At 67.2% G+C, this 45,870-nt stretch carries 34 protein-coding genes and 3 tRNA genes; 17 read left to right on the plus strand and 20 right to left on the minus strand.

The window, feature by feature from the left end:
• On the minus strand, positions 1-1,182 hold a 1,182-nt coding region (gene argE / locus ACYP33_RS14060; RefSeq protein ID WP_459622405.1), incomplete at its 3' end, for an acetylornithine deacetylase.
• A gap of 177 nt (positions 1,183-1,359) precedes the next feature.
• Positions 1,360-4,830 carry a transcription-repair coupling factor gene (gene mfd, locus ACYP33_RS14065; RefSeq protein ID WP_459622407.1) on the minus strand — a complete coding sequence of 1,157 codons (3,471 nt, stop codon included), beginning with the start codon at positions 4,828-4,830 and terminating at the stop codon, positions 1,360-1,362.
• 112 nt (positions 4,831-4,942) lie between these two features.
• Here mfd and ispD point away from each other — a divergent pair, with 112 nt between their 5' ends.
• Both ispD and ispF read left to right on the plus strand, forming a co-directional pair.
• Entirely contained in the window at positions 4,943-5,656 is a 714-nt protein-coding gene (ispD, locus tag ACYP33_RS14070; protein WP_459622409.1) for a 2-C-methyl-D-erythritol 4-phosphate cytidylyltransferase, read from the plus strand.
• Between the two features lie 26 nt (positions 5,657-5,682).
• Positions 5,683-6,168 carry a 2-C-methyl-D-erythritol 2,4-cyclodiphosphate synthase gene (gene ispF / locus ACYP33_RS14075; protein WP_414442069.1) on the plus strand — a complete coding sequence of 162 codons (486 nt, stop codon included), beginning with the start codon at positions 5,683-5,685 and terminating at the stop codon, positions 6,166-6,168.
• A gap of 81 nt (positions 6,169-6,249) precedes the next feature.
• On the opposite strand, the gene ACYP33_RS14080 is transcribed toward ispF, so the two are convergent.
• The 3 genes from ACYP33_RS14080 to ompR all read right to left on the minus strand — a co-directional run bounded on the left by ACYP33_RS14080 (position 6,250) and on the right by ompR (position 9,105).
• Complete coding sequence (locus tag ACYP33_RS14080; RefSeq protein WP_459622411.1) at positions 6,250-6,771, minus strand: redoxin domain-containing protein; 522 nt, start codon at positions 6,769-6,771, stop codon at positions 6,250-6,252.
• Between the two features lie 162 nt (positions 6,772-6,933).
• Positions 6,934-8,298 (minus strand): ATP-binding protein, encoded by a 1,365-nt coding sequence (locus tag ACYP33_RS14085; RefSeq protein ID WP_414442067.1) that lies wholly within the window; start codon positions 8,296-8,298, stop codon positions 6,934-6,936.
• A 72-nt stretch (positions 8,299-8,370) separates the two neighbouring features.
• Positions 8,371-9,105, minus strand: a complete 735-nt coding sequence (gene ompR / locus ACYP33_RS14090) for an osmolarity response regulator transcription factor OmpR (protein WP_015875381.1) — start codon at positions 9,103-9,105, stop codon at positions 8,371-8,373.
• 260 nt (positions 9,106-9,365) lie between these two features.
• Here ompR and ACYP33_RS14095 point away from each other — a divergent pair, with 260 nt between their 5' ends.
• The 3 genes from ACYP33_RS14095 (at position 9,366) to ACYP33_RS14105 (ending at position 12,645) form a co-directional block, all read left to right on the plus strand.
• Complete coding sequence (locus ACYP33_RS14095) at positions 9,366-9,662, plus strand: hypothetical protein (protein ID WP_459622441.1); 297 nt, start codon at positions 9,366-9,368, stop codon at positions 9,660-9,662.
• A gap of 282 nt (positions 9,663-9,944) precedes the next feature.
• Positions 9,945-11,366 (plus strand): DUF1800 domain-containing protein, encoded by a 1,422-nt coding sequence (locus ACYP33_RS14100; protein ID WP_459622443.1) that lies wholly within the window; start codon positions 9,945-9,947, stop codon positions 11,364-11,366.
• 28 nt (positions 11,367-11,394) lie between these two features.
• A complete protein-coding gene (locus ACYP33_RS14105) occupies positions 11,395-12,645 on the plus strand; it encodes a DUF1501 domain-containing protein (RefSeq protein ID WP_459622414.1) in 1,251 nt (416 codons plus the stop codon).
• Positions 12,646-12,947: 302 nt separating this feature from the next.
• Here ACYP33_RS14105 and ACYP33_RS14110 read toward each other — a convergent pair whose 3' ends face one another.
• The 7 genes from ACYP33_RS14110 to ACYP33_RS14140 form a co-directional block, all read right to left on the minus strand.
• Entirely contained in the window at positions 12,948-13,832 is an 885-nt protein-coding gene (locus tag ACYP33_RS14110; RefSeq protein ID WP_459622415.1) for a squalene/phytoene synthase family protein, read from the minus strand.
• Positions 13,833-14,016: 184 nt separating this feature from the next.
• Positions 14,017-14,103 (minus strand) — tRNA-Leu (locus ACYP33_RS14115).
• A 171-nt stretch (positions 14,104-14,274) separates the two neighbouring features.
• Positions 14,275-15,318, minus strand: coding sequence for an ABC transporter permease (locus ACYP33_RS14120; RefSeq protein WP_414451726.1), 1,044 nt, complete (start codon positions 15,316-15,318; stop codon positions 14,275-14,277).
• 1 nt (position 15,319) lies between these two features.
• Entirely contained in the window at positions 15,320-16,294 is a 975-nt protein-coding gene (locus ACYP33_RS14125; RefSeq protein ID WP_414442063.1) for an ABC transporter permease, read from the minus strand.
• A gap of 74 nt (positions 16,295-16,368) precedes the next feature.
• A complete protein-coding gene (locus ACYP33_RS14130; protein ID WP_459622418.1) occupies positions 16,369-17,973 on the minus strand; it encodes a sugar ABC transporter ATP-binding protein in 1,605 nt (534 codons plus the stop codon).
• Between the two features lie 35 nt (positions 17,974-18,008).
• Positions 18,009-19,040, minus strand: a complete 1,032-nt coding sequence (locus tag ACYP33_RS14135; RefSeq protein WP_414451727.1) for an ABC transporter substrate-binding protein — start codon at positions 19,038-19,040, stop codon at positions 18,009-18,011.
• Between the two features lie 120 nt (positions 19,041-19,160).
• A complete protein-coding gene (locus ACYP33_RS14140) occupies positions 19,161-20,306 on the minus strand; it encodes a LacI family DNA-binding transcriptional regulator (RefSeq protein ID WP_459622419.1) in 1,146 nt (381 codons plus the stop codon).
• A 151-nt stretch (positions 20,307-20,457) separates the two neighbouring features.
• Here ACYP33_RS14140 and ACYP33_RS14145 point away from each other — a divergent pair, with 151 nt between their 5' ends.
• The gene (locus tag ACYP33_RS14145; protein WP_459622421.1) at positions 20,458-21,492 is read left to right on the plus strand and encodes an aldose 1-epimerase; all 1,035 of its coding nucleotides are present in this window, start codon (positions 20,458-20,460) and stop codon (positions 21,490-21,492) included.
• A 240-nt stretch (positions 21,493-21,732) separates the two neighbouring features.
• Here the strand turns inward: ACYP33_RS14145 and ACYP33_RS14150 are convergent, their stop codons facing one another.
• Positions 21,733-21,930 carry a CsbD family protein gene (locus ACYP33_RS14150; RefSeq protein WP_414442058.1) on the minus strand — a complete coding sequence of 66 codons (198 nt, stop codon included), beginning with the start codon at positions 21,928-21,930 and terminating at the stop codon, positions 21,733-21,735.
• A gap of 69 nt (positions 21,931-21,999) precedes the next feature.
• Positions 22,000-22,344, minus strand: a complete 345-nt coding sequence (locus ACYP33_RS14155; RefSeq protein ID WP_414451931.1) for a BON domain-containing protein — start codon at positions 22,342-22,344, stop codon at positions 22,000-22,002.
• 568 nt (positions 22,345-22,912) lie between these two features.
• Between ACYP33_RS14155 and ACYP33_RS14160 the strand changes: the two genes are divergently transcribed.
• The gene (locus ACYP33_RS14160; RefSeq protein ID WP_459622423.1) at positions 22,913-23,902 is read left to right on the plus strand and encodes a 2-dehydropantoate 2-reductase; all 990 of its coding nucleotides are present in this window, start codon (positions 22,913-22,915) and stop codon (positions 23,900-23,902) included.
• A 71-nt stretch (positions 23,903-23,973) separates the two neighbouring features.
• Here the strand turns inward: ACYP33_RS14160 and ACYP33_RS14165 are convergent, their stop codons facing one another.
• Positions 23,974-24,423, minus strand: coding sequence for a MarR family winged helix-turn-helix transcriptional regulator (locus tag ACYP33_RS14165; RefSeq protein ID WP_414442056.1), 450 nt, complete (start codon positions 24,421-24,423; stop codon positions 23,974-23,976).
• 55 nt (positions 24,424-24,478) lie between these two features.
• Complete coding sequence (locus ACYP33_RS14170; protein ID WP_459622425.1) at positions 24,479-25,645, minus strand: glycerate kinase; 1,167 nt, start codon at positions 25,643-25,645, stop codon at positions 24,479-24,481.
• 433 nt (positions 25,646-26,078) lie between these two features.
• Here ACYP33_RS14170 and tig point away from each other — a divergent pair, with 433 nt between their 5' ends.
• From tig to ACYP33_RS14210, 8 genes are all read left to right on the plus strand, one after another.
• Positions 26,079-27,425, plus strand: a complete 1,347-nt coding sequence (gene tig / locus ACYP33_RS14175) for a trigger factor (protein ID WP_459622427.1) — start codon at positions 26,079-26,081, stop codon at positions 27,423-27,425.
• 141 nt (positions 27,426-27,566) lie between these two features.
• Complete coding sequence (gene clpP, locus ACYP33_RS14180; RefSeq protein ID WP_414442054.1) at positions 27,567-28,220, plus strand: ATP-dependent Clp endopeptidase proteolytic subunit ClpP; 654 nt, start codon at positions 27,567-27,569, stop codon at positions 28,218-28,220.
• Between the two features lie 155 nt (positions 28,221-28,375).
• On the plus strand, positions 28,376-29,647 hold the full coding sequence (gene clpX / locus ACYP33_RS14185) for an ATP-dependent Clp protease ATP-binding subunit ClpX (protein ID WP_414445522.1): 1,272 nt from the start codon (positions 28,376-28,378) through the stop codon (positions 29,645-29,647).
• A gap of 199 nt (positions 29,648-29,846) precedes the next feature.
• Positions 29,847-32,264, plus strand: coding sequence for an endopeptidase La (lon, locus tag ACYP33_RS14190; protein ID WP_414445521.1), 2,418 nt, complete (start codon positions 29,847-29,849; stop codon positions 32,262-32,264).
• A 250-nt stretch (positions 32,265-32,514) separates the two neighbouring features.
• Positions 32,515-32,787 carry an HU family DNA-binding protein gene (locus ACYP33_RS14195; RefSeq protein WP_015875397.1) on the plus strand — a complete coding sequence of 91 codons (273 nt, stop codon included), beginning with the start codon at positions 32,515-32,517 and terminating at the stop codon, positions 32,785-32,787.
• A gap of 69 nt (positions 32,788-32,856) precedes the next feature.
• Positions 32,857-32,932 (plus strand) — tRNA-Val (locus ACYP33_RS14200).
• Positions 32,933-32,964: 32 nt separating this feature from the next.
• A tRNA-Asp gene (locus ACYP33_RS14205) sits at positions 32,965-33,041 on the plus strand.
• A gap of 182 nt (positions 33,042-33,223) precedes the next feature.
• Positions 33,224-35,170 carry a SurA N-terminal domain-containing protein gene (locus ACYP33_RS14210; RefSeq protein ID WP_459622430.1) on the plus strand — a complete coding sequence of 649 codons (1,947 nt, stop codon included), beginning with the start codon at positions 33,224-33,226 and terminating at the stop codon, positions 35,168-35,170.
• A 97-nt stretch (positions 35,171-35,267) separates the two neighbouring features.
• Here the strand turns inward: ACYP33_RS14210 and ACYP33_RS14215 are convergent, their stop codons facing one another.
• Positions 35,268-35,957, minus strand: coding sequence for an arylesterase (locus ACYP33_RS14215; protein ID WP_459622432.1), 690 nt, complete (start codon positions 35,955-35,957; stop codon positions 35,268-35,270).
• Positions 35,958-35,966: 9 nt separating this feature from the next.
• On the opposite strand from ACYP33_RS14215, the gene ACYP33_RS14220 reads away from it, so the two are divergent.
• A complete protein-coding gene (locus tag ACYP33_RS14220) occupies positions 35,967-36,674 on the plus strand; it encodes an ABC transporter ATP-binding protein (RefSeq protein ID WP_414445514.1) in 708 nt (235 codons plus the stop codon).
• Positions 36,675-36,765: 91 nt separating this feature from the next.
• Here ACYP33_RS14220 and pgi read toward each other — a convergent pair whose 3' ends face one another.
• The 3 genes from pgi to ACYP33_RS14235 all read right to left on the minus strand — a co-directional run bounded on the left by pgi (position 36,766) and on the right by ACYP33_RS14235 (position 41,465).
• Positions 36,766-38,391 (minus strand): glucose-6-phosphate isomerase, encoded by a 1,626-nt coding sequence (gene pgi, locus ACYP33_RS14225; RefSeq protein WP_414451737.1) that lies wholly within the window; start codon positions 38,389-38,391, stop codon positions 36,766-36,768.
• Between the two features lie 124 nt (positions 38,392-38,515).
• Positions 38,516-40,111: an NAD(P)H-hydrate dehydratase gene (locus tag ACYP33_RS14230; RefSeq protein ID WP_459622434.1), complete on the minus strand. Its 1,596-nt coding sequence runs from the start codon at positions 40,109-40,111 to the stop codon at positions 38,516-38,518.
• 49 nt (positions 40,112-40,160) lie between these two features.
• A complete protein-coding gene (locus tag ACYP33_RS14235; protein WP_459622435.1) occupies positions 40,161-41,465 on the minus strand; it encodes an FAD-dependent oxidoreductase in 1,305 nt (434 codons plus the stop codon).
• A gap of 288 nt (positions 41,466-41,753) precedes the next feature.
• Between ACYP33_RS14235 and purL the strand changes: the two genes are divergently transcribed.
• Entirely contained in the window at positions 41,754-45,824 is a 4,071-nt protein-coding gene (gene purL / locus ACYP33_RS14240) for a phosphoribosylformylglycinamidine synthase (RefSeq protein ID WP_459622445.1), read from the plus strand.
• Positions 45,825-45,870: the final 46 nt, after the last annotated feature.

Below are 45,870 nucleotides of genomic sequence, written 5' to 3' on the forward strand. Positions count from 1 at the left end.
GTCGCAGGCATCGAGCTGGGCCAGCTCGACGTATTCGTTCGGCTTGTGTGCCTGTTCGATGTTGCCGGGGCCGCACACGATGCTCGGGATGCCTGCATTGGCGAACAGCCCGGCCTCGGTGCCGTAGGCGACCTTGCGTTGCGAGCGGTCGGCCGTCAGCGCGCGCACCAGTTGCGTGATGGCGGCCTGCTCGTCGGCGTCGAGGCCCGGCGCGGCGGCAATCTGCGAGATCTCGATGGCCGCGTCGGGATGCTCGCGTCGCATCTTCGGCAGCAGCGTGTCGCGCGCGTAGGTGTCGATCTTCGCGAAGATCGCGTCGGGGTCGAGCGTCGGCAGGTTGCGGAATTCGAACGAGAAGCGGCACTCGGCCGGCACCGTGTTGATCGCGTTGCCGCCTTCGATCAGGCTGGTTTGCGCGGTGGTGAACGGCACGTCGTAAAGCTCGTCGAACGGGCCGTTGGCGCGGAATTCGTCGGCGATGTCGCGGATATGGCAGATCAGGCGCGCCGCGTATTCGATCGCGTTGAGCCCCTTCGGCGTCAGCGAGGAATGCGCCGCGTGGCCGCGCACGCAGCAGCGATAGGTGTTGATGCCCTTGTGGGCGATGATCGGGCGCATGCTGGTCGGCTCGCCGACGATGCAGCCGCTCGGATGCAGCCCGCGCTCCTTCAGGTCGGCGAGCAGCAGCGGCGCGCCGGCGCAGCCGATTTCCTCGTCGTAGGACAGCGCGAAATGGATCGGCTTGACGAGGCGCGCCGATTGCATCTCGGGCACCAGCGCGAGCGCCGCGCCGATGAAGCCCTTCATGTCGCAGGTGCCGCGCCCGTACAGGCGGCCGTCGCGGATCTGCGGCGCGAACGGATCGCTGTCCCAATTCTGACCGTCGACCGGCACCACATCGGTGTGGCCCGACAGCACCACGCCGCCGTCGGTCGCGCCGTCGTGCGCGGGGATCGTCGCGAACAAATTGGCCCAGCCTTCGCGTTTGTCGTACGTCAGCTCGGAGCGGATGCCGCGTTCGGCCAGCGCGTCGCGCACGGTTTCGATCAGGCCGAGGTTCGGCACGCGGCTGGTGGTGTCCATCGCCACCAGGCGGTTGATCCAATCGAGGCTGGCGGGGGAGGTGGCGGAAGCAGGGGCGGAGGAAGCGGGCGGGGTAGTGGCGTCGACGGCGGAACGCATGGTGAAACTCCGGATGGCAATACGAAAATCATACTCAAAAACAAGGCGGCCCGCGCTCGCGGGCCGCCTTGCAATGCAGCATGAAGAACAGGGGGCTGCCGCCAGGCCGGGGCAGATCCGGCCCGGGCAGCGCAATCCGCAGCGGTGGCGGCGATGCCCGCGCTGCGGCAGCCGCGCTCAGCGCGCCGCCGCCTTCTTGCCGCCGCTGGGCTGGCCGAGCGCGCGCAGCGTTTCCTTGACGGTCGACACGCGGATCGCCGGGTCGGGCGTGCGCGTTTCGATGCGCAGCTTGTCCTGGCCGGCGAGCTTCACGTGACGATGCTTCTGTACCATCTCGATGATGCGCATCGGATCGATGGGCGGATCGGGCACGAACTGCAGGCCGATCGCCACCTCGCTCGCATCGATCTTGCTGATGCCGAGCGGCCGGGCCAGCAGCCGCAGCCGGTGCGTCTCGACCAGCGCGGTGGCCTGCGGCGGCAGCTTGCCGAAGCGATCGACCAGTTCCTCGTGGATCGCATCGATCGATTCGCCTTCCTCGCAGTTGGCGAGGCGCTTGTACAACGACAGCCGCTCCTGCACGTCGGCGCAGTAATCGGCCGGCAGGATCGCCGGCGTGTGCAGGTTGATCTCGGTGGTGGCGGCCAGCGGTGCGAGCAAGTCCGGCTCGCGGCCGTTCTTGAGTGCCTTCACGGCATCGTTGAGCATGTCCGTGTAGAGCTGGAAGCCGATCTCGTGGATCTCGCCCGATTGCTTGTCGCCGAGCACTTCGCCGGTGCCGCGGATCTCCAGGTCGTGCATCGCCAGATAGAAGCCCGAGCCGAGCTCCTCCATCTGCTGGATCGCTTCGAGCCGCCGTTGCGCCTGCTTGGTCAGCGACTGCGGATCGTGCACCAGCAGGTACGCATAGGCCTGGTGGTGCGAACGGCCCACGCGGCCGCGCAACTGGTGCAACTGCGCCAGCCCGAACTTGTCGGCGCGATGCATGATGATCGTGTTCGCGCTCGGCACGTCGATGCCGGTTTCGATGATGGTCGTGCAGAGCAGCACGTTGCTGCGCAGGCCCACGAAATCGCGCATCACGCGTTCCAGCTCACGCTCGTGCATCTGGCCGTGCGCGATCGCGATGCGCGCTTCCGGCACCAGCGCTTCCAGCATCGCCCGGCGGTTCTCGATGGTTTCGACCTCGTTGTGCAGGAAGTACACCTGCCCGCCGCGCTTCAGTTCGCGCAGCATCGCCTCGCGGATCACGCTGTCGTCCTCGCGCCGCACGAAGGTCTTGATCGCGAGCCGCTTCTGCGGCGCGGTGGCGATCACCGAGAAATCGCGCAGGCCTTCGAGCGCCATGCCGAGCGTGCGCGGAATGGGCGTGGCGGTCAGCGTCAGCACGTCGACCTCGGCGCGCAGCGCCTTCAGCGCTTCCTTCTGGCGCACGCCGAAGCGGTGTTCCTCGTCGATGATGACCAGCCCGAGACGCTTGAACTGCACGTCCGAGGACAGCAGCTTGTGCGTGCCGATCACGATATCGACGCTGCCTTCGTTGATCTGCTGGATCGCCGCCGAGATCTCCTTGGTCGACTTGAAACGCGACAGTTCGGCCACGCGCACGGGCCAGTCGGCGAAACGGTCGATGAAGGTTTGCGTATGCTGTTCGGCCAGCAGGGTGGTGGGCGACAGCAGCGCGACCTGCTTGCCGCCGAGCACGGCGATGAACGCCGCGCGCAGCGCCACCTCGGTCTTGCCGAAGCCCACATCGCCGCACACCAGGCGATCCATCGGCTTGCCGCTCGTCATGTCGCCGATCACGGCGGCGATCGCGGCGGCCTGGTCGGGCGTTTCCTCGAAGCCGAAGCTCTCGGCGAACTTCACGTAGTCGCGCGGATCGAGCGCGAACGCATGGCCCTCGCGCGCGGCGCGGCGTGCGTACAGGTTCAGCAGCTCGGCGGCGGTGTCGCGGATCTGTTGCGCCGCCTTGCGCTTGGCGCGCTCCCACTGGCCCGAGCCGAGCGCGTGCAGTGGTGCGCTGTCGGGGTCGGCGCCGCTGTAGCGCGAGATCACGTGCAGTTGCGACACCGGCACGTAGAGCTTGCTTTCGCCCGCGTATTCGAGATGCAGGAATTCGGTGTCGCCCTCGCCGAGATCCATCGACACCAGGCCCATGTAGCGGCCGATGCCGTGCTGCGTGTGCACCACCGGGTCGCCCACCTTCAGCTCCGACAGGTCGCGCACCATCGCGTCGACGTTGCTGGCCTGCTCCTGGCGGCGGCGCCCGGTGCGGCGGCCGGTGACGCCGTACAGCTCGGTTTCGGTGACGATCGCGTAGCCTTCGCCGGGCACCGCGAAGCCGCTCGAGAGCGGCGCGACGCCGAGCGCGAAACGCTCGTCGCTTTCGAGCCAGGCGGCGAAGCTGTCGTTGCCGGCCGGGCGCAGGCCGTTCTCGGCCAGCAGTTGCGCGATGGTTTCGCGGCGGCCGGCCGAATCGACCGTGAACAGCACGCGGTTCGGCGTGGTATCGAGGTAGTGGCGCAGCGTGGCGACCGGATCGTCGGCCTGCCGTTCGAGCGCGAGCGGCGGCAGCGCCGTGGCCCAGCCGCCGGCCGGCTGCGCGGGCAGCACGAGGCGCGCGAACGGCTTGGCGAGCGTGTAGAAATCCTCGTCGCTGAGGAACAGGCGCAGCGGTTCGAGAATCGGCCGCTCGCGATCGTGCGACAGGAACGTGTAGCGCTGCCGGGTGTCGGCCGTGAAGCGGCGGATCGCGTTGTCGAGATCGCCGGTGAACACCAGATGCGCGTTGTGCGGCAGATAGTGGAACAGCGTGGCCGTTTCGTCGAAGAACAGCGGCAGGTAATACTCGATGCCGGCCGACGGCACGCCGTTGCCGATGTCGCGGTAGATCGTGGCGCGGCTCGGATCGCCCTCGAAGGTTTCGCGCCAGCGGCTGCGGAACGTGGTGCGCGCGGCGTCGTCGAACGGGAATTCGCGGCCCGGCAGCATGCGCACGTCGCGCACCGGGTACAGGCTGCGCTGCGTGTCCGGATCGAACGCGCGGATCGAATCGACCTGATCGTCGAACAGGTCGAGCCGGTAGGGTAGCGGCGAGCCCATCGGGAACAGGTCGATCAGCGAGCCGCGCACGCAGTATTCGCCCGGGCGCACCACCTGGCTCACGTGCTCGTAGCCGGCCAGCGTCAGCTGCGCCTTGAGCCTGGCCTCGTCGAGCCGCTCGCCCTGCTTGAACGCGAACGTGTAGGCGGCTAGGAACGAGGCCGGCGGCATGCGATAGAGCGCCGTGGTGGCCGGCACCAGCAGGATGTCGCAACGCCCCTCGCCGAGATCGTGCAGCGTGGCGAGCCGTTCCGAGACCAGATCCTGGTGCGGCGAAAACGTATCGTAAGGCAGGGTTTCCCAGTCGGGCAGCAGCCGCACGCGTGCGTCGGGCGCGAAGTACGCCAGCTCCAGCGAGAGCCGCTGCGCGTCCGTCGCGTTCGCGCAGACCACCGCGAGCAACGGCACCTGCGCCTTGTGGGCGGCGAGATAGCGGGCGATGACGAGGCCATCGGCGGAGCCGAGCGCGCCGTCGAAGGCGAAGCGCTGGCCCGGTTTCACGAGTGCGACGGGGGACGACGGAGTGCTGGCGTTTTCTGGCATGGACGAGGCTGGAATGGCGAGCGCCGGGGCGCCGCGAGCGGCACGACGGTCGAGTCGAAAGACCTATTATAAAATCCTGCCTTCGATTTCCCTATTACCGGCGTTCGCTCACGTGACTCCCCGACTTTTTGCCCTGATTCCCTGTGCCGGCACCGGCAGCCGTTCCGGCTCGGCGCTGCCCAAGCAGTACCGCACGCTGGCCGGTCGGGCGCTGCTGCACTACACGCTGGCCGCGTTCGACGCGCTCAGCGAATTCTCGCAAACGCTGGTGGTGATCTCGCCGGACGACACGCATTTCGACGCGCGCCGCTTCGCCGGCCTGCGCTTCGCGGTCAGCCGTTGCGGCGGCGCATCGCGCCAGGCGTCGGTGCTGAACGGCCTGCTGCAGCTCTGCGCGGAATTCGGCGCGACCGATGCCGACTGGGTGCTGGTGCACGACGCCGCGCGCCCCGGCATCACGCCCGCGCTGATCCGCACGCTGATCACCACGCTGAAGGACGACCCGGTGGGCGGCATCGTCGCGCTGCCGGTGGCCGATACGCTCAAGCGCGTGCCGGCCGGCGGCGACGAGATCGCCCGCACCGAATCGCGCGACGGGCTCTGGCAGGCGCAAACGCCGCAGATGTTCCGCATCGGCATGCTGCGCGACGCGATCCTCGCCGCGCAACACGATGGCCACGACCTGACCGACGAGGCCAGCGCGATCGAATGGGCCGGCCATGCGCCGCGCGTCGTGCAGGGCAATCTGCGCAACTTCAAGGTCACGTACCCCGAGGATTTCGATCTGGCCGAGGCATTCCTGTCCCGGCCGGCGAACGCCTCCTGATCCACTCAACCAGGAACCGACCCAGCATGGATTTCAGAATCGGACAAGGCTACGACGTACACCAACTGGTTCCCGGCCGGCCGCTCATCATCGGCGGCGTGACGATCCCCTACGAGCGCGGCCTGCTCGGCCACTCGGACGCCGACGTGCTGCTGCACGCGCTGACCGACGCGCTGTTCGGCGCGGCCGCGCTCGGCGATATCGGCCGTCATTTCTCGGACACCGATGCGCAGTTCAAGGGCGCCGACAGCCGCGTGCTGCTGCGCGAATGCGTGAAGCGCGTGACGGCCGCGGGCTTCACGATCCGCAACGTCGATACCACCGTGATCGCGCAGGCGCCGAAGCTCGCGCCGCACATCGACGCGATGCGCGCGAACATCGCCGACGATCTCGGCCTGCCGCTCGACCGCGTCAACGTCAAGGCGAAGACCAACGAGAAGCTCGGCTATCTGGGCCGCGGCGAAGGGATCGAGGCACAGGCGGCCGCGCTGCTGGTGCGCGAAGGCGCCTGAGTTTAGGCATCCGGCGTCAGCCGGTCGATGTCGACAACGCCCCGCCTCGTGCGGGGCGTTGTCGTTTTCGCGCGCCGGCCGCTATCGTGCCGCCTGCGCCGCGTCCTGCAACGCAGTGAGCACGCGCAGGATCTCCTGCGGCCGGCAGCCGGCTTCGAGCCGGTCGACCGAGACGTGCTGAATGGTGTTGTCGGCGTCGACGATGAACGTGGCGAGCAGGGCGGTGCCGGTGTCGCGGTCGCGCACGCCGAGCTGGTCGATCAGCTCGCCCTTCACGTCGCCGAACGCATGATGGTTGAGCCGCTCGAGTGCCGCATTCTCGCGCCGCCAGGCGAGCTTGACGCATTCGTTGTCGGCGCTGCCGCCAAGCAGCACCGCGCCGCGTTCCGCGAACGCCGGCTGCAGCCGGGCGAAGCCGGCGATCTGGTCGGCGCAGGCGGCGTCGAAATCGCGTGGATAGAAATAGATCACCTTCCAGTGATCGGGGAACGAGGCCTGCGTGATGGTTTCGTACGCCGAATGGCCGTTTTCCTCGGGCAACAGGAAGCCGGGGCGGGCGGCCATCACGGTGAATGCTTCGAGCGTGTCGCCGACGGTTTTCATGCACGGGCTCCTTGCGGTGCGTGAGTGTCACGCATCGACTATAGGTCTATCGCGAGTGCGTTCCAGTAGAAATTGGCTATTGATGTGCGTGCGATGCGAGCAGCGGGCCAATCATGGCCGCTGCCTGCGAAATGACGGAAAACGGAGGAAATGGAGCGGGGTTCAGGCTGCCGTGCGGGCGGCCTTGCCGGTCGGGAAGTCGAGCGACACCTCGAGGCCCGGCTCGGGCGCGCGGTTGCGCAGCTTCAGCGTGCCGCGATAGCGGCCGACGATGCGCAGCACGATCGCCATGCCGAGGCCGGTGCCGTCCGCCTTGCTGCGCGCCGCGTCGACGCGATAGAACGGGCGCATCACGAGCGGCAGTTGATCGTCGGGGATGCCGGGGCCTTCGTCGCGCACGATCAGCTCGACGCGAGTGGGCGAGCTGCGCGTTTCGACGACGATCCGCGCGATGCCGTCGTTGGCGCTCAGGCCGTACTTGCGCGCGTTCTCGACCAGGTTGCCGACCACGCGCCGCATGTCGGTTTCGTCGGCCTCGACCACGGCGGCCGGCGCCAGCTTCATGGTGATCTGCACGCCGTCCTCGTTGGCGAGGCGCGCGGCCACGTCGTGCGCGATCATCGACAGATCCACCGGTTCGAGCGCGCGTTGCGGGGTGGGCCGCGCGTAATCGATGAAGGCGGCGATGATGCGGTCCATCTGCTCGATGTCGTCGACCATCGCATCCTTGGTGGCCTGATCCGACGGGCTCATCTCGGTTTCGAGCCGCAGCCGCGCGAGCGGCGTGCGCAGGTCGTGCGAGATGCCGGCCAGCATCAGCGCGCGATCGGCGTCGAGCTGTTCGAGGTCGCGCACCATCTGGTTGAAGCTGCGGTTGGTGTCGGCCGCCACGCCCATGCCGCGCTCGGGCAGCGGCTCGGGCATCTGCCCGGCGCCCACCTTGCGTGCCGCGAGCGCGAGCCGCGAGAACGGCTGGTTCACGAGGCTCGTGATGAACGCCGAGCCGAGCAGCGAGAGCGCCAGCGCGAACAGGCCCCACCCGGCCCATTGCAGGCCCGTGACGGTGTCGAGCTGGTCGCGGTCGAGCGCGACCCAGTAATCGTCGTCGTCGATCTTGAAGCTGATCCACACGCCGGGAATCTCGTTGACCGATTGCGCGATCACGGTGTCGTCGCCGAGCCGGCTGCGGATGTCGTGTTCGATCAGGCGATTCAGCGATTCGTCGGGCTGGAGCTTGAATTTGTCGGATGTTTCGCGCGGGTAGACGCGCACGCCCTCGTTGCTCTCGAGATCCTGCAGCAGCGCGCGGCGCAGGTCGGGATCGGAATAGAGCAGGGCGGTGCGCGTGAGCTTGACGACCGCGACGAGCTGCAAGGCCACGCGCTGCGCGCGCGGCTCGCGCTCGATCACGCGAAAGCTCTGAAACCACGCGGCGAGGCTGACCGCGATCAGCAGGGCGATCAGCAGGAAGGTGCGCCAGAACAGCCCGCCGAAAACGAGCGTCAGAAGGCGCCGGTCAATACGCATAGGGCGGACTGTCTAGGCTGGCGTGGCGTGGAAGGCCGGCGCGCGCGAACGCGCGCCGAGCAGGTCGGGCGATCAGGCCGCGCCGTCGGGGATGAACACGTAGCCGAGGCCCCAGACGGTCTGGATGAAACGCGGGCTGCCCGGATCGGGTTCGATCAGCTTGCGCAGGCGCGAGATCTGCACGTCGAGGCTGCGGTCGAATACTTCATATTCGCGGCCGCGCGCCAGTTCCATGAGTTTCTCGCGCGACAGCGGCTGGCGCGGATGACGCGCGAACACTTTCAGCACCGAGAATTCGCCGGTGGTCAGCGGAATCTCCTGGCCGGATTTGGTCAGCGTGCGCGTGGCGAGATTCAGCGAGAACTCGCCGAATTCGAATACCTCGGTGGTTTCCGACGGCGCGCCCGGCAATTCGGCCGGCGCCTGGCGACGCAATACCGCGTGAATCCGCGCCACCAGCTCGCGCGGATTGAACGGCTTCGGCAGGTAATCGTCGGCACCCATTTCGAGGCCGACGATGCGATCGACGTCCTCGCCCTTCGCCGTCAGCATGATGATCGGCGTGCGGTCGTTGCTGCCGCGCAGGCGGCGACAGATCGACAGGCCGTCTTCACCGGGCAGCATCAGGTCGAGCACGAGCAGATCGAAACGTTCGCGGACCCAAAGCTTGTTCATGGCCGTCGCATTTTCGGCGACATACACGTTGAAGCCTTGTTCGCCGAGATAACGACGCAACAAATCGCGCAAGCGGGGATCGTCGTCGACGACGAGGATTTTCGAGGGGTTTTTCGTTTCCATGGGCGGCATCTTATCGCGATTACGGAGGTGCGCACGGGCGCGGGATTTTACGAGTAACAGTCGGTTACAAAATTTACCCGTGCTGCGATGCTGAGTAAAGACAGTCGTTAGACACTCCTTTACTTGGCGCGGAAATTCAGTGGATACTCCACCCACTCGATATTTCGTAGTTCGTTTGCCCGATATTCGCCGGGTTTGTTCAAGTACCAGAGGTTAAACGGTTGCCGCGTGACGAAGGGAACAAATCGACCACAGAAGCGAGCACAGTGATGCGATCTCAGCGGATTGCATGCGCACTGACGATCGTGTTTGCCGGTCTCTTTGCATCGAACTTCGCTTGCGCGCAGCGCCAGGAGCGGGGCGGGCCGTTGCAGAAGGTGTCGCGCGGCCGTGCCGTGCCGCAACCGGCGCGTGATCAATTCGATCGTTTCGACGAGCCGTCAGGCCGTTCCGCCGTGTCCCCCGATCTCGACCAGCGCCGCCGCGACGGGCACATGACGCCCGAGGAACGCCACCTGCTGCGCCAGCATATCGAAGATGCCGTGCGCGAGCTTTACAAGCGCTAAGCACTGCGTTTCATTTTCCCCGATCTTGGTGTCACGACGTCGTGCGACGCACCGTTTGCGTGCGTGTGCATCGACATGCGCCACGTCAACGCCCTACCCGCGCCGTCCGTTTATCTGAAGTGATGCGCTTGCCGCGCCCGCTTGCCGTGGGTCGCCGGCCTGCGCGCAATCCAGGCCATCAGGGAGCGGCGTCGCATGCGTCGAATCGATACCGAAGTGTCTCGTCCGGGTACGCATGGCGCCCATGGCGTCACCCATGCTGCGGCCACCTGGCCGCCTTCGATGCAGGCGCTGCTCGACGCCGACGATGTTCGTTTCCTGCTGACGCGCACGGGTTTTGCTGCCTCGCCCGACGAGGTCGCGCGCCATGTCGGCACGACCCGCGCGGTGGCCGTCGAAGCGTTGCTCGATGGCGCGCGCCACGATACGTTCACGGCGATGCCGACATGGACCGACGAACCGCTGCCGCCGCGCGCCGTGCGCAACGCCTGGACGCCCGATCAGCGGCGCGACGATCAACGTCTGCAATCGCAACGTTACGACGCGTTGCGCGCCTGGTGGCTCGACGCGATGCTGAGCACGCCTTCGCCGCTGGCCGAACGCATGACGCTGTTCTGGCATCGGCATTTCACCTCGGGGCAGGACAAGTCGCCGTATGCGCGCACGATGGCGATGCAGCACCGCCTGCTGCGCAGCGAGGCGCTCGGCAATTTCGGCACGATGCTGCACGCCGTCGCGAAAGACCCGGCGATGCTGCAATACCTCGACGGCGCGAGCAATCGCAAGGGCCGCCCCAACGAGAATTTCGCGCGCGAGGTGATGGAGTTGTTCACGCTCGGCGAAGGGCACTACACGCAGCACGACGTGACCGAGGCGGCGCGCGCGCTGACCGGTTGGGGCCTCGATCCCGATACGCTCGAAACGGTTTGGCATCCGAACCTTCATGACGACGGCATGAAGACCGTGCTCGGGCAGAGCAGCCCGCTCGACACCGACGGCGTGCTCGACATCCTGCTCGCACAGCCCGAAACGGCGCGCTTCGTGTGCGCGAAGCTGTGGCGCGAGTTCGTTTCCGATACGCCCGATTCCGTCGAACTGGACGCGATCGCCGCGCGCTTTCGCGACAGCGGCTACGAGATCCGCGCGGCGCTCGTGGCGCTGCTGTCGAGCGACGCGTTCTGGAGCGATCGCGTGCGCGGCGTGCATGTGAAATCGCCGGTGGAGTTCGTGGTCGGCAACGTGCGGCTGTTCGCGATCGATTACGGCGATGCGGCGCAATTCGTGCCGGTCGTGCGCGGCCTCGGCGAGAACCTGTTCGCGCCGCCGAACGTCAAGGGCTGGCCGGGCGGCGCGATGTGGATCAATAGTGCGACGCTGCTCGCGCGCAAGCAGTTCGTCGAGCGCATGTTCCGGTCGACCACCGCGTCGGGCAAATCGGCGAAGGCAGTGCGGCCCGCGGCAGCCTCCGCAATGCAGACCGTCGCAATGGCGCAGCCTCCGCGTGGCGCGGCGATGCGCTTCGATCTCGACGACTGGCTCGCGCGATTCGGGGCGGCGCCGCAGGGCAAACCGTCGGTGTCGGTCGAATTGCAATTGCAGCACGCGGTGCTGCCGCTGTCGCCGGTCGCGGCGATCGATGCCGGTGCGAGCGGCGCGGCGTATTTGCGTGCGCTGCTGATGGATCCGGTCTATCAACTGTGCTGAAGCCGGCAACGGCGACGAGGACGCAAGCATGAAACGACGCGATTTCCTGAGGCTGGCCGGCATGGCGGGCGCGGCCGGCGTGACGATCTGGACGCCGGGCGCGCAGGCGGCCGAGGCGCTGGCCGGCGAGAACCTTGCGAGCCCGGCGGCCACAGCGCACGAAGCCGGGCATTACCGGCGCCTGCTGATTCTCGTCGAACTGAAGGGCGGCAACGACGGGCTGAACATGGTGGTGCCCTATGCCGATCCGCTCTATCGCACGCTGCGCCCGACGCTCGCGCTGCGCCGCGAGACGCTGCTGCCGCTCGACGAACGCGCGGCGCTGCATCCGTCGCTCGCACCGTTGTTGCCGGCCTGGCAGGCGCACGAGCTGGCGGTAGTGCAGGGCGTCGGTTATCCGCAGCCGAATCTCTCGCATTTTCGCTCGATCGAGATCTGGGATACGGCCTCGCGCTCGGATGAATATCTCGGCGATGGCTGGCTGTCTCGCGCGTTCGCGCGCGCACCGGTGCCGCCCGGTTTCGCGGCCGACGGCGTGGTGTTCGGCAGCGCCGAGATGGGGCCGCTCGCGAACGGCGCGCGCGCGATCGTGCTCGTCAATCCGGCGCAGTTCATCGGCGCGGCGAAGCTCGCGCATCCGGTGGCGCTGCGCGAGCAGAACCCGGCGCTCGCGCATCTGATCGACGTGGAGAACGACATCGTCAACGCGGCGGCGCGGCTGCGGCCGCGCGACGGCGCGTTCGCGTTCGGCACGGCGTTTCCGGCCGGGCCGTTCGGCACCTCGGTGAAGACGGCGATGCAGGTGCTGGCCGCCTCCGAATCGCCGCAGCGGCAGCCGCTGGCGGGGCAGGGCGTGGCCGTGCTGCGGCTCACGCTGAACGGCTTCGACACGCATCAGAACCAGGCCGGCCAGCAGGCGGCGCTGTTCAAGCAGTTATCGGAAGGGCTGGCGGCGATGCGCTCGGCGCTCGTCGAGCTGGGGCGCTGGGACGACACGCTCGTGATGACCTATGCCGAGTTCGGCCGGCGCGTGCGCGAGAACCAGAGCGGTGGCACCGATCACGGCACGTCGGCGCCGCACTTCGTGATGGGCGGGCGCGTGCGCGGTGGCCTGTACGGCGAGACGCCGGCGCTCGCACGACTCGACGGCAACGGCAACCTGCCGGTGGCGGTCGATTTCCGGCAACTGTATGCGACGGTGCTCGGGCCGTGGTGGGGGATCGATTCGTCTGTCGTGCTGCGCGGGCGCTTCGCGCCGCTGCCGTTGTTGCGCGTGTGAGTGGGTGCGTGGGCGGGTGGCCGGTGAGTGGCGGTGTGCCATGCCGTTCAGAGCCTGCACGCGTGAGTGCCCGTGGGCGGATGGATGACTTATCAGCGGCGGCGCGCGACGCGACGTGTCACCTAAAGCCTTGCGTCTGAGCGCGCGTGAGCGGATGACTTATCAGCGGCGGCGGGCGGCGCGACGTGTCACCTAAAGCCTTGCGCCTGAGCGCGCGTGAGCGGGATGACCTATCAGCGGGGCGCGCAGCGCGACGTGTCGCCCACCGCCTTGCGTCTGAGTGCGCGTGAGCAGATGACCAATCAGCGGCGGCGCGCGGCGCGCCACGCCACCCACAGCTTGCGGATCGGCGTCAGCGCGATGCGTTGGTGCAGCACCTGGTACTGTTCGCGATCGATTTCGTCGAGCGTCGCCAGTGCCAGCGCACCGAGCGCGCGCAGTGTGCGCTGGGCGCGCCGCTCGGCGGCGGGAATCGCGTCGAGCGCTTCGTGCAGGGCCTTGCGCGCCCGCTCGGCCTGGAAAAACATCAGCTCGCTGAACGCCTGGCTGTAGCGCCGGTGCATGAGGTCGGCTGCCGTCACCTCGTAGCGCTGCAACTCGTCGATCGGCAGATACACGCGACCGTGACGCGCGTCGTGCCCCACGTCCTCGACGATCTGCGCGAGCACCAGCGCGTTGCCGAGCGCGAATGCCCAGTCGGGCGTTGTCCCGGCACGATCATCGGCGCCATCGCCGGCACTCGAACGGGCACCTGAGCCATCACCCGCGCCCGCGCTGGCGCGCGCGACCAGCGCCGCGAACCCGCCGCCCACGCCGCCGATATAGCGGCGCAGGTTCGCAAAATCCAGATAGCGTGCCTGTTCGAGATCCATTGCGAAGCCGTCGGCGAGCGCCTGCCACGCCGCGCCGTCGGGCGCGAGCCCCGGCGCGTGATGGGCGATGGCCTGCGTGACCGGGTGCGAGGCGTGGCCTTGCGCAAGCGCGGCGAGTTCGTTGCGCCACCAGGCGAGCTTGGTATGGCCGATGGTCGGATCGCTGGTTTCGCGCGTGGTTTCGTCCAGCTCGCGGCGCAGCGCGAACAGCGCGGTCAGCGCGCCCTGTCGGGCGAACGGCGCCTGACGGAGCGCGTAATAGGCGCTGGAGCCGGCTGGTGCGGCCTTCTGCTGGCAGTATTCGTCGAAATTCACGGGCGGGGCAACGGATGGACGTAAGCGGGCGGCCGGACAGGGCGCAGGGGGATACCGCGCCGGGCCGGGCAAATGCGCGGCGATTCTAGCACCGACGCACCGGATCGCGGCATGGGCCCGCGGATCGGACAGCCGTGACACGTCGGGAACCGGAAAGGGGGCAATAGGGGGGCAATACGGGGAATGGTGCGTGAGGCCGGACTCGAACCGGCACACCCTTGCGGGCGTCAGGACCTAAACCTGGTGCGTCTACCAATTTCGCCACTCACGCACATCGATGATCGGGAACACCGCCGCGTAGCGGCTGGAGCGTCCCGCGAACACGCCGCCAATGTGGAATCGGACGGCCGCCGAAAAGCGCGAGCGCGGATTCTAACCGATCTCCCCGCGCTTGTCTCTACCCGCCATGCCGGGCCTCGCGGGGAGCGCCGCGCCTGTTTGTCTAGCTCTTGCGCGAGCTGGTCAGCACCGTCTGCACGATCACCGCGAGCAGCAGGAACACGCCGCTGGCGAGGTTCTGGTAATAGGGGCTGAGCGTGCCGACCTGATTGATGACGTTCTGGATCACACCGAGCAGCAGCACGCCGGCCAGCGGCCCGGTCATGGTGCCCACACCGCCCGTCAGCAGCACCCCGCCGATCACGGCTGCCGCGATCGATTGCAACTCGTAGCCCGAGCCCGCGCCCGACAGCCCCGAATCCAGATGCGACGCCAGCAGCGCGCCCGCCAGCCCCGCCAGCGCACCGCTCAGGCCGTAGGTCAGGATCTTGATGCGCTCGACGCGCACGCCGAGCATGCGCGCTGCTTCCTCGTTGCCGCCGATCGCGAAGATCGCCGCGCCGTACGGCGTGGCGTTCAGCACCAGCGCGCCCACCGCATAGGCGATCACGAGCAGCCAGATCAGCGTGTTGACGCCGAAGATCGAACCGTTGGCGATCTGCGTGAAGAAGCCCGGGTTCTCGATCAGCAAGTCCTGGCTGGCCAGCACCAGCGCCAGCCCCTTGAGGCCGAGCAGCGCGGCCAGCGTGACGATGAACGGCGCCATCCGCGCCCGTGCGATCAGCACGCCGTTGACGAGCCCCACCAGCAGGCCGACGGCGATCGGCGCGAGCATCGCCGCGCCCCAGCCGTAGGGTGCCGCATAGGCTGCCACCACGGTGCCGAGGCCCACCATCGAGCCGACCGACAGGTCGAAGCCGCCCATGATGATCACGAGGCTCTGGCCGATCGCGATCAGGCCGAGGAAAGAACCTGCGGAGACGATGTCCGCCAGATTGGCGGGACGCAGGAAAGCGGGAAACACCGCGCCGGCCACGGCGCACACGAGAATCAGGATGCCGATCGCGCCGCGTGACTGGATCAGCCCGACCAGGCGGGCACGGCGCGCCTTGCGGGCGAGCAGCGGGGCGGCCGAGGGCGCGGGGCGCAGGTTCGCGTCGGCGTCGAGCCGGCCCGTGCCGGATTCGAGGTTCGGACGTGCGTTCATCTCAGCCCCCTTGCCGCTGCAGATACAGCGCGACGACGATGAACACGGCCTTCAGGATCTGCGCATAGGTGAAGCTGACGTTGTTCATGATGAAGCTTGCATCGAGCACCTGCAGCAGCAGCACGCCGAACACCGTGCCGACGATCGAGATGCGCCCGCCCGACAGCGGCGTGCCGCCGATCACCGAGGCGGCGATCGCATCGAGTTCGAAATTGACGCCCACGTAGTTCGGGTCCGACGCGCCGAGCCGCGCCGATGCGAACACGCCGGCCAGGCCCGCCAGCGCACCGCTCGCCGCATACACGAGGAACAGCGTGCGGCGCACCGGAATGCCGGCCAGGAACGCCGCGCCGCGGCTCGCGCCGATCAGGATCGTGTAGCGGCCGAAGGTGGTGCGGCGCACCAGCAGCATGACCAGCAGGCCGAGCGCCAGCGCGATCAGCATCACCACCGGCAGCGGGCCGATCGCGCCGGTGCCGAGCAGGTCGAACGCGTCGGCGGGCGGCAGGCTCACGCGCGAGCCGCCGACCAGCGCTTGCGCGAGGCCGCGCGCGGCGACCAGCAGCGCGAGGCCCGAGATCAGCGGATCGATGCGCACGATCGACACCAGCGCGCCGTTGAAGATGCCGACCACCAGGCCGGCCGCGATCCCGGCCGCGATCGCGGTGCCGGTGCCGAAATCGAGGCAGACGGCCACCGTCGCGCTGGCCAGCGCCATCACCGAGCCGACCGACAGATCGATGCCGCGCGTGGCGATCGCGAGGTTTTGGCCGAGCGCGATCAGCACCACCGGCGCGGCTTCGAACAGCAGGCTGCGGGCGGCCAGCGGATTCGAGAAGCCGGGCGTGATCGCGAGATTGATCAGCACCAGGATCGCCAGCGCCACGTAGACGCTGTTCTCGCGTGCCCACACCAGCGCGGCGTGAGCGGGCAGCGCGCGGGGCGGGCGCTGCGCGGAAGGGTTGGAAAGGCTCAAGCTGTCCTCGTCGGTTCGGTGGAGCGGCCGGGCGCGGCGCGAAGCGCGCGCGGCCTGGCGGTTGTGCGGGCGATCTATCGGTCGGCCGCCGGGGTGGCGTCCGGCGCGGCATCGCCGCCGGGGTCCTGGCCGCCCTGGGCGAGGATCGCCAGCACGTCGTCGGAGCTGGCGCCCTGCGTCGCGAGCGTGCCGGTGGTCACGCCTTCGTTGAGCACCACGAGGCGGTCGGTCAGTTCCAGCAGTTCTTCCATTTCGGACGAGGTCACGACCACCGCCAGCCCGTCGTCGGCCAGGCCGCGCACCACGCGGTGCACTTCCTCTTTCGCGCCGACGTCGATGCCGCGCGTCGGATCGTCGAGCAACAGCACGGTGGGGTGGGTCGACAGGCAGCGCGCGATCAGCACCTTCTGCTGGTTGCCGCCCGACAGCGTGGAAATCGGCGCGCCGGGGCCGGCGGTCTTGATGCCGAGTTCCTCAATGTAGCGTGCCACCAGTTCGTCCTGCTTGCGCGTGGAGATGAAGCCGAAGCGCGAGATGCGCGGCAGCACCGAGGCCACCAGGTTGTCGCGCACCGACAGCCGCGGAAAGATGCCTTCCGAGCGGCGGTCTTCCGACAGGAACGCGAGGCCGCGCTCGATCGAGCGCGCCGGCGCGGTGTTGCGCAGCGCGCCGCCGTCGATCTGCACGTCGCCGCCCTCGGCCTTCTGCGCACCGAACACGGCCTTGAAGGTTTCGGTGCGGCCCGAGCCGAGCAGGCCGGCCAGCCCGACGATTTCCTTCGGCGCGATCCGCATCGACACGTCGCGCACCCGGGTGCGCCAGCGCAGCTTGTCGACCGTCAGCGCCGGTTTGGCGGAGGCGGCGGCCGACGAGGGGCGTTCGACGCGCCCGCCGTGGCCCTTGTTGTCGCGTCCGAGCATCGCGGCGATCAGCGCCGCGCGCGGCAGCTCGTCGGGCGTGCCGGTCTTCACGACCGCGCCGTCGCGCATCACCGTGAAGCGGTCGCAGAGCCGGTAGCACTCGGAGAGCCGGTGACTGACGAACAGCAGTGCAATGCCGTCGGCGCGCAGGCGATCCACCACGCGGAACAGCACCTCGACTTCCGCGCCCGACAGCGCCGAGGTCGGCTCGTCGAGAATCAGCACGCGCGCGCCGAGCGACACGCCGCGCGCGATCGACACCATCTGCTGCTCGCCGAGGCCGAGCGCACTGAGCCGCGCCGCCGGATCGACGGCGAGGCCGTAACGTCGCAGGATCTCGCCGGCCATCGCGTTCATGCGGCGCCGGTCGATCAGGAGCCCGAAGCGACGCGGCTCGTGACCGATGAAGATGTTCTCGGCCACGCTGCGCTCGGGAATCAGGTTGATCTCCTGATAGACGGCGCTCACGCCGAGACGCTGCGCGTCGCGCGGCGAGGTGAACGCAACCGGCTCGCCGTCGAGATGCACGGCGCCTTCGTCGAGCGGGTGGAAGCCGGTCAGGATCTTGATCAGCGTCGATTTGCCGGCGCCGTTCTCGCCGATCAGGCCGTGCACCTCGCCGGCGCGCAAGGTCAGCGAGACGTCGCGCAGCGCGCGCACCACGCCGAAGGTTTTCGACGCGTGACGCGTCTCGAGCACGATCCGGCCGGGCGCATCGCGCCCGTCGCGGTTCGCATCGCGTGCTGCCGAATCGTTCATCGTGCTGGCTCCGGGGCGGGGTGCGGAAGGCTGGCTCAGTACACCGAGCCGGCGTCGAGCGACTTCTTCGCGTTGCTCTTGTCGTAGAGCGCGTCCTTCATGATCTGCTTCTGCGCGACCGGCTTGCCGGCGAACCAGTCGGCGAGCGACTGCATCGCGAGCGGGCCGAAGCGCGGGTTGGTCTCGACGTCGGCGGCCACGATGCCGGCCGAGATGTCGCGCACCACGTCCTTGGTGCCGTCGATCGACACGATGGTCACGCCCTTGAGCTTGCCGGCCTGGCGCAGCGCCGTGATCGCGCCGAGCGTCATCACGTCGGCGTGGGTGTAGACGGCGTTGACGTCGGCGTGCGAGAGCAGGATCTGCTCCATGACCTTCTGCGCCTCGGTGGTCGACCAGTTGGCGGTTTGCGCTGCCGCGATCTTCATGTTCGGGTAGGCCTTGAGGCCTTCGGCGAAGCCGTCGGTGCGCTGGCTTTCGACCGTGTTGCCGTAGCCGCCCTGGATTTCGGCGATCACGGCCTTCCCGCCGGTGGCGGCGGCGAGCGCCTGCGCGGCGCGCTTGCCCTGATCGAAGAAGTCGGAGCCGAGGAACGTGATGAAGTCCTCGCAGTTGGTGCCGGCCGTCTGGCGGTCGATCGTGACCACCGGGATGCCCTTGGCCTTGGCCTGCGCGAACGCCGGCTGGAGGCCCGTGGAGTTGTTCGGCGCGACGATCAGGGCCTGCGCGCCCTGGTTGATCATGCTTTCGATGTCCGACACCTGCTTGGCCGGATTGTTGTTGGCGTTCGTGTAAAGCAGGCGCTTGACGCCGGCGGCCTTGGCGGCGGCGCGCACCGAGGCGGTTTCGGTCGCGCGGAACGGGTTCTGTTCGTTTTCCGATTGCGAGAAGCCGACCACCAGGTCGTTGAGCTTGAGGCTGCCCGGCTTCGGATTGGTACAGGTTTCGTTCGAGGCGTTGCCGACCTTTTGCGCGGCGGTGTCCTGCGCGAGCGCGACGCCCGACCAGGCACCGGCCACGCACAGGGCGATCGTGACGAGGTTGCGATGCAGCGATGCTGTTGCCATGCTTGTCTCCGTTTATTGTTGACCCTACACGTTTCACGACGAGTTGCTGCTGGCGCGCCTGATGGCCGGAACCGGTCCGGCACGAACCCCGAGCGCAGGGGATTCAATTAATATTAACAGTCATGAATTAAAAATATTACCTCGGGTATCCCCGGATACGGCGACGGTTTCATGACCGTCTGCCTCGCCGTTTTTTTCGTCCGATGCTTCAGCCGATGCGCCGGCCGGCGGGCACACCGAACCGCGCTCGATCAACGGGCCGTCGAGCTTGATCGTGCGGTGCCGGAACGGCGCGCCGGCATCGCGGTTCTCGTGTTCCTGCAGCAGCGTTTCCACGGCCCAGCGGCCCAGCTCGTAGTTCGGCAGCAACACCGTGGTGAGCGGCGGATGCGTGTGCCGGGCGATTTCCTGGTCGTCGTAACCCATCACCGAGACATCCTCCGGCACGCGCAGGCCGAGCTGCTTGAGCGCCTCGATCGCGCCGATCGCGGTCAGGTCGTTGGCGCAGAAGATCGCGGTGGGCGGGTTCGGCTCGCGCATCAGCGAGAGCGTGTGCTCGAAGCCCTTGCCCGAGCTCCAGTCGCCGTCGCGCACCAGGTTCGTGTCGAACGGCAGATCGGCGGTGGCGAGCGCCTGGCGATAACCCTTGAGCCGGTCCTTGGCCGCGTCCTGCCAGGTTTCGCCGTTGATGAAGCCGATCCGGCGATGGCCCGAGGCGGTCAGGAATTCGGTGGCGGTGTGGCCGCCCGTGACTTCCGACGGCACCACCGACGACAGCGGCCGCTCGTTGCAATAGCAGTTCAGCAGCACCGTGGGCACCTTCAGCAGCGCGGCCGGCACCGTCACCTTGCGGGTGTAGACGGTCGCGTAGATCACGCCGAGCACCGATTCGCTCGACAGCGCCTGCTGCAGCACGCGCTGCTCGATCTCGGCGTTGCCGTGCGTGGAGTACACGGCCAGCAGGCAACCGTTGTTCCAGGCGGCGTCGCGCGCGCCGTCGATGCTGACGACCGGATGCGGGCTGGTGGAGATTTCGTCGGCGATATAGACGATCTGGTTGCGTTCGCCGGGCGCGGCCGGCGCGCTGGCGCGGGTCGGCAACTGGTAGCCGAGTTCCTCGGCCGTTTTCAGCACGCGCTGGCGCGTGTCGTCGGAGAACTTCGCGCCGACCGCGCCGTTCAGCACGAGCGAGACGGTCGATTGCGAGACGCCGGTGATCTTGGCGATGTCCGTCATGGTAGGACGGCGCTGCGTGGATTTTTTCATTCGAATGCGGAAACCGGGAACGGTGCGCGATGCGGCGGTCGCATCGGCGATGAATGAATTATTAGTAATAAATTGACGAAAATGCAATGGCTATGCGACGCTGGCGGAAATTACCCGCGAACCCGCCGCCATCGTCATGGGAGCGATTGTCTTGAACTGCCGTCCCGCCACGCCCCCTTCCTCCCGCCAATCGCAGGCCCCAGGCCCCGAGCACGCCGCCGAGCCGGTGGCGTTCGACCTCGATCGCACGATCCTCGATGATCCCGCGCTGGTTGTATTGCACGATGGTGCGCGCCGCGTGGTGATCGCGCCCGAATTGGGCGGATCGCTGGCGGCGTTCTACGATGCCACGCCGCACGGGCCGGTGCATTGGCTGCGCCCGGCCGGGCGCGACGCGCTCGATGCCGCCGATCCGCTGCTGCTGGCGAGCTTTCCGTTGATGCCGTATTGCAACCGAATTCGCGACGGGCGGTTCCGCTTCGACGGCCGCGACTGGCAACTGCCGATGGGCGAGGGCGCGCTGCGCCATGCGCTGCACGGCCATGCGTGGCGCCTGCCGTGGCAGGTCGCGGCACGCGGCGAGGCGTCGGTCGAGTTGCGCCTGGATTACGAACCGGCCGCCGATGCGGGCACGGCCGCCAACCCGGGCTGGCCGTTCCGTTATGCGGCCACGCAGCGGATCGAATTGCGCGCGGATGGCGCACTGTCGCTGCAGATCGCCGCGCGCAATCTCGACAGCCGGCCGATGCCGTTCGGCTTCGGTCACCACCCGTATTACCCGCGCAGCGCACATACGCGGCTTCGCACGCGAGTGGCCGCGATGTGGCAAAGCGATGGCGACCTGCTGCCGGTGTCGCTCGACGCGCATCCGGCCGTCGAGGCGCTCGCGCAGGGCGTGGCCGTCGACGCGCTCGCGCTCGACAACAATTTCACGGGATGGGGACACGAGGCCGTGATCGACTGGCCGGACGAGCGTCGTCGCCTGACGATGCGCGCCGAGGCGCCGCTCGACTGCTTCGTGCTGTACTCGCCGCCGGGCGAGCCGGTGTTCTGTGCCGAACCGGTCAGCAACACGACCGACTGGATCAATCTCGATGTGCCGGCAGCGGCGCGCGGCGGATGCGTGCTGGCGCCGGGCGAAGCGGTGCAGGCCACCATCGTCTGGATTCCGGAAACGAATCTGTAACGAGGCGGGAGAAGGGCGGCCGGCGCGGAAAATAAAAAACGCGGTGTATCAGCGAATTGCTGATACACCGCGTCTTGCGCAATCCAGCCTTCGATATCAAAGAATGTGCGCGATCAGATAAATCACGACCAACAGTCCGATCGGCACGCCAAGCAGCCAGGCAATCAGGTATCTACCCATTTCGGCCTCCTTGCGTGAGCGCAGCGCGCACGCACGAAGGTGACGCGCCGCGGTTGTCGGTTAGAGCGTGCGGTCGAAGTCGTGCAACTGCTTCTCGACTTCGTCGCGAGCGATGCCGTAACGCTCCTGAATGCGGCCCGCCAGATATTCGCGGTTGCCGTCCAGCACCTTCAGGTCGTCATCGGTCAACTTGCCCCATTGGGCCTTCAGCTTGCCGGCCAGTTGCTTCCATTGGCCCTTGATCTTGTCTTCGTTCATGATGTCCTCCTTGGTCGTCGGGGAATCGGGCGCCGCGCGCGGCGGCGCCCCGAACTCACGGGTAAAGCGTTAGCCCTTCGACTTCAGGCCCGAATCGTCGACACTCTTGACGCCCTTGATCGACTTGGTGACGGCTACGGCCTTCTTGACGGCCGTCGACGACGGCAGCGCACCGGTCAGCGTCACCACGCCATCGACCGTCTTCACGCCGATTTCCGTGCTCTTGACGCCCTTGGTGGTGGCCAGTTCGGACTTCACCTTGGTGGTGATCCAGGTATCGGTGACCGGCTGATCCGACTTCATCGCGGCACCGTTGGCATCCGTGGTTTGCGCGTAGGCGGCCGGCATGCCGACCGTACCGAGCAACAGGGCAGCGCTCACGGCAAGCAGCGACGGAATGGTGATCTTGTTCATCTTGTTCATGGTGTCGTTCTCCGTTGAGTGGTGTCGTCAATGACGGGTTAATTGAATGCAATGCGCGTCATGCACGCGGTGGATCGGGAATCGGTGTCACGGGCGGCAAGCCCGGTGGCGGCACCGGAACGTCCGGTTGAGGCGTACCCGGTAAATCCTGGCCGGGTGGCGGATCGCCTGGAATCGGTTGGGGCGCGATCGGTTGCGGATCGGGCGTGATATGTAAGTGCTGCATCGCCTGTCTCCTCAGTGGAAGTGGCAGTTCGTTCAGAATACGGTGGCGATGTCGCCGTCAACAGGGCCAAATGCAGGGGGCTTTCTAGTGCGTTTGCCCTGAAGCCGGTGCTCACGTTTTGTTACGTTCGACGGAATTTTTCGTGCCTGAAATCGGCCGGAAACCCGCCAGGGCTGGCGATCCGGGGCGTAACCGCTTGTGTCTTGTCGTGCCCGAACGGTTGCGCGTGCAACCATGTAACAAAAAGTTTTCAACAGGTGCATGCAGGTGCATCGTGAATGGCGATGCCGCGAGCGGCTTTGGGCATCATCGAACCTTTGAGGAGGCGTGCATATGAATGCTTCACCGGTACGGGCCGCGATCGTCGGCCCTGGCGCGATCGGCGGCTTGCTGGCGGCGGCGCTGTCGCAGGCGGGTTGGACGGTGTCGGCGCTGGCGCGTGGGCAGACGCTCGCCGCGTTGCGCGGCGACGGCCTGACGGTCGTCGACGATCTTGGCGTGACGCGCCGCACGCCGCTGGTTGCCAGCGACGATCCGCGCGTGCTCGGCGAACAGGATTACGTCGTGATCGCGCTGAAGGCGCAGGCGCTGCCGGCGCTCGCCGCGCAACTGGCGCCGCTGGTCGGCCCGCGCACCACCATCGTCGCGGCCATGAACGGCCTGCCGTGGTGGTTCCTGCACGGCATCGGCGGCGCGCTCGACGGCCGTTCGCTCGATGCCGTCGACCCGGGCGGCGCGATCGCTGCCGCGCTGCCGCCGGTGCAGTCGATCGGCTGCGTGGTGCATCTGTCGTCGGCGACCGATGCGCCCGCCGTGGTGCGGCGCGTGGCCGGCAACCGGCTGATCGTCGGCGCGCCCGGCACGGCGCAAGCGGCGCAGGCCGAGGCTTTCGCCGCCGCGCTGGCTGCGGGCGGTTTCGACGTTGAAACCACCGCCGATATCCGCACGCAGATCTGGGCCAAGCTGTGGGGCAACATGAACATGAATCCGCTCAGTGCACTGACCGGCTCTACGACGCTGGCGCTGCTCGACGATCCGGACACGCACGCCCTGGCGTTGCGCATGATGGACGAGGCGGCGGCGGTGGGCGAGCGGCTGGGCCTGTCGACCGGCATGAGCAGCGTCGAGCGCACGGCCGTGACGCGCCGGCTCGGCGCGTTCCGTACGTCGATGCTGCAGGATTTCGAGGCGGGCCGGCCGCTGGAAATCGCGCCGATCCTCGGGGTTTTCCCCGAACTGGGCCGTGCGCTCGGCGTGCCGACGCCGTTTTGCGACGCCGTGTTGGGCCTGCTGCGCCAGCGTGCGCGCAATAGCGGCCTATAGCCAGGCAGGAATTGCGGCGCATCACGCAAAACAGCCGGCTGCGGAAGCCGGCTGCTTGAAGCGCGCGGCGCTTACTCGATGCGTTCGCGCGTGCTGGCGATCAGCTTGTCGAGCGCGCGTTCGAGCGCGGCGTGCTCGCTGTCGGTCAGGCGTTCGGCCAGATCGGCGTTCCAGCGCCGCGCCAGCGTCATGATCCGGCGGTTCAGCGCCGTGCCTTCGCGCGTCAGGCCGATCACCACCACGCGGCCGTCTTCGTCGCTGGTGGTGCGTGTCAGCAGGCCCTGATTGATCAATGCTTCGGCGGCGCGGCTCGCCTGGCTCTTGTCGAGATGCGTGCTGCGTGCGAGTTCCATGATCGAGAACGGCCCGAAGGCCCCGACCGAGGTGATCACGCGGGCTTCGGGCAGCGTGATGCCGAGCTTGTCCCGGTAAAGCTCGCCGATCGCGCGATCGGTGAGCTTGTTCAGCGTATGCAGACGCTGGGTCAGAAACTGGTCGAGTCCGGCTTGACTGCCTTTCATGGCGGTTCCTGGAGATAGGGCGGCGGCCCGATTGTTCCCGGATCGCCGCGCGCGGTCAACGGGGCGACGACGGCGCGGCGAGGCGGCCGAAGCGCAACCGGGTCAGTTGCTCGGCTTCGTTTTCGAGCAGACGCGCGGCGTCGCGGATCGCGACCTCGAGCGTAATCGGTCCCGGCGCCGGGGAAAAGCAGCCGTCGAAATGTACCGACAATTGGGACAGCGCGGCCGAATCCACGCCGCCCGACAGCAGGGTGGCGGGCACGCCGGCCGCCGCTGCGTGGCGGCACGCAATGAATGGCGCCTTGCCGTGCAGCGTCTGGCCGTCGGAGCGGCCTTCGCCGGTGATCAGCCAGTGTGCGCCGTCGAGGGCCGCATCGAGCCCGATCTGGCGTGCGACCACTTCCGCACCCGCCTCGAAGCGCGCGCCGAGCAGATGCAGCGCGAAACCGAGGCCGCCCGCCGCGCCCGCGCCGGGCAATTCCCGTACCTGCCGGCCGAGTGCCGCTTCGGCCAGATCGGCGTAATGTGCGAGCGCCGCGTCGAGCTGCGCGACCTGATCGGGGCGCACGCCTTTTTGCGGCCCGAAGATCGCCGTGGCGCCGTGATCGCCGGTCAGCGGATTGTCGACATCCGACATGCCGACGAATTCGGTGTCGGCCAGGCGCGGATCGAGGCCCGAGGCGTCGAGCCGGACGATACCGGCCAGCCGTTCCGGGGTGGGCTCGATCTCGCGGCCTTCGGCGTCGAGCGCGCGCAGGCCCAGCGCGGCCAGCAGGCCGGCGCCGGCGTCGTTGGTGCTGCTGCCGCCGAGCGCCACGAAGAAGGTGCGCACGCCGCCATCGAGCAACTGGCGGATCGCCTCGCCCATGCCGCGCGTGCTGCGCGTTTCCACCGGCACGGCCATGCCGACCGGATCGGTGATACCGACGATTTCCGCCGTCTCGATGATCGCCGTGTGCGTATCCACCAGGCCCGCCGCGCTTTCGCGCGAGGCCAGCGACGCGCCCTTCACCGCGAGCGTGCGGCGCGCCCCCCCGTGCGCCAGCATGGCGTCGAGCGTGCCTTCGCCGCCGTCGGCCATCGGGCACGAACGCACCTCGGCATCGGCGCGCGCGCGCAGGACGCCGGCCGCGATCGCGTCCGAAACCTGCTGCGCGGATAACGACCCCTTGAAGGAATCGGGCGCGATGACGATGACAGGCGCGGACGGGAAGGGCTGCATGGTGTCTCCGATGAGATGTTCGGTGGGTGTCGCAAGGGCTGTCTCGGCGGCTGCGGCGGTGGCCGAACCTCGGCGCGCGAGCCGTCGATCGAGACGGAAACGCGAGCTTAACAGGCCGGCGGCGTGCGGCGAATAGGCGGGACGGTATGGCTGGAATCGGCGCGCTGGGAGCGGGAAGCGCGCGGGGCCGAGTGCGGGCGGGCGCCGCCGGCTGGTTCGAGGCGCTGCAATCAGGCGGGTATGGGGAAAATAGTTTGCTAGAATAGCCGATTCTTCCGGCCAAAGCCGTGCTTTTCATGCCGCAGGCGTCGCACTTTTCAACGTGGCGCCGACGAACGAGAACGGCGGCGACGCCGCGCGATGCATGCGTGTCGCGAGGCAGGCGCGGCAAGGAAACCCGATTCGCTCGAATAATTTTAGGACGATTGAAGCCATGGCTAACGTTGTTGAAAACCTCGGCAAGCTTGAACGCCGTGTGACGATCTCCCTGCCGAAGGAAGTCGTGCAGAAGGAGATCGACGCCCGTATTCAGAAACTCGCGAAGAACGTGCGCATGCCGGGCTTCCGCCCGGGCAAGGTGCCGCTCAAGATGGTCGCGCAACAATACGCGGGTCAGGTCGAGGCCGAAGTGCTGAGCGACAAGATCGGCCAGGAGTTCTTCGAAGTCAGCCGCGCGGAAAGCCTGCGCGTGGCCGGCCAGCCGAGCTTCGCACCGAAGGCGGAAGCCGCGGCCGACGCTTACGCGTTCGACGCGACGTTCGAGGTCTACCCGGAAGTCACGATCGGCGATCTGGCGACGGCGGAAGTCGAGCGCTCGACCACCACCATCGGCGACGCCGAAATCGACCGCACGCTGGACATCCTGCGCAAGCAGCGCGTCCACTTCCATGATCGCGGCGAAGCCGGCGAGCATGGCGACGGCGGCGCCGAAAAGGCAGCCCAGAACGGCGACCGCGTGACGGTCGACTTCGTCGGCAAGATCGACGATGTCGCGTTTGCGGGCGGCACGGCCGAAGATTTCCCGTTCGTGCTCGGCGAAGGCCGCATGCTGCCGGAATTCGAACAGGCTGCACTGGGCCTGACGGTCGGTGAAGCACGCGAATTCGACCTGACGTTCCCCGAGGATTACCACGGCAAGGACGTCGCCGGCAAAACCGCGAAGTTCACGGTCACGCTGAAGAAGGTCGAATGGCCGCATCTGCCGGAAATCGACGGCGAGTTCGCCAAGACGCTCGGCATCGAAGATGGCGACACCGCCAAGATGCGCAACGAGATCAAGGAAAACCTCGAACGCGAAGCCAAGCGCCGCACGCAATCGCTCGTCAAGAACCAGGTCATGGACGCCGTCCTGAAGATCTCGGAACTCGACGTGCCGAACGCGCTGGTCGAGCAGGATCAGCAGCGCCTGGTCGAAATGGCCCGTCAGGATCTGGCGCAACGCGGCGTGCCGAACGCCGAGAACGCACCGATCCCGGTCGAAATGTTCAAGGAACAAGCCGAGCGCCGCGTCAAGCTGGGCCTGGTGATCGCCGAGCTGGTCAAGGCCAACGGCCTGGAAGCGAAGCCGGAACAGATCCGCGCCGAAGTCGACGAGTTCGCCAAGAGCTACGAAGACCCGAAGGAAGTGGTCCGCTGGTATTATTCGAACCAGCAGCGTCTGGCCGAAATGGAAGCGTTCGTCGTTGAAAGCAACGTCGTCGAATTCGTGCTCGGCAAGGCGAAGGTGACGGACAAGGAAGTGAGCTTCGAGGCACTGGCCAGCGCATCCGCGCAGGCTTAAGCGTCGTTTCAGCGGCGTGCCGGCTGTCGGAGCGACGGCCCGCACGCCGTTTTTACGTCGGTGTCCGGGCCGGTGGCGCAATCGTTTCGCGCCACCGGCGCTTTCTTCCGTTCAATACTCATTTCGGACAAGGCTCATTGCATGATCAATCGCGCTGAATTGCTGAATACGCTGGCTTCCCATGCGCCGCAGGATTTCGAGACCAAGGCGCTCGGCCTCGTGCCGATCGTGGTCGAAACGAGTGGCCGCGGCGAGCGTTCGTACGACATCTACTCGCGTCTGCTCAAGGAGCGGATCGTGTTCATGGTCGGCGAAGTGAACGACCAGACTGCCAACCTCGTGGTCGCGCAGATGCTGTTCCTCGAAAGCGAGAATCCGGACAAGGACATCAGCCTGTACATCAACAGCCCCGGCGGTTCGGTGTCGGCTGGCCTGGCGATCTACGACACGATGCAGTTCATCAAGCCGGACGTCTCGACCTTGTGCATGGGCCTCGCGGCCAGCATGGGCGCGTTCCTGCTGTCGTCGGGTGCGAAGGGCAAGCGCTATGCGCTGCCGAACGCCCGCGTGATGATTCACCAGCCGCTGGGCGGCGCGCGCGGCCAGGCGTCGGACATCGAAATTCAGGCGCGCGAAATTCTGTATTTGCGCGAACGCCTGAACAAGATCCTCGCCGAGAACACCGGGCAGGATGTCGAGCGCATCGCACGCGACACGGATCGTGATAATTTCATGTCCAGCGATGACGCGAAGGCCTATGGCCTGATCGACCACGTCACGGCAAAGCGCCCGTAAGTCAGCAAACGGGGTGCCGCCCCAAATGGGGCAGCCCCCGCGCCTCGAGCATCTGCGGCAAGACCAGCGCAGCTGGCCAATACCCATGGCAGCGTCATGGGCGGCCGGCCAAACGGCGTATTATGTAACTCGTGTGTCCGGAGGCTCATACATTCATGGCGGACAAAAAAGGTTCGAACAGCGAAAAGCTGTTGTATTGCTCGTTCTGCGGGAAAAGCCAGCATGAGGTGAAAAAACTCATCGCAGGCCCGTCGGTGTTCATCTGCGATGAATGCATCGACCTCTGCAACGAGATCATTCGCGACGAAGCAGCCGCATCCGGGGTCGAAGCCAGTCTGTCGAAATCGGACTTGCCGAGCCCGCAGGAAATTCGCGAGATCCTCGATCAGTACGTGATCGGGCAGGAGCGTGCGAAGAAGATCCTCGCAGTGGCTGTCTACAACCACTACAAGCGTCTCAAGCACCTCGACAAGAAGGACGACGTCGAACTGTCCAAGAGCAACATCCTGCTGATCGGGCCGACCGGCTCGGGCAAGACGCTGCTCGCGCAAACCCTCGCACGCCTGCTGAACGTGCCGTTCGTGATCGCCGATGCGACCACGCTGACGGAAGCGGGCTACGTGGGCGAGGACGTCGAGAACATCATCCAGAAGCTGCTGCAGAACTGCAATTACGAAGTCGACAAGGCGCAGCGCGGCATTGTCTACATCGATGAAATCGACAAGATCAGCCGCAAGTCGGACAACCCGTCGATCACGCGCGACGTGTCGGGCGAGGGCGTGCAGCAGGCGCTGCTGAAGCTGGTCGAAGGCACGATGGCGTCGGTGCCCCCGCAGGGCGGCCGCAAGCATCCGAACCAGGATTTCATCCAGGTTGATACGACCAACATCCTGTTCATCTGCGGTGGCGCGTTCGACGGCCTCGAAAAGGTCATCACCGATCGCACCGAGAAAACCGGCATCGGCTTCGGCGCGTCGGTGAAGAGCAAGCAGGAGCGCGATTCCGGCGAGGTGCTGCGCGAAACGGAACCGGAAGACCTGATCAAATTCGGGTTGATCCCCGAACTGATCGGCCGCTTGCCGGTGGTCGCCACGCTCGGCAAGCTCGACGAAGAAGCGCTGATGACGATCCTCGTCGAGCCGAAGAACGCACTGGTCAAGCAATACCAGAAGCTGTTCGCGATGGAGCGTGTCGAGCTGGAGTTGCGCCCCGGTGCGCTGCAGGCCGTGGCCCGCAAGGCCATTCGCCGCAAGACCGGTGCGCGCGGCTTGCGCTCGATCATCGAACAGGCGTTGCTCGAAGTGATGTACGAGTTGCCGACGCTCAAGGGCGTGAGCAAGGTCATCATCGACGACAACGTGATCGACGGCGATGGCAAACCCCTGCTGATCTACGAGGACACGCCCAAAGTGGCGGGTTCGAATTGATCGGCTTGACTGTCTGAAAGAAGCAAAAAAGCCGTTCATGGCGTCGTGAACGGCTTTTTTCGTTTAGTCTTGTGGGTAACACTGACTTTCTTCCGACCGGCGACTTTTTTACCGAATATTTCCCACGCGCTGAAGGCTTGCAATCCAATCTGCCGGCCTCAACTACCGAACAATTGATTCCACTCATGGGGAAATGAAAATGTCAGGCACCCAACTTCTCCCGCCGGAACGCATTACGCTCCCGCTGCTGCCGCTGCGAGATGTCGTCGTTTTCCCGCATATGGTGATTCCTCTGTTCGTGGGCCGACCGAAGTCGATCAAGGCCCTCGAAGCAGCGATGGAAGGCGGCAAGCACATCATGCTCGTCGCGCAGAAAACTGCCGCCAAGGACGAACCGACCGAAAAGGACATGTACGAGGTCGGCTGTATCGCCAACATCCTGCAGATGCTGAAGCTGCCGGACGGCACCGTGAAGGTGCTCGTCGAAGGCCTGCAACGCGCGCAGGCGCTGTCGATCGAAGAACAGGAAACCCAGTTCTCGTGCGAAGTGCTGCCGCTCGAACCCGACCATGCCGATAGCGCCGAAACGGAAGCCCTCCGCCGCGCCATCGTGTCGCAGTTCGACCAGTACGTGAAGCTGAACAAGAAGATCCCGCCGGAAATCCTGACCTCGCTGTCGGGTATCGACGAAGCCGGCCGTCTGGCCGACACGATCGCCGCGCATCTGCCGCTCAAGCTTGACCAGAAGCAGCACATCCTCGAGATGTTCCCGGTCATCGAGCGCCTCGAGCATCTGCTCGCGCAACTCGAAGCCGAAATCGACATCCTCCAGGTCGAAAAGCGCATCCGCGGCCGCGTCAAGCGCCAGATGGAGAAGAGCCAGCGCGAGTACTACCTGAACGAACAGGTCAAGGCGATCCAGAAGGAACTGGGCGAAGGCGAGGAAGGTGCCGATCTCGAGGAACTCGAGAAGCGCATCAACGCCGCGCGCATGCCGAAGGAAGCCAAGAAGAAGGCCGATGCCGAGCTCAAGAAGCTCAAGCTGATGTCGCCGATGTCGGCCGAAGCCACCGTCGTGCGCAACTACATCGACACGCTGATCGGCCTGCCGTGGCGCAAGAAGAGCAAGGTCAACAACGACCTGACGAACGCCGAATCGGTGCTCGACGAAGATCACTTCGGCCTCGAGAAGGTCAAGGAACGGATCCTCGAGTATCTCGCGGTGCAACAGCGCGTCGACAAGGTCAAGGCACCGATCCTGTGCCTGGTCGGGCCTCCGGGCGTCGGCAAGACCTCGCTCGGCCAGTCGATCGCCCGCGCCACGAACCGCAAGTTCGTGCGCATGGCGCTCGGCGGCGTGCGTGACGAGGCCGAGATCCGCGGCCACCGTCGGACCTACATCGGCTCCATGCCGGGCAAGATCCTGCAGAGCCTGACCAAGGTCGGCGTACGCAATCCGCTGTTCCTGCTCGACGAAGTCGACAAGATGGGCATGGATTTCCGTGGCGATCCGTCGTCGGCCCTGCTCGAAGTGCTCGATCCGGAACAGAACCACACGTTCGCCGATCACTACGTCGAAGTCGATTTCGATCTGTCGGACGTGATGTTCGTGGCGACGTCGAATTCGCTGAACATCCCGCCGCCGCTGCTCGACCGGATGGAAGTGATTCGTCTGTCGGGTTACACGGAAGACGAGAAGGTCAGCATCGCGCAACGCTATCTGCTGCCGAAGCAGAAGAAGAACAACGGGCTGAAGGACGGCGAAATCGCGGTTTCGGAAGAAGCGATCCGCGACATCATTCGCTACTACACCCGTGAAGCGGGCGTGCGTTCGCTCGAACGTGAAATCTCGAAGATCTGCCGCAAGGTCGTGAAGATGTTGCTGCTGAAGACGGCAGCGAGCCCGGTCAAGATCGATGCCGGCAACCTCGACACGTTCCTCGGCGTGCGCAAGTACGACTTCGGTCTGGCCGCCAAGGAAAATCAGGTCGGCCAAGTCACGGGCCTGGCCTGGACGGAAGTCGGCGGCGATCTGCTGACGATCGAAGCGGCGGTGATGCCCGGTAAGGGCAACGTGATCCGTACCGGCTCGCTCGGCGACGTCATGAAGGAATCGGTGGAAGCCGCGCGCTCGGTCGTGCGTTCGCGTTCACGTCGTCTGGGCGTGAAGGACGAGGCGTTCGAGAAGCAGGACATCCACATCCACGTGCCCGAAGGCGCGACGCCGAAGGACGGTCCGTCCGCCGGTATCGCCATGACGACTGCCCTGGTGTCGGTGCTGACCGGCATCCCGGTGCGTGCCGACGTGGCGATGACGGGTGAAATCACGTTGCGCGGCGAAGTTCTGCCGATCGGCGGGCTGAAGGAGAAGTTGCTGGCGGCACATCGCGGCGGCATCAAGCTCGTGCTGATTCCGGAAGAGAACGTGAAGGATCTCGCGGACATTCCGGACAACGTAAAGAACGCGATCGAGATCGTGCCGGTCCGCTGGATCGACAAGGTGCTTGAACTGGCACTCGAACGGATGCCGAGCGCGCTGCCGGAAGAAGAGGCGAAGGCCGCGGCGCCGGTGGCCGAGGCGCCGAAAGATGCGTCAACCGAAGTTGTGAAGCACTAAATGCCTTGAATCAGGTGCGGCCGGGCTAGCCCCCGGCCGGCAAAAACCCGCGGTGAATACCGCGGGTTTTTTTATGCCCTGATGAAAACCATCACAAATGCGTCAAATTGTGGGATCCCTTGTCCTGTCTCGGTTCTGCCGCTTGACAGGCTGGTTTCGGCTTCATTTAATGATCGACCCGGCATGAACCGGGCGACGGCCTGCACGGGGCGGCTGTTCTGAGACTGAACCACTCACGAAAGGGGACGGCATGAACAAGACGGACTTGATCGACCACATCGCACGCGAGGCGGATTTATCGAAGGCATCGGCCGGACGTGCGCTCGACGCACTGATCGGCGGTGTCATGCAGGCGCTCGAAAGCGGCGGCAGCGTCACGCTGGCCGGTTTCGGCACATTCGAGGTTGGCGAACGGATTGCACGCAACGGGCGCAATCCGCAAACCGGCGAGACGATTCGTATCGAAGCGGCGCGCGTCGCGAAATTCAGGGCTGGTAAAGCACTGAAGGATGCGCTAAACTAGCGGGCTTGCTGCATGAGAATGCCTTCGTGGTTCAGGGCAATCTCGGCAAGCAGATGGCAAGCGCGAAACGGGTGCTTAGCTCAGTTGGTAGAGCGGCGCCCTTACAAGGCGTAGGTCGGGAGTTCGAGCCTCTCAGCACCCACCAGTTTTGCGATCTTGTCGGCAGTACCGACCCAAGGAGCGGTAGTTCAGTTGGTTAGAATACCGGCCTGTCACGCCGGGGGTCGCGGGTTCGAGTCCCGTCCGCTCCGCCAGATTCAGACAAAAGCCTCGTGAGTTCGCGCTCGCGGGGCTTTTTGTTTTTCCGATCGAACCAGACGTGTGGCAGCCGCACGCGTATCGGCACATGGGTGCATGGCCGCGCACGGTGCGTTCTCGCTTTTTTTCGTGCCGCTGATGTACTATCGGTCGTTTTGTCCAGCCACTCTGCTTACGCATGCTCGATTTCTTCCGCAATCATCAGCGCCTGATGATGTCTCTCCTGCTCCTGATCGTGTTGCCGGGGCTTGGGTTCGTCGGGGTTCAGGGTTTCCGCGACTTCTTTGACGACAGTGCGAACGTGGCCTCGGTCGGCGGGCGCAAGCTCACGCGAGCCGAATTCGACAGCGCCTACCGGCAGCAGGTCGACCAGGCTCGCCAGACGCTCGGCGCCAATTTCGATTCGAAAACCTTCGACACGCCCGAACGTCGCCAGCAACTGCTCGACGGCATGATCGAGCAAAGCGCGCTGACCGACGAAGTGCGCCGCCTGCACCTGACCGCCTCCGATGGCGCGGTGCGCACGGCCCTGATGTCGAATCCGATCATCGCCTCGCTGCGCAAGCCGGACGGCACGATCGACGGCGAGCGCTACACGCAGCTGCTCGCGATGCAGGGCATGACGCCCGAGCAATATCAGGAATCGATCCGCTACCAGCTCTCGCAGAGCCAATTGCCGGAAAACCTGATCAACAGCGCGTTCACGCCGAAGAGCGTGGCCCGGCACCTGACCGATCTCGCGCAGCAGCAGCGTGAAGTGCAGGCCATCGTGCTGAAGCCGGCCGATTACGCCAGCAAGGTTCAGCCGACCGACGCGCAAATCTCGGCCTACTACGATGCGCACAAGGCATCGTTCGCCACGCCCGAGACGGCCACCATCCAGTACCTCGTGTTCTCGCCGGCTTCGGCCGCCGCGAATGCGCAGCCGTCCGACGCCGATCTGCACAAGTTCTACGAGGACAACGCCGCGCGTTTCCGTACCGAAGCGCAGGTGCGCGTGAGCCACATCTTCATCGAGGCGCCGCGCAGCGCCAGCGCCGCCGACAAGGCCGCCGCGAAGGCCAAGGCCGACAAGCTGCTGGCCGACGTCAAGGCGCACCCGGACCAGTTCGCTCAGATCGCCGAGAAGAATTCGCAGGATGCGCCGTCGGCCGCGAAGGGCGGCGACCTCGGCTACGTCACGCGCGGTTCGACGGCCGGCGGCCCGGCATTCGACGATGCCGCCTTCGCGCTGAAGTCGGGTGAGGTCAGCAACGTGGTGGAATCCGACCTGGGCTTCCATATTCTGAAGGCCACCGACGTCAAGCCGGCCGCGGTCAAGCCGTTCGACGAGGTCAAGGACAGCATCGCGGTCGAGCTCAAGCAGCAGTTCGCGGCCAAGGCATTCACGGACAACTCGGAAGGGTTCACGTCGCTTGTCTACGAGAAGGCGAAGAGCCTGCAGCCGGCCGCCGACAAGTACAAGCTGACCGTGCAGACGGCCACCGTCACGCCGCAGCCGAACCCGCAACTGCCGCCGGACAGCCCGCTCAACAATCCGAAGTTCCTGGCGGCCGTGTTTGCCGCCGATGCGGTCAAGAACGGCAACAACACGCAGGCGATCGACATCGGCAACAGCACGCTGATCGCCGCGCACGTGACGGCCGACAAGCCGGCCGCGGTGCCCGCGCTCGACGCGATCAAGGATCAGGTTCGCCAGAAGTTCATCGCCGACGAAAGCGCCAAGCTGGCCAAGCAGGACGGCAAGGACAAGCTCGCGGCGCTGGAGAAGTCGAAGTCCACCGATGGCTTCCTGCCGGCCGAGAAAATTTCGCGCACGCAGGCGCAGGGTTTGCCGCCCGACGCCGTGGCCGCGATCTACAAGGCCGACGACAAGGCGCTGCCGGCGTATGTCGGCGTGGACCTGGGCGATGGCGGCGGTTATGCGATCTTCCGCGTGAACGCCGTGATCGCGCCGCCGGCACCGGACCCGAAGCAACTGCAAGCCGCGCAGCAGCAACTGGCGCAGGTCTACGCGCAAAGCGAGAGCGAGGCGTTCATGAAGGCGCTGCGCGCGCGCTCGACGGTCAAGCTGTATGGCTCGGTCACCGACAACAGCAATGCGAACAACGCCGACGGCAACTGATCGCGGCATTGCAGCGTAAGCCCCGCAACGCGCATCAGCGTTCGCCCGACACACAGCCCCGCCCGGTCACGAGCGGGGCTATTTGCTTATGAGGCGCTCAATGCGCGCCCGGCCCGAGCAGCGGCTTCATGACGGGCCAGACGTTGTCGAGCAGCTTCGGCTGCGCGCCCTGGTTCGGGTGCTTCTGGTCGTCCTGGAACTGGTCCGGCTGGTCTTCCATGCCGGCCAGCAGGAACGGCACCAGCGGCAGATGCAGCTCCTTGGCGAGCGTGCCGTACATCGCATGGAACTTCTGCGTGTAATCGAGGCCGTAATTCGGCGGCACGTACATGCCGATCAGCACCACCTTGGCCTTCGCCTGCTGTGCGCCTGCGATGATCGCGCGCAGGTTCTGCTCGGTGGTGGCGATCGGCACGCCGCGCAGCGCGTCGTTCGCACCCAGCTCGACCACCACGATCGCCGGTTTCAGGCGCGTGAGCAGGGCGGGCAGGCGGGCGCGTCCGCCGCTGGTGGTATCGCCGCTGACGCTTGCGTTCGCAACGCTATAATCGAGCCGCTGTTGCGCGATGCGTTCGCGCATCAGCGCCACCCAGCCGGTATCGCGCGGCAGGCCGTATTCGGCGGACAGGCTGTCGCCGAGCACGACAATGTTAGGTTTGGCGGAGGCCTGCGCGGCGTTCGCCGCCGGGCTGGCCGCATGGGCGGCAACGCCCGCCAGCGAAGCCGTGGCAGCCACGGCGATCACGACGGCGCGCAGGCCGTTTTTCCAGGAACGTGTGTGCTTCATGCTCAAAAGATGACGGAACCGATCATTGAAGTTCGACAAGTATCGAAACGCGTGGCCGATGCGGCCGGTGAACTGACGATCCTCGACAGCATCGACCTGACCGTGCACGCCGGCAACAGCGTGGCGATCGTGGGGGCGTCGGGATCGGGCAAGTCGACCCTGCTTGGCTTGCTTGCCGGGTTGGACAGCGCGACCGACGGTACGGTTCGCCTGCTCGGCCGCGACCTGAACGGCCTGAACGAGGATCAGCGCGCGGCCTTGCGCAGTGGGGCCGTCGGCTTCGTGTTCCAGTCGTTCCAGTTGATGCCGCATCTGACCGCACTCGAAAACGTGATGCTGCCGCTCGAATTGCGCGGCGGAATTTCGGCGCGCGAGGCGGCCGAACGGGCGCGGCGCCTGCTCGATCGCGTCGGCCTGGGCGCGCGTACCGGCCATTACCCGAAGCTGCTGTCGGGCGGCGAGCAGCAGCGCGTGGCGCTGGCGCGTGCCTTCGTGACCGATCCGGCCATCCTGTTCGCCGACGAGCCGACCGGCAGTCTCGACGCCGCCACCGGCCACGCGGTCATCGACCTGATGTTCGAACTGAACCGCGCGCAGGGTGCGACGCTGGTGCTCGTCACGCACGATCCTGTGCTCGCGCGCCGCTGCGGCGCGACCATCACGCTCGACGGCGGCCGCATTGTGGCCGCCGAGGCGGTGGAGCCGAGCCCGGGCTGAATCGGCACGTCGAGTGCGCCTCGGCGCGCGCCACCAATAAAAACGGCCGGTGTCGAGGTTTCGATACCGGCCGTTTCGCATGGCGTGCCGTTTAGCCCTGCTTGAGCGCCGCGCGCGCCTTCGCGATCAGCGCCGAGGTCGACGAATCGTGCTTGGCCGGGTCCGTGCTGGCCGCGGTCAGGTCGGCCTCGACCACCTTGCCGAGAATCTTGCCGAGCTCCACGCCCCACTGGTCGAACGGGTTGATGTTCCACACCGACGCCTGCACCAGCACCTTGTGTTCGTAGAGCGCGATCAGCGCGCCGAGCGTGCGCGCGGTGAGCGCGTCCACCAGGATCGTCGAGGTCGGCCGGTTGCCCGGGAACGTCAGGTGCGGCGCGAGTTCGGGCTTGTCCGGGCCGGCGATCTTGCGCGCCTCGTCGAGCGTGCGGCCGAGCATCAGCGCCTCGCTCTGCGCGAAGCAGTTGGCGAGCAGCTTCGGGTGATGGCTGGCGAGCGGATGCTCGGGCGTCAGCACCGCGATGAAGTCGATCGGCACGATCGTCGGGCCTTGATGCAGCATCTGGAAGAACGCGTGCTGGCCGTTGGTGCCCGGCTCGCCCCAAGTAACGGCCGAGGTCGGGTAGTCGACGAACGCGCCATCGAGGCGCGCCGACTTGCCGTTGCTCTCCATTTCGAGCTGTTGCAGGTACGACGGCAGGAAATGCAGCGCTTCCGAATACGGCGCGACGAGGTAGCTCTGCGAGCCGAAGAAGTTGCGATACCAGATGCCGATCAGGCCGAGCAGCACCGGCAGGTTCGATTCGAGCGGCGCTTCGCGGAAATGACGATCCATCTCGTCGGCGCCGGCCAGCAGTTCGTCGAATTGCTGCGGCCCGATCGCGATCATGATCGACAGGCCCACGGCCGACCACAGCGAATAGCGGCCGCCGACCCAATCCCACATTTCGAACACGTTGTGGGCGTCGATGCCGAACTTGATCACTTCCTCGGGGTTGGCCGACACGCCCACGAAGTGCTTGGCGAGCGCGTTTTCCGGGCAGCCGTGCGAGGTCAGCCAGTCGCGCGCCGAGCGCGCGTTGGTCATGGTCTCGAGCGTCGTGAACGTTTTGGAGACGACGATCACGAGCGTTTCTTCGGGATTGCAGTGTTCGAGCGCGCGGTACAGGTCGGCGCCGTCGACGTTCGACACGAACGTGCACGACAGCTCGCGGGTAGCCAGATGATCGAGCGCGTGCACGACCATCTTCGGGCCGAGGTCCGAGCCGCCGATGCCGATGTTGATCACGTGGCGCACGCGCTTGCCGGTGTAGCCCGTCCAGCGGCCGTCGCGCACCTGCTCGGCGAACGCGGCCATCTTCTTGCGTTCGGCGGCAATTTGCGCGTGGAACGGCGCATCGGGCGCGCTCGCGCGCAGCGCCGTGTGCAGCGCCGCGCGGCCTTCGGTGGGGTTGACCACCTCGCCGGCGAACATCGCGTCGCGGCGCGTTTCGACGCCGGCTTCGCGCGCCAGTTGCACGAGCAGCTTCAGCGTGGCGTCGGTGATGCGGTTCTTCGAGAAATCGATGGCCAGGCCGCCGCCGGCGAACGTGAAGCGTTCGGCGCGGGTCGGGGCGGGATCGTTGGCGGGGGCGAACCAGTCGCGCAGATGCGCGTCGCGGATCTCGTCGTAGTGCGATTGGAGGGCAGGCCAAGCGGGGAGCGAATTCAGCGTCATAGCGGTTCTGGGGAAACGGTCGTGACTCGGAAGGCGAGGGCGGCGCGCATCGGGCGCCGCGTGCCGGCGGACTACGCAAGCCGCGCGCGACGGATCGTGCGCAGGGCTATCCAGTATAGCGGCGTCACCCCTGCGGCGACGTGACGCGTGAATAAAAGTGCCGGTTCAGAAGCCGACGTACGGCCGGCGCGAGTTCGCCCGCAGCCATGCCGGCCGGGCCGTGGCCGAGCGCGGTCAGGCAGTCGGCTGCGAGCCCGTGCAGGTAGACGCCCGCCAGCGCAGCCTCGCAGGCCGGCATGTGTTGCGCGGCGAACGCGGCGATCAGGCCGCCGAGCACGTCGCCGGTGCCGCCGGTGGCGAGCGCGGCGTTGCCGGTCGGGTTGACGAACACGCGCCCGCCCGGCTCGGCAATCACCGTGCCTGATCCCTTCAGCACCGCGACGGCCCGAAAGCGATGCGACAGCTCGCGCGCGGCCGCCAGCCGGTCGGCCTGCACGGCGCGCGTATCGGTGTCGAGCAGGCGCGCCGCTTCGAGCGGGTGCGGGGTCAGGATCGACGCGGCGCCATCGCGATCGGCGCGCGCGCGCAGGGCGGCGGCCAGATCGTCGTGCGCGGCGATCAGGTTCAGCGCGTCGGCGTCCACGAGTACCGGCAGATCGAGCGCGAGCGTGTGGCGCAGCATCGCGATGGCGGGCTCGCGCGTGCCGAGGCCGCAGCCGATGCCGACCGCGCTGAGGCCGCCGGTATCGAGCGAGCCGGCCGGATGCAGCATCAGTTCGGGGAACGGCGGATCGTAGGGCGGCGCGTCGTCACCCAAGAAGCCCACGTGCACCTTGCCCGCGCCTGCGTGCAGGGCGGCGCGCGCGGCCAGGATCGGGGCGCCGCACATGCCGGTGTCGCCACCGACGATCGCCACGCTGCCGAAGCTGCCCTTGTGGGTGGCCGCGCCGCGCGCGGGCCAGTCAGGCGCGAACAGCGCCGCCGCGTTCAGCGTGGCGGACGGCCGGGCCGGTGCGGCGTCGATTGTCTCGACGACGATCTCGCCCGCGTGGTCGCGCCCGTCGCCGAGGTAGAGGCCGGGCTTGGCGGCGATGAACGACAGGGTATGCGTGGCGCAGACGGCCGGGCCATTGCCGACGCGCGTGCCGCTGTCGGCGTCGATGCCGCTCGGCACGTCGAGCGCGAGCACCCGGCCGTGCGCCTGCGCGCGTGCAGACAGCGCCGCGGCCAGCGCCGCGAACGGGCCGTCGAGCGCCCGCGCGAGGCCGATCCCGAACAGGCCGTCGACGCACCAGCCGTAGCCGTCGAGCGAGGCGGGCGGTTCGGCCGCGATCGGCACGCCGGCTTCGCGGGCGAGCGCGAGCGCCCAGCGCGCGTCCTCGGGTTTCGGTTCGACGGGCAGGCATACCTCCACCTGCACGCCGAGCCGCAGCAATTCGGCGGCGGCCACCAGCGCGTCGCCGCCGTTGTTGCCGGGGCCGGCGGCGAGCCAGACCGGGCGCGTGTCGCGATCGGCGCGCGCGGCCAGCCAGCGCGCGGCGGCCGCGCCCGCGCGCGCCATCAGCGTGTGCGGCGGCAGCGCGGCGGCGGCCGTGGTTTCGGCGGCGCGCACGTCGGCGACGGTGGATAGCGCAAGCGGGAGATGGGCGAGCGGCGCGTCGAACGGATCGACGGCGGCAGGCGTGGCGGACAGCGAGGCGGAGGGGGCGAGCGGCATCATGTCGGAAGGGCCGCCGGGCGGCCGGTCGATGCGCCGCCCGTGGGCGGCGTCAGGTGGCGAAGCGATCCGCGCGCAGCGCGGCGAGCGTGTCGGCCGGCACTTGATGCGCGGTGCCGCCGAGGTAATCGCTCACCACTCTAGCAGAGCCGCAGGCGAGGCCCCAGCCGGCCGGCCCGTGGCCGAGGTTGACGAACACGCGCGGGTGGGGCGTCGGCCCGACCACCGGCAAGCCGTCCGGCGAGAGCAGCCGCGTGTCCTGCCACGGCAGCGCGGCGGAGATCTTCGCCGCGCCGGGAATCCAGTCGTGGGTGGCCTGGCCGAGCAGCGCCAGCGCCTCGTCGTTGAGCGCGGCCGGCAGTGGCCTCGCCGTATCCTTCTCGCTTTGCAGCACCGGCGCGCCGCTGATGCGCACGCGCTGGTGCATGCGCGTCATGACGATCCGCTTGATCGAATCGATCACCGTCAGGTGCGGCGCATGTTCCTCGTACGCGACCGGCGCCGTCAGCGCATTGACGCGCACCGGGTGCAGCGGCAGCGTCACGCCGAGCCGCGCCAGCAGCGGCACGCTGCCGGTGCCGGCGGCGACCACCACGGCGTCGGCCGAGATCACGTCGACTTCCTTGCCGCGCACGCCGAGCCGGTCGCCCGGTTCCGGCGCGAGTTCGACGGCCGCGCGGTTCGCCTCGACACGGATCGCCGTGACGGTGCGGCCGAACATGAACTGCACGCCATGCTCGTCGAGCGTCTGCTTGATCAGCTTCGCGAACAGGGGGCAGTTGCCTGTGCGCTCGAATTCGAGCAGCACGCCACCGGCGAACGTCGGATCGGCCGGCACCGAATGTTCGAGCGCCGTGCATTCGTCGGCGGTGAGGATCTGGTGCGGGACTTCGTTGGCGCGCAGCAGGTCGAGCGCGGGCTGGGCCTGCTCCCATTCCTGGCGCTCGCGGATCACGTGCAGCACGCCGGGGCGCTGTTCGAATTCGAGGCCGAAGCGGCGCTCGACGTCGGCGATCGTGTCGCGCGACAGATCCACCAGCGGCTTGAGCTTCGCGAAATGGGCCGTGAACGCGTCCGGGTCCTGCAGCGTGGCCAGTTCGCGCGTGAAGCGGCGCAGCGCGCCGTTCAGGCCCGGTTTGTAGACGACGCCGCTGCGCAGCGCGCGGCGATGGTGCATGAAGGTCGGGCCGAACCAGACGTCGAGCGGGGTGGGCAGCATGAGGCCGCCATGGCCGTAGGTCGCGCCCTGGGCAACGGTGGCGTGGCGTTCGACCACGCAGACGCGATGGCCGGCGGCACGCAACTGGTAGGCGGTGGCGACGCCGCCGATTCCGCCGCCGATGACGATGACATCCATGTTGTGATTCGATGACGAGCCGCGTCGCGACCCGGAGTCTGGTCTTCCTTGAGGGCCGTGTGGAACCCGGTGAACCGCGAATGATAGCGCCAAACCGGGCGCTGGCGGATTCGGCCTTGCAGCCAGGGTTGGCGCGCCGCGCCGTGGCGGATTGGACACGATCCGCCGATTCCCCTGCCCGGCATGGCTCGCAAGCGCCTTGGGCGGACCCACTTCCGGGTATAATTACGGCCTTCCTTTCGCCCCAATGTCGCCGCTTTGCGCGACTCATCGATGTCCGTCCAGCCCATGGCCCACTTCTCGTGTTTCCCCGGCGCCGCCGCCCTGTCCGATTTCCGCCAAGCTCGCCTGCTCGACACGCTCAAGCAGATCGACGGCGATATCGTCGCCATTCGCGGCCAGTACCTGCATTTCGTCAACGCGTCCGACGCGCTCGCCGCCGATGAAGCGGCCCGCATCGATGCGCTGATGCACTACGGCGCGCCGTTCGAGGCGGCCGCCGAGAAGGGCGCCACCGAAACCTTCATCGTGCTGCCGCGTCTGGGCACCGTATCGCCGTGGGCCAGCAAGGCAACCGACATCGCGTTGCACTGCGGCCTCGCCAAGGTGCGCCGCATCGAACGCGGCGTCGAATTCAGCGTGACGCTGAAGGCCGGCCTGCTCGGCATGGGCGGCAAGAAGGCGCTGTCGCCGGAGGTGCGCGCCGCCGTGGCCGCCGCGCTGCACGACCGCATGACCGAAACCGTGGTGGCCGCGCGCGACGATGCGCACCACCTGTTCGCCGAGCTGCCGGCCAAGGCGCTGGGTCGCGTCGACGTGCTGGGCCAGGGCCGCGCCGCGCTGGAAGCGGCCAACGCCGAGCTGGGCCTCGCGCTGGCCGACGACGAAATCGTTTATCTGGTCGATGCGTTCACCAAGCTCGAACGCAATCCCACCGACGTCGAACTGATGATGTTCGCGCAGGCCAACAGCGAGCACTGCCGCCACAAGATCTTCAACGCCGACTGGACGATCGACGGCGCGAAGCAGGACATGTCGCTGTTCGCGATGATCCGCAACACCGAGAAGATCAGCCCGCAAGGCACGATCGTCGCCTATTCGGACAACTCGTCGATCATGCGCGGCGCGCAGGCCGAGCGCTGGTTCCCGCGCGGCGCGAGCGCCGCCGGCCAGCCGGCCGAGCAGTACGGCCGCCACAGCGAGCTGACGCACACGCTGATGAAGGTCGAAACCCACAACCACCCGACCGCGATCTCGCCGTTTGCCGGCGCCGCGACGGGCGCGGGCGGCGAAATCCGCGACGAAGGCGCGACCGGCCGCGGTGCGCGGCCGAAGGCCGGCCTGGCCGGCTTCACCGTGTCGAACCTCGATCTGCCCGAGGCGCGCGAAGCCTGGGAAAACGCCCGCGATGCCGCCCAGCCGGTGGCCGAGCGCAATCCGGCCGATGCGCACGCGCCGTACGGCCGCCCGGACCGCATCGCTTCGCCGCTGCAGATCATGATCGACGGCCCGCTCGGCGGCGCCGCGTTCAACAACGAATTCGGCCGCCCGAACCTCGGCGGCTACTTCCGCGTGTACGAACAGAACGTCGGCGGCACCGTGCGCGGCTATCACAAGCCGATCATGATCGCCGGCGGCATCGGCAACATCTCCGACGGCCACACCCACAAGCACGACCTGCCGGCCGGCACGCTGCTGATCCAGATCGGCGGCCCCGGCATGCGGATCGGCATGGGCGGCGGCGCGGCCAGCTCGATGGCCACCGGCGCGAACACGGCCGAGCTCGATTTCGATTCCGTGCAGCGCGGCAATCCGGAAATCGAACGCCGTGCGCAGGAAGTCATCAACGGCTGCTGGCAGCTCGGCGATACCAACCCGATCCTGTCGATCCACGACGTCGGCGCGGGCGGCCTGTCGAACGCGTTCCCCGAACTGGTCGACGGCGCCGACAAGGGCGCGCGCTTCGAACTGCGCAAGATCCAGCTCGAGGAAAGCGGCCTGTCGCCGCGTGAAATCTGGTCGAACGAATCGCAGGAGCGTTACGTCCTGGCGATCGCGCCGGACGATCTGCCGCGCTTCGAGGCGATCTGCGTGCGCGAGCGTTGCCCGTTCGCCGTGATCGGCGTGGCCACCGATGCCCGCGAGCTGAAGCTCGTCGACGACGCCATCAGCGGCGCCGACAGTTCGCCGGTCGACATGCCGATGGACGTGCTGCTCGGCAAGCCGCCGAAGATGCACCGCGACGTCGCTCGCGTGAGCGTCGAGCGCGCGCCGGTCGACGTGACGGGCCTGTCGCTGGCCACGGCCGCGGTCGACGTGCTGAAGCACCCGACGGTCGGCAGCAAGTCGTTCCTGATCACGATTGGCGACCGCTCGGTCGGCGGCACCACCGTGCGCGACCAGATGGTCGGCCCGTGGCAGGTGCCGGTGGCCGACTGCGCCGTCACCGCGCTCGATTACGCCGGCTTCGGCGGCGAGGCGATGACGATGGCCGAGCGCACGCCGCTGGCCGTGATCGACGCGCCGGCCTCGGGCCGCATGGCGGTGGGCGAGGCGATCACCAACATCGCGTCGGCGCCGATCGCGTCGCTCGACAAGCTCAAGCTGTCGGCCAACTGGATGGCCTCGTGCGGCACCGCCGGCGAAGACGCCGCGCTGTACGACACGGTCAAGGCGATCGGCATGGAGCTGTGCCCGGCGCTCGGCATCGGCATTCCGGTCGGCAAGGATTCGCTGTCGATGAAGACCAAGTGGAACGATGAAGGCGTGGCGAAGGAAGTCGTCTCGCCGGTGTCGCTGATCATCTCGGCGTTCGCGCCCGTGGAAGACGTGCGCCGCCACCTGACGCCGCAACTGCGCCGCGTGGCCGATGCCGGCGACAGCGTGCTGATCGCGATCGACCTCGGCCGCGGCAAGAACCGCATGGGCGGCAGCATCCTGGCCCAGGTCACGCAGCAGGTGGGCGACGCCACGCCGGACGTGGACGACCCCGAGGATCTCAAGCGCTTCTTCAATGCGATCCAGTCGCTGAACGCCGGCGGCAAGCTGCTGGCCTACCACGATCGTTCGGACGGCGGCCTGTGGGCGACCGTCTGCGAAATGGCGTTTGCGGGTCACGCCGGCGTGTCGCTGAACGTCGACATGCTGACGCTCGATCCGAACCACGAATCCGATTTCGGCGACGCCAAGGATTGGGCGAAGCAGACCAGCGGCCGCCGCGAGGATCGCACGATCCGCGCGCTGTTCAGCGAGGAACTGGGCGCCGTGGTGCAGGTGCGCGCCGCCGACCGCGACGCCGTGCTGGCCTCGCTGCGCGAACACGGCCTGTCCGCTTGCTCGCATGTGATCGGCACGGTCAACGAGCGCGACACGGTGGAAGTGTTCCGCGACGCCAAGAAGATCTACGAAGCGCCGCGCGCCGAACTGCAACGCGCCTGGACCGAAGTGAGCTGGCGCATCGCGCGCCTGCGCGACAACCCGGCCTGCGCCGACGGCGAGTACGACACGCTGCTCGACGTCGCCGATCCGGGCATGCAGCCGGTGCTGACGTTCGATGCCGCCGACGACGTGGCCGCGCCGTTCATCGCCACCGGCGCGCGTCCGCGCGTCGCGATCCTGCGCGAGCAGGGCGTGAACTCGCACCTCGAAACGGCCTACGCGTTCGACCGCGCCGGCTTCGACGCGCACGACGTTCACATGAGCGACCTGCTGGCCGGCCGCGCCAACCTGGCCGACTTTGCCGGCGCGGTGGCGTGCGGCGGCTTCTCGTACGGCGACGTGCTGGGTGCCGGCGAAGGCTGGGCCAAGACGATCCGCTTCAACGAAGGCCTGGCCGAGATGTTCACGACGTTCTTCGCGCGTCAGGACACGTTCGCGCTCGGCATCTGCAACGGCTGCCAGATGCTGTCGAGCATCGCGTCGATGATCCCCGGCGCCGAAGCCTGGCCGAAGTTCACGCGCAACAAGTCCGAGCAGTTCGAGGCGCGCTTCTCGCTGGTGGAAGTGCAGCCGTCGCCGTCGATCTTCTTCGCCGGCATGGAAGGCTCGCGCATCCCGGTGGCCGTCGCGCACGGCGAAGGCTTCGCCGATTTCTCGCAGCAGGGCGACGCGAGCCGCGTGGCCGTGGCGATGCGCTTCGTCGATCACCGTGGCCAGGCCACCGAGCGTTACCCGTTCAACCCGAACGGCTCGCCGGCCGGCATCACGTCGGTCACCACGGCCGATGGCCGCTTCACCGTGCTGATGCCGCACACGGAGCGCGTGCACCGCACCGTGCAGATGAGCTGGTCGCCCGAAGGTTGGGGCGAGGCGAGCCCGTGGATGCGCGTGTTCCGCAACGCGCGCCGCTGGCTCGGTTGAGTTCCGGCGCGCGGCGCAGGGTGGGGCGGCCCCTGGCGAGCCGGCC

The organism is Burkholderia sp. 3C (genome assembly GCF_054589155.1).

What these genes read in the sequence shown, in the direction of transcription:
- mfd (WP_459622407.1), bottom strand. Translation starts at nt 4,830, where the DNA reads ATGCCAGAAAACGCCAGCACTCCGTCGTCCCCCGTCGCACTCGTGAAA.
- ispF (WP_414442069.1), top strand. Translation starts at nt 5,683, where the DNA reads ATGGATTTCAGAATCGGACAAGGCTACGACGTACACCAACTGGTTCCC.
- ACYP33_RS14080 (WP_459622411.1), bottom strand. Translation starts at nt 6,771, where the DNA reads ATGAAAACCGTCGGCGACACGCTCGAAGCATTCACCGTGATGGCCGCC.
- ACYP33_RS14085 (WP_414442067.1), bottom strand. Translation starts at nt 8,298, where the DNA reads ATGCGTATTGACCGGCGCCTTCTGACGCTCGTTTTCGGCGGGCTGTTC.
- ompR (WP_015875381.1), bottom strand. Translation starts at nt 9,105, where the DNA reads ATGCCGCCCATGGAAACGAAAAACCCCTCGAAAATCCTCGTCGTCGAC.
- ACYP33_RS14095 (WP_459622441.1), top strand. Translation starts at nt 9,366, where the DNA reads ATGCGATCTCAGCGGATTGCATGCGCACTGACGATCGTGTTTGCCGGT.
- ACYP33_RS14100 (WP_459622443.1), top strand. Translation starts at nt 9,945, where the DNA reads ATGCAGGCGCTGCTCGACGCCGACGATGTTCGTTTCCTGCTGACGCGC.
- ACYP33_RS14105 (WP_459622414.1), top strand. Translation starts at nt 11,395, where the DNA reads ATGAAACGACGCGATTTCCTGAGGCTGGCCGGCATGGCGGGCGCGGCC.
- ACYP33_RS14120 (WP_414451726.1), bottom strand. Translation starts at nt 15,318, where the DNA reads ATGAACGCACGTCCGAACCTCGAATCCGGCACGGGCCGGCTCGACGCC.
- ACYP33_RS14130 (WP_459622418.1), bottom strand. Translation starts at nt 17,973, where the DNA reads ATGAACGATTCGGCAGCACGCGATGCGAACCGCGACGGGCGCGATGCG.
- ACYP33_RS14135 (WP_414451727.1), bottom strand. Translation starts at nt 19,040, where the DNA reads ATGGCAACAGCATCGCTGCATCGCAACCTCGTCACGATCGCCCTGTGC.
- ACYP33_RS14140 (WP_459622419.1), bottom strand. Translation starts at nt 20,306, where the DNA reads ATGAAAAAATCCACGCAGCGCCGTCCTACCATGACGGACATCGCCAAG.
- ACYP33_RS14150 (WP_414442058.1), bottom strand. Translation starts at nt 21,930, where the DNA reads ATGAACGAAGACAAGATCAAGGGCCAATGGAAGCAACTGGCCGGCAAG.
- ACYP33_RS14155 (WP_414451931.1), bottom strand. Translation starts at nt 22,344, where the DNA reads ATGAACAAGATCACCATTCCGTCGCTGCTTGCCGTGAGCGCTGCCCTG.
- ACYP33_RS14160 (WP_459622423.1), top strand. Translation starts at nt 22,913, where the DNA reads ATGAATGCTTCACCGGTACGGGCCGCGATCGTCGGCCCTGGCGCGATC.
- ACYP33_RS14165 (WP_414442056.1), bottom strand. Translation starts at nt 24,423, where the DNA reads ATGAAAGGCAGTCAAGCCGGACTCGACCAGTTTCTGACCCAGCGTCTG.
- ACYP33_RS14170 (WP_459622425.1), bottom strand. Translation starts at nt 25,645, where the DNA reads ATGCAGCCCTTCCCGTCCGCGCCTGTCATCGTCATCGCGCCCGATTCC.
- tig (WP_459622427.1), top strand. Translation starts at nt 26,079, where the DNA reads ATGGCTAACGTTGTTGAAAACCTCGGCAAGCTTGAACGCCGTGTGACG.
- clpP (WP_414442054.1), top strand. Translation starts at nt 27,567, where the DNA reads ATGATCAATCGCGCTGAATTGCTGAATACGCTGGCTTCCCATGCGCCG.
- clpX (WP_414445522.1), top strand. Translation starts at nt 28,376, where the DNA reads ATGGCGGACAAAAAAGGTTCGAACAGCGAAAAGCTGTTGTATTGCTCG.
- lon (WP_414445521.1), top strand. Translation starts at nt 29,847, where the DNA reads ATGTCAGGCACCCAACTTCTCCCGCCGGAACGCATTACGCTCCCGCTG.
- ACYP33_RS14195 (WP_015875397.1), top strand. Translation starts at nt 32,515, where the DNA reads ATGAACAAGACGGACTTGATCGACCACATCGCACGCGAGGCGGATTTA.
- ACYP33_RS14210 (WP_459622430.1), top strand. Translation starts at nt 33,224, where the DNA reads ATGCTCGATTTCTTCCGCAATCATCAGCGCCTGATGATGTCTCTCCTG.
- ACYP33_RS14215 (WP_459622432.1), bottom strand. Translation starts at nt 35,957, where the DNA reads ATGAAGCACACACGTTCCTGGAAAAACGGCCTGCGCGCCGTCGTGATC.
- ACYP33_RS14220 (WP_414445514.1), top strand. Translation starts at nt 35,967, where the DNA reads ATGACGGAACCGATCATTGAAGTTCGACAAGTATCGAAACGCGTGGCC.
- pgi (WP_414451737.1), bottom strand. Translation starts at nt 38,391, where the DNA reads ATGACGCTGAATTCGCTCCCCGCTTGGCCTGCCCTCCAATCGCACTAC.
- ACYP33_RS14230 (WP_459622434.1), bottom strand. Translation starts at nt 40,111, where the DNA reads ATGATGCCGCTCGCCCCCTCCGCCTCGCTGTCCGCCACGCCTGCCGCC.
- ACYP33_RS14235 (WP_459622435.1), bottom strand. Translation starts at nt 41,465, where the DNA reads ATGGATGTCATCGTCATCGGCGGCGGAATCGGCGGCGTCGCCACCGCC.
- purL (WP_459622445.1), top strand. Translation starts at nt 41,754, where the DNA reads ATGGCCCACTTCTCGTGTTTCCCCGGCGCCGCCGCCCTGTCCGATTTC.